The sequence below is a fragment of the Bacteroides sp. AF20-13LB genome, assembly GCF_003603065.1.
Taxonomy (GTDB): domain Bacteria; phylum Bacteroidota; class Bacteroidia; order Bacteroidales; family Bacteroidaceae; genus Bacteroides; species Bacteroides uniformis.
In genome coordinates, this window is the sequence record NZ_QTMH01000001.1 from 288358 (window position 1) to 346028 (window position 57671).

A 57671-nucleotide genomic window follows, 5' to 3' on the forward strand; every position below is an offset into this window, starting at 1 on the left:
GTACATCGTGAAGCAGCGCATCCTCATCGAACTGTTTGATTCTCCATGCATAGAGAACTACAACAATGTGTTCGTCGACAATGACGTTGTCTATTTTAATCTGAACAACGGAATCGCCAGTTACAGCAAAAACACAGACAGCCTCAGTCCTACTCTGGAGTCCGCCCTCTCACTGAGCTCGGTCACTGCTTCCTCTTCCGATAAAAAGGAGAAACGCCTGCCTCTGTCTGGAAATGTCGAACTGGAAAGCAATTACCGGGATTTGCTGTTCTCAGTAAGCCTGCCGCATTACAATAAATTGTCCGTACATTTCCATTATGTCCTGCAAGGAGGACAAGGCATGGCGCTGACATCGGACCTGAAAGAGCCCGAAATCCGCTACGGTAGCCTGGATTACGGAGAATACACATTCCAGGCAGAAGCCTATAATGATTTGGGACAGAAAATCGGTGAGGTGGAATATCATTTTGCCATAGCCCGCCCTTTCTACCTCTCCTATTATGCCTTTGCGCTCTATCTCATAGTTCTCACAGCGCTTGTCTACTTTTTCTCCAAGTGGCGCGCCAACCGTGCCATGGAAAAGAAACGGAAGGAGTATGAGGCAGAGCAGGTGCAGCAGAACATCAAGATGCGCGAGCAGGAGCATCTGATAACTCTGCAGCAACAGCAATTGCTGGAAGCCGAGTTGTCGGCAAAGAGTAAAGACCTTGCCAGCATGGCACTGGGTGTATTTGCCAAGAACGAGGTCCTGGAGAAACTTCGTACTGTCGTACAAGAGTCCCTGGTGAAAGGGCAATATGGACGCAAGAACCTCGAATCTCTGCTGAAGCTCATCAACGAAAACATCGAGACACAGGAATTTTGGGATGTATTCCAGAACAATTTCGACCTGATTCATGAGAAATTCTTCCGTAATTTGCGCGAACGTTATCCCAGTCTTACCGCTACCGACCTCCGTTTTTGTGCGCTGCTGCGCCTGAATCTTTCTACGAAAGACATTGCGCAAATGACCAACCTCACTATCCGGGGAGTAGAGGCAGCACGCTACCGTTTGCGCAAGAAACTGGATATCCCCGACGGAACGGGATTAGTGGATTTTCTCATCGACTTGAAATAAAGCGGCTACAAATCATTCAATCACAACAAACTGATTATTAGAAACAAGTAACACGAAAACGTAGTAAAACGGTACCCATTTTTACCCTAAACGTATTATCGTGGTAGTGTTTTTTTTTGCCTTACTTACCGTAATTACTTCCTTTGCCGGCAGAATTATTAACTCTTAAATTTAGTTTATGAGAAGGCAAACTTTATTTCTTCTATTCATGATTTTGTTCTCATTGCCACTGACAGTTTTGGCACAAGGAACAAAGACAGTTAAAGGAACTGTTGTTGATCAGAACAACGAACCGATTATTGGAGCCACGGTTGTAGTAAAAGGCTCTACTATTGGAGCAGCTACCGACCTCGACGGTAACTATGTACTGAACGGCGTCCCCGAAGACGCAACTCTCGTATTCAACTATTTGGGCATGTTGCCGCAGGAAATAAGCGCTGCGGGACAATCCGTCATTAATGTAAAGCTACGTGAAGATGCACAACTACTGGAAGAAGTTGTTGTTATCGGTTACGGTTCGGCCAAGGCGAAAGACCTGACGGCCCCGATTGACGTTGTCAAAGAGAAAGAACTTATCAATGTTCCTACCTCCTCCCCGATGGCAGCATTGCAGGGAAAGGTACCGGGTGTTAACATCATCAATTCGGGAACGCCGGGCGAAGGTCCTAAAGTGACCATCCGTGGTATGGGTTCCTTCGGTGACACCTCTCCTCTCTATGTAGTGGACGGAATGTTCTACGACAACATCAACTTCCTGAACAATTCCGACATTCAGGACATGACCATCTTGAAAGACGCATCCGCATCTGCCATCTACGGTGTACGCGCCGCCAACGGTGTTGTAATCATCACCACCAAGAAAGGAAGCCGCAACCAGGATGCCAAGATTACCTATAACGGTTATGTAGGTATTCAGAAAGCCACCAACCTGCTGGAGATGTGTAACTCTCACGAGTATGCCACCATGATGTTGGAAGCCAACCCGGAAGCTTACCGGTCGATTTTCGAAAAGTCAGTAGCCGAATTCGGAGGCAATATGGAAAACCTGCAATTCAATGCCGATACCAACTGGTATGACGAACTGTTGCGCACAGCCATGATGACCAATCACAGCTTGAATATCTCCGGTGGTACGGAAAAAGCGACCTACTCTGCCGGCATGAGCTATCTGGCACAAGACGGTATCATGGACGTGGAAAACTACTACCGCCGCTTGAACTTCCGTGCCGCCCTTGACTACGAAGCCCGCAAATGGCTGAAAGTAGGCTTCAACGGCGTATTCAGCAACTCGCAGCAGCAGCTTCCCAAGAATGCCGCATGGCAACAGGCATACAACACACCGTCTATCATCCCGGTGTATGATGACCGCCGCGACGATGCCGTATTCCCTAAGAAGTACACATCACCCGAGCAGGTGGGCTTGACCAACAACTTCAACAATCCGGTAGCCACTGCCAACTATTACGACAACCGGAACGAGACCTACCAAGTGCTGACCAACTTCTATGCACAGCTCAACCTCATCCCCGACAAGCTGAATATACGCAGTAGCTACAGCTACGACTACTCAATGATTCGCGGTTCTGAGTTCACTCCTACCTACTATGTAGGCACCAACCAGAAGAAAGAGGTTACCGAACTCACTAAAAAGAACACTAACTACTACAAATATATATGGGACAACGTGGCCACTTATACTGACAAGTGGGGCAAACACTCCTTTACCGGTATGCTGGGTGCATCCATGCGTCAAGAGCAATACCGCCTGCTCGAAGGTACCGCCACCAACGTGCCCGAAGGTGAGGACGTGTGGAAATACATCGCACTGGGCAACAAGGAAGGCGCTACGGTGAAAGACGACGGCTGGAAATACCGCGGTCTCTCCTATTTCACCCGACTGAATTACAACTACAACGACAAGTACATGTTGATGTTCACCTTCCGTGCCGACGGCTCGTCCAAGTACAACGACAAATGGGGCTACTTCCCCTCCATCGGTGCCGCATGGGTCATCTCCCAAGAACCGTTTATGAAGAACCAGAATATCTTCGACTACATGAAGCTGCGTGCCAGCTGGGGTAAGCTGGGTAACGACAAGATTGCTGCCAGTGCAGGCTTCGCAAGCATACAGAACGTACAGTCCGTATTCGGTCCCAATACCGCCATCGACGGATTCATCAACACCACCAACTTCAGCTGGCTGGGTTGGGAAGTAGTGAACGAAACCAACGTGGGCGTCAACTTCAGTACACTGAAGAACCGCTTGAACGCCGACATCGACTGGTACTACCGTCTGACTGACAACGCCGTGATTTCACCCAAGCTCCCGATGAGTGGCGAGCTGCTGGCCGGCAACAACGGACAGATTCTGAATACCGGTATCGACCTCTCCTTGAACTGGAACGACAAGATTGGCCAGGACTTCAATTACAACATCGGCGTCAATCTCTCTTATCTGCATAACGAAGTGAAAAGCCTAAAAGGAAACATGAAAATCATCAAAGGCGGAAAGACCGTGAATATGGTGGGCGAGACGATGAACTCATTCTATGGCTACAAGGTCATCGGCATCTACCAGACTCCTGAACAATGTGCTGCCGACCCCATCGCCGTGGCCAACGGACTGGAACCCGGCGACTTCATCTACGAGGACGTGAACGGCGACCATGTGATAGACGGAAACGACAAGCAGGTGTTGGGCTCATACGTGCCCAGCTTTACTTATGGCTTCAATGCCGGATTCTCTTATAAGAACTTCGACTTCAGCCTCACTACCTACGGACAAGCAGGCGGCGAACTGTGGAACCGTAAGCGTGCCCTGCGCTATGCAGCCGACTACTATAACTTTGACCGTGCACAGTATGAGAACCGCTGGACGGGTGCAGGCTCTACCAACGAACATCCGTCGGCCAAGGCTCTTCTCAAAACCTGGAACAAATCAGACAGTAACAACGCTTCCTATTTCGTAGAAAGCTCCGATTACTTCCGCATCCAGAACATCACGCTGGGCTACTCGTTCAAGAACTTGAAGATAGGCAGCTACGTGATGCCGGGACTCCGCCTCTCATTGACGGCCGACCGCCCCTTCACTACCTTCAAGGCCAACAGCTTCACACCTGAAGTGTCGGATGCCGAAGGTTGGGATACCGAAGTATACCCTCTGACTTCAACCTATACTTTCGGAGTGCAAATAGATTTCTAAACCCTAAAACGTAAAACAATGAAATTCTTAAAGAAAACATTCGCATATATACTTCCGGCCATGATGGTACTGGGAGGAGCTACCGCTTGCACCGATTTCATAGAAATCGATCCGGAGAACAAAGTTCCCGAACAAGGCGTGGACTTTACCAACAAGAACAATATGTACCAACCCGTAGTGGGTGCCTACTCCAAAGTACGCACACAGGGCATGCACTGGTGCAACGCACTATTGATGTTCACCCGCGACGGTGACGTGTGGTCGGGCCGTACCGATGACCAGGGCGATGCCGTGGCCTTCGGACGCAAGTTCAACTACAACAACTCATTCTGGGCACTGAACCAGGTATGGATGAACTTCTACGACATCATCCGCATCACCAATGCCGCCCTGCAAAGCCTCGACGGTTATGCCGAATATCTTGCTGCAGGAAGCGAAGATTACAAAACCTACGAATCCTATTGCGGCGAAGTACGTACCATCCGTGCATGGGCTTACTATTGTCTGGTGACCAATTTCGGTCCCACCGTCATCTACCGTGACAACCTGCAGACCGATTTTCGCCGTTCTACCGTAGAGGCCGTATATAATTATATGCTGGAAGATTTGAACTACGCCATCGACAAACTGCCCCGCATGCGTCCCAACCAGATGGAACACAAGGGAGCCGTGACAGCCTTCACCGCCCAAGCATTGGCCGCCCGCATCTATCTGCTGAAAGGAGACTATGCACAAGTGGAGACACTGACCGATGACATCATCAAGAACGGTGGATTCCGTCTCTACGACGACTTCTACCAGCTGTTCAAAATTCCCGGAAAGTTGTGTGACGAATCTTTGTTCGAATGCCAGGTAACAGACTACGGCAATGGTTCTGGCGATTACCTGGGCGTAGACCAATGGTTCAATTTCCAGGGTCCGAACATGGCAGAGAGGTATGATGAAGTAGTGAACGCAGACGGTACCATCAGCTACAAGCAAGCCGAAGGCACCAAGTCCATAGGCGGCTGGAATTTCATAGGCTATGAACCCGAGTTCGTGGCATGGGCCGAAGCCCGTGGCGAAGGTGTGCGTGCCGAAACTTCTTTCCTGAAAGCCCTGAGCAAGACGCGCGAGGGTTGGCAGGTAGGTCCCACATCGGCCACCAAGACCGACTGTTGGAACGGCAAAGGTTACCTTCCCTACAATCAGATGACTCTTCCACGTACGACCTACGGAGCCAACAACAATGTGCGTATCATCCGCTATGCCGAAGTGCTGCTGATGAACTCCGAAGCCAAAGTCAGACTGGGCAAGGATGGAGACGCAGGCTACAACGAAGTGCGCCGGCGTGCAGGCATGAGCACCAAAACCGGTGTTACCCTGAAAGACGTGATGGACGAACGCCGGATGGAGCTTTGCGGCGAATGGTGTGCCCGTTATGTGGACTTGGTGCGTACCGGCGATGCCGCCACCGTACTCGGTCCCAAAGGATGGACAGCAGAAAAGACTTATTGGCCCATACCAGCCAACCAGTTGGACGACCTTCCCGACCTGAAGCTGGAACCCATTGACGGAATTGCCGAATAAATCCGCTCCAATATGGTAAAAAGATTCCTAATCAGTTGTGGAATAGCCTTTGCCGCTCTGACGGCAAAGGCAACCCCTGACGATTCCATCAAAGTGGTGAAGGGGCAAGTCAGTGACTATTATATCACTGTAACCCAAGACCGTATCGTAAAAGGACACGTACTGGACACCAACCGCCAGCCACTCGCAGGCGCCACAGTCATGTTCTTCGCAAGTCCCATGCACAATACCACTGCCCACGACGGCAGCTTTGCCATCAAAGGAGCGAAGAACGACGTGCACCTGTATGTCTACTATCCCGGGAAAAAGATAGTGAACAGAATCCTGGCACTGGATGAAACCGATATTGAGGTAGTGATGGAAAAAGAGGTACACAAGGCAACCGCAATCCGCCGTCCCGCCCAGGCGACCCGGTGGTATGACCCACAGGCGCCTCTGTCGCGCACCTTCTGCAATCCGATGAACATCAGTTACAATTTCGAGCCTTTCAACAACAATGTGCGTCCCAACGGTTCGTTCCGTTCCTCTGCCGACCCGATGGCGGTGGAATACAAGGGAGAATACTTTCTGTTCTCCACCAACCAGGGCGGTTTTCACTATTCCAAGAACCTGGTGGATTGGGATTTCGTTCCTGCCGGCTTCCAACGCAAGCCTACGGACGACGACCAGTGCGCACCGGCAGCCTATGTAAGCGGTGACACGCTGTTCTATACCGGCTCCACCTACGAAGGCCTTGCCGTGTGGTACAGTACACACCCCAAAACGGGACGTTTCAAACGTGCCATCGAAAAGAATGTGCTTCCCACATGGGACCCCTGCATGTTTCTGGACGATGACGGCAGACTGTATATGTATTATGGCTCCAGCAATGAATATCCGCTAAAGGCGGTGGAACTGGACCGGAATGATTTCTATCCCATCAGCAAGATTCACGAAGTGATGATGCTCCGCCCCGAAGAACACGGCTGGGAACGTTTCGGCATGAACAATGACGATGAAGTGACACTCCGCCCATTCACAGAGGGCGCTTACATGACCAAACACAATGGCAAATATTATTTCCAATATGGTGCTCCGGGCACTGAATTCAAAGTCTATGCCGATGGCGTATATGTTTCGGATTCCCCGCTGGGCCCGTTTGTCTACCAGAAGCATAACCCGATGTGCTACAAGCCGGGCGGTTATGTGCAAGGTGCCGGTCATGGAGGCACGTTCTGCGACGTGAAAGGCAATTACTGGCACGTGGCCACCTGCATGCTCTCCCTGAAGTACAAGTTCGAACGCCGCATCGGTCTTTATCCGGTGGCTTTCGACAAGGATGGTGTCATGTATTCGTCCACTGCCTTCGGCGATTATCCCAACTGGGCAGAACCGATGGACGTAAAGAACCCTGCAGAGCGTTTCACGGGATGGATGCTTCTGTCCTACGGCAAACCGGTGGAGGTATCATCTACGGATAGCATCCATGCAGCTTCCAACCTGACGGACGAAAGTATGCGCACCTACTGGGCAGCCCGTTCCGGCAACCCTGGCGAATGGGCCGGGATAGACCTGGGCAGCACAAAGAATGTACGTGCCGTGCAGTTGAACTTCTACGACCATAAAGCGGTTCAATACAACCGTGCCATGGATATTTATCACCAATACCGTATTTTTGCTTCCGAAGACGGAAAAGAATGGACATTGGTCATAGACAAGAGCGACAGTGACAAGGATTGTCCGCACGACTACATCGAGCTCAACGAGCCGTTGCGTGCCCGTTATCTGAAATACGAGAATGTGCACATGCCTACGGGAAATGTCGCCTTGTCCGGCTTCCGCGTCTTCGGGAACGGTGACGGCGATGTCCCGCAAGCCGTGAAAGGACTGACTGTGAAACGTGACAGGAAAGACCGCCGGAATGCCCTTATCTCCTGGCAACCCGAAGCAAGCGCCTATGGCTACAACATCTACTACGGCACCGCCGAAGGCAAGATGTACAATGCCATCACGGTACTGGGACAGACGGAATATGACTTCCGCGGACTGGATGCGGACACGGACTATTACTTCACCATCGAGGCGCTGAACGAAAACGGCCGCTCGCCATTGTGCAAGACGACAAAAAATTAAACACAAGAAATAAAGATATGAAAAAACCAATAATGATACATGTGCTGGCTTTGTTCCTGATTTCCACATTGGCGAGCTGTGCATCCTGCTCTTCCGACTTGAAGGAAAACGGGAAAGAGAACGGAAAAGAGGAAAAGCCCGACACAGAGGAAGTACGTCCCGAATCATTCGCTTCGGATGACGAAATGCTTGATTACATCCAGAAGGTACATTTGAACTACATGTGGGACGGTGCGGAACCGACCTCCGGACTGGCACGCGAACGCATCCACCTGGATGGGGATTATCCCGAAAAGGACCAGAATGTTGTCACCACCGGCGGCAGCGGATTTGGTATAGCCGGACTGCTGGTAGGCATCGAACGCGGCTTCATCCCCAGGGAAGAAGGCGTGAAGCGCCTGACCAAGATTGCCGATTACCTGAAACGCGCCGACCGCTTCCACGGCGTATGGCCCCATTGGTTGTACGGCCCTACCGGCAAGGTGAAACCTTTCGGACAAAAAGATAACGGCGGAGACTTGGTGGAAAGCTGCTTCCTGATGCAAAGCTTGCTTTGCGTACGCCAATACTTCCGCGACGGCAACGAGCAGGAAAAGGCGCTGGCAGAGAAGATTAACCAATTGTGGAAAGAGATGGAGTTCAGCTGGTATCAGAATGGCAAGGATGTCATCTACTGGCACTGGTCTCCTGAATACAACTGGGAAATGAACTTCCCGCTGGAAGGCTACAACGAAGCATTGATTGTGTATGTGCTCGCAGCCTCCTCCCCCACTTATCCCGTTCCGGCTTCAGCCTACCACAACGGCTGGGCACGCGGCGGCGGCATCAAGTCCGACTCTGCCCCCTACGGCCTGCCTTTGGAATTGAAACACAACGGAGCCGAGAAACTGGGCGGTCCCTTGTTCTGGGCACAATACTCGCACATCGGTCTGGACCCGCGCAACCTGAGCGACCGCTATGCCAACTACTGGAACGTGGTGCGCAACCATGCCCTCTCCAACTACCGCTACTGCGTGGAGAATCCCAAACAATACAAAGGTTACGGCGAGGACTGCTGGGGACTGACCGCCAGCTACTCTACCAAAGGCTATGCAGCCCACTGCCCGGGCGACAACGACCATGGTGTCATCACACCGACAGCAGCCTTGTCCAGTTTTCCCTACACACCGGAGGAATCCATGCGTGCACTGAAGTATTTCTATTCCAAAGGCGACTGGATTTGGGGCAAGTACGGATTCTACGATGCCTTCTCCGAGGGAAGTGACTGGACGGTGCCCCGCTATCTTGCCATCGACCAATGCACCATTGCCCCGATGATTGAGAACTATCGTTCCGGCTTGTTGTGGAAACTCTTCATGAGCTGTCCCGAGGTTCAGGAAGGATTGCAGAAGCTGGGATTTAAGGCTTAGGGATTTACGATTGAAGTTAGTATGCGACATGATGGAGCAGCTAAGCTTAAGTTGAATTTCTATATCACTATTCCCCTCCCCCTTCAGGGGGCCGGAGGGGATAATCAAAATTATATCATATGAAGAAATACACATTATTAGCAGCCTTGGCTTTCTCTGCCCTCACCGTGACGGCAACGCCCAAAGAAAACACATCCCAAGGCAATCCGCAGGAGATGGATAAATTCATTACGGAGCTGATGGGCAAAATGACGCTGCACGAGAAAATCGGTCAGCTCAACCTGCCGGTAACGGGAAACATCGTCACCGGACAAGCCAAGAGCAGCGACGTTGCCGGTAAAATCCGCAACGGTGAAGTCGGAGGTCTGTTCAACCTGAAAGGCGTGAAGAACATCCGCGAAGTGCAGAAACTTGCCGTAGAGAACAGCCGCCTGGGCATCCCCTTGCTGTTCGGTATGGACGTGATTCACGGTTACGAAACGGTATTCCCCATCCCCTTGGCACTCTCGTGCAGTTGGGACATGGAGGCTATAGAGAAATCGGCCCGTATCGCCGCCATTGAGTCGAGTGCAGACGGTATCTGCTGGACGTTCAGCCCGATGGTGGACATCTGCCGCGATGCCCGTTGGGGACGTGTATCAGAAGGCAACGGTGAAGACCCCTTCCTGGGTTCAGCCATTGCACAAGCCATGATTCGCGGTTATCAGGGCAAGGATATGAGTGCCAACAACGAGATAATGGCTTGCGTAAAGCACTTCGCACTGTATGGCGCCGGAGAAGCCGGCCGCGACTACAACACGGTGGATATGAGCCGCAACCGTATGTTCAACGAATACTTCCCTCCCTACAAGGCTGCCGTAGAAGCCGGTGTGGGTAGCGCAATGACCTCCTTCAATGAAATTGACGGAGTACCCGCCACTGCCAACCACTGGCTGCTGACCGACGTACTGCGCAACCAATGGGGCTTCGACGGCTTCGTGGTGACAGACTATACAGCCATCTCCGAAATGATAGACCACGGAATCGGCGACCTGCAGGAAGTATCCGCACGTGCCTTGACCGCCGGAACAGACATGGACATGGTAGCCGACGGATTTATCGGCACACTGGAAAAATCCCTGAAAGAAGGCAAAGTGACTGAGGCCGACATTGACAAAGCCTGCCGACGCATCCTAGAAGCCAAATACAAGCTGGGACTGTTTGCCAATCCGTATAAATACTGCGACGTGAAGCGTGCCGAAAAAGAAGTGTTCACTCCCGAACACCGTTCCATCGCCCGCCAGATTGCCACAGAGACATTCGTACTGCTGAAGAACCAGGACAATCTGCTGCCCTTGCAACGCAAAGGCAATATCGCCTTGATTGGCCCGCTTGCCAACACCCGTGCCAACATGCCGGGCACTTGGAGTGTGGCAGCCACAGCAGACAAATACAGCACCCTGCTGGAAGGTTTCAAGAATTCTGTCGGCTCCAAGGCCAACATTCTCTATGCACAAGGCAGCAACCTGATGTACGATGCCGACTACCAGACACGCGCCACGATGTTCGGCCGTGAACTGCCCCGTGGCAATGACCAAGAACTGCTGGACGAAGCCCTGAAAGTAGCCGCACAAGCCGATGTCATTGTAGCCGCCCTCGGCGAGTCCTCCGAGATGAGTGGTGAGAGCAGTAGCCGTTCCGAACTGGAAATGCCGGACGCACAGCGCCACCTGCTGGAAGCATTGCTGAAAACGGGCAAACCCGTAGTATTGGTATTGTTCTCCGGACGTCCCGTAGTGCTGACTTGGGAGAATGAAAATGTTCCTGCCATCCTGAATGTATGGTTCGGAGGTAGTGAAGCTGCAGACGCCATTGCCGACGTAGTGTTCGGAGACGTTTGCCCCAGCGGTAAGCTGACCACCACTTTCCCGCAGAATGTGGGCCAGTTGCCTATGGCATACAACCACAAGAATACCGGCCGTCCTCTGAAAGAAGGCAAATGGTTCGAGAAGTTCCGCAGCAACTACCTGGATGTGAGCAACGACCCGCTGTATCCTTTCGGCTATGGCTTGAGCTACACCACCTTCCAGTACAGTGACATCACGCTCAGCTCCAAGCAACTGAATGCGGACGGCAAGCTGACCGCTTCCGTAACCGTAACCAATACGGGTAACTACGATGCAGATGAAATCGTACAGCTCTATATCCGCGACTTGGTGGGCAGCATTACCCGCCCCGTGAAAGAGCTGAAAGGCTTCGAGCGCATCCACCTGAAAAAAGGCGAAAGCAAGCAGGTGACCTTCACCATTACCCCCGAATTGCTGAAGTTCTACAACTACGACATACAGTATGTATACGAACCCGGCGAGTTCCATGTAATGATTGGACCCAACAGCCGCGATGTAAAGACTACGAGTTTTGAGTTGAAATAGGTATAGTTTTGCTTTTAGGTAAGAGGGCAGTCCGCGAAAACCGGGCTGCCCTTTTTTAACACCGTCACCAAATCTTTTTTGCATTTTGATTGTTCAGAGGAGAAACTGAATGATTTATCCACTAAAAAATCAATGTAATGAAGAAGAACCTAAACCTTCCCAAGAAGAAAACCGGAAGACTGAGAAACCTATTTCTGACGGTGTGCCTGCTGGCAAGTGTCGCCGCATCGGCGCAGGAGAAAACAGTAACCGGTACCGTGACCGATGCCCTGGGTGACCCGCTGATTGGTGCCACCGTATTGGTGCAGGGAACCTCCAATGGCGTGATTACCGACATAGACGGCCGGTACTCCATCCAGGCCACCCCGGAGAACACATTGGATTTTTCCTATGTAGGCATGGTGAAGCAAGCTGTCAAGGTAGGCAGCCAGTCGGTAATCAACGTCCAGATGAAAGACGACTCGCAGATGCTGGCCGAAACCGTTGTCATCGGTTATGGCAGCGCCAAGAAGCGAGACCTTACGGGCTCCATCACCAACATTAAAGGCGACGAAATCGCCAACAAGCCGGTGGTCAACCCCGTATCCGCACTGCAAGGAAAGATTGCCGGCGTGCAGGTGATAAACTCCGGCAAGGCAGGCTCCGACCCGGAAATCCGTGTACGCGGAACAAACTCCATCAACGGCTACAAGCCACTCTATGTGGTGGACGGACTGTTCAACGACAACATCAACTTCCTGAATCCGCAGGACATCGAATCCATGGAGATACTAAAAGACCCGTCGTCGCTCGCCATCTTCGGTGTGCGCGGTGCCAACGGCGTGATTATCATCACCACCAAGAAGGCGAAAGAGGGACAGACACGCGTCAATATCAACGGCTCGTTCGGTTTCAAGTCCGTCACCGACAAAATTGCACTGACGGATGCCGAAGGCTTCAAACTGCTGTACAACGAACAGTTGAGGAATGAAGGCAACCCGGAATACAACTTCTCGGACTGGACGGGAAACACCAACTGGCAGGATGAAATCTTCCAGACTGGGTTCATCACCAACAACAACATCAGCATCACGGGTGCCTCGGACAAGAACAGCTTCTATCTCGGTGCGGGCTATGCCTACGAACAAGGCAACATCAAGCACGAGAAGTACAGCAAGATTACGCTGAACATCAGCAACGACTATAAAGTGACGGACAACCTCAAGGTAGGTTTTCAATTCAACGGGGCACGCATGCTGCCCGCCGACACGAAGAGTGTGGCTACAGCCCTGCGCGCAGCTCCGGTGGCGCATGTATTCAACTCCGAGTACGGCCTCTACACCTCACTGCCCGGATTCCAGAAGGCACAGATGAACAACCCGATGGTGGACGTAGACCTGAAGGCGAATACCACGAAAGCCGAGAACTACCGTGGCTCGGGCAACGTGTACGGGCAATGGGATTTCCTGAAACACTTCCAGTTCAAGGCCATGTTCTCCCTGGACTATGCCTCGAACAGCACACGGACATACACCCCGGTTATCCAGGTATATGACGCAAGCGTCGAGGGAGACATAGCCACGCTGGGCAACGGCAAGACCGGAGTGTCCCAAGCCAAAGAAACGGAAATGAAGGTACAGAGCGACTATCTGCTGACCTACACCAACTCCTGGGGAGACCACAGCGTGACGGCCACAGCCGGTTTCACCACCTACTACAACAAGCTCGAGAATCTGAACGGCGCCCGTACCCAAGGGGTAGGCCTGGTCATTCCGGACAATCCCGACAAATGGTACGTAAGTATCGGCGACGCAGCCACCGCCACCAACGGCAGTACGCAGTGGGAGCGCTCCACCGTGTCCGTGCTGGCACGCGTGCTCTACAACTACAAGGGCAAGTACCTGTTCAACGGCTCCTACCGCCGCGACGGTTCTTCCGCCTTCTCCTACACCGGCAACCAGTGGCAGAACTTCTACTCCGTCGGCCTGGGCTGGCTGATGAGCGAGGAAGCATGGATGAAGGACATCACCTGGCTGGATATGCTGAAACTGAAAGGCTCATGGGGCACACTGGGCAACCAGAACCTGGACCGCGCCTATCCCGCCGAACCGTTGCTGACGAATGCCTACTCCGCCGTGTTCGGCACCCCGTCTGCCATCTATCCGGGCTACCAGCTTGCCTACCTGCCCAACCCCAAACTGCGCTGGGAGAAGGTGGAAGCCTGGGAAGCCGGTGCAGAAGCCAACTTCCTCCGCAACCGCCTGCACTTTGAAGGGGTGTACTACAAGAAGAAAACCAAAGACCTGCTGGCCGAAGTGCCGGGCATCTCGGGCACCGTACCGGGTATCGGAAACCTTGGCTCCATCGAGAATTCGGGCGTAGAGCTTGCCTTGAGCTGGCGCGACCGGATAGGCGACTGGAACTACAACATCGGAATGAACCTTGCCACCATCAAGAACAAGGTACTGAGCCTCGTGCAGGAAGGCTACTCCATCATAGCCGGAGACAAGCAGCAGAGCTACACAATGGCAGGATACCCCATCGGCTACTTCTACGGCTACAAGGTGGAAGGCGTCTACCAGACCCAGGAGGAGATTGAGCACTCTCCCAAGAACACACTGGCAACCGTCACCCCGGGCGACCTGAAATTCCGCGACGTGAACGGTGACGGTGAAATCACCACGGCAGACCGTACGATGATTGGTAATCCTACACCCGATGTCACCTACGGCTTCACGCTCGGCCTGGGCTACAAGAACTGGGAGCTTGCCGTTGACATGATGGGACAAGGCGGCAATCAGATTTACCGTACCTGGGACAACTACAACTGGAGCCAGTTCAACTTTATGGAGCAACGCATGGACCGCTGGCACGGTGAAGGGACCAGCAACACCCAGCCGCTGCTGAACACCAAGCATACCATCAACAATCTGAACTCCGAGTATTACATAGAGGACGGCTCGTTCTTCCGCATCCGTAACGTGTCGCTGGCATACAACTTCGACAAGGCGCTGATTTCGAAGATAGGCATGCAGGCGCTGAAGCTCTACGTGAACATACAGAACCTGAAGACGTGGAAGCACAACACCGGATATACCCCGGAACTGGGCGGAAGTGCCATCGCCTTCGGGGTGGACGACGGCAGTTATCCGATGCCGGCGATTTATACGTTCGGATTTAATCTGACGTTCTAAAAGCCTCTCCCCTAAAAAAGAGTAACTTCAAACCTCCCCCGACTCCTTCAAAGGGAACGGGGAATGAAAAATATAAATTTATGAAACTGATAAAATACATATTTACATTGCTGGTGGGTGCAACAGCCCTCTCACTGACATCCTGCAACGACTTCCTGGACCGCGATCCGCTGGGGCAGTTCACGGAAGATGACTCTCCCAACGCCCTTGTAGGCGGGAAGATATTCAACGTCTACTACCTGATGCGCTCGTACGACATCACTGCCGGTATTCCTGCTTTTATGGTGCACATGGTGCGCAGCGAGGACTCCGAGAAAGGCAGTGACGCCGGCGACGGCAGCAACGAGGCCGCCATGTGGGACGACTTCGAATACACTGCCTCCAACGGGCCGCTCAGCGCCTATTGGGGACAGAACTACAAAATCATCTACCAGTGCAACGAAATCCTGGACGACATTGAGAAGAGCGGACACAAGGACGACACCGAAGCCATCCGCAACCGCGGCGAAGCGCTCTTCTTCCGTGCCTGGTGCTACTTCAACCTGGTACGCGCCTTTGGCGAAGTGCCGCTGGTCACCATCAAGGTAGTGGAAGCCTCCGATGCCAACGTGCCCAAGACCACGGCGGAAAAGATATACGAACAGATTGACAAAGACCTGACCGAAGCCGAAGAATGCCTGCCCCTGCGGTGGGACAGCGACTATACGGGACGGCTGACCTGGGGCGCCGCACGCTCCCTGCACGCACGCACCTATATGATGCGGAACGATTGGGACAATATGTACACAGCCTCCACCGAAGTGATAAAGTCGGGCATCTACAACCTGAATACACCGGTCGACAAAGTCTTCACCGTAGAAGGGGAAAACTGCGGCGAGAGCATCTTCGAACTGCAATGCGAAGCCACCGATGCCATGAAAGAGGATGCCAGCATCGGCAGCCAGTTCTGCCAGGTGCAAGGGGTGCGCGGAGCCGGCGAGTGGGACCTGGGATGGGGCTGGCACATGGCCACCAAACTGATGGGAGAAGCCTTTGAGCCGGGCGACCCGCGCCGGAACGCCACATTGCTCTACTTCCGCCGCAGCACGGACGAGCCCATCACACCGGAGAATACCAACCAGCCTTATGGCGAGTCACCCGTATCCACCGCCATGGGTGCCTACTTCAACAAGAAGGCCTACACGGACCCGACACTGCGCCGCAAGTACAGCCGTATGGGTTTCTGGGTAAACATCCGCCTCATCCGCTATCCGGACGTGCTGCTGATGGCTGCCGAAGCCGCCAACGAGAAAGGGCTGACGGGCGAAGCCGCCGGGTATCTGGAACAAGTACGCGCCCATGCCCGCGGCACACTGGCAGACGTGCTTCCGAAGGTAGAATCTGCCAGCCAGTCTGTGCTGCGTGACGCCATTCGCCACGAACGCCGCGTAGAGCTGGCACTGGAACCCGACCGCTTCTACGACCTCGTGCGCTGGGGCATTGCCAAAGAAGTGCTGCAAGCTGCCGGAAAGAATTACCAGGACAAGAATGCGCTGCTGCCTCTGCCCCAGACAGAGATAGACAAATCGAACGGAGTACTGGTACAGAACCCCGACTATTGATACCCGGCCAAAGGAAACAGCCGACCCAATCAATGGCAAAAGGTCTGTTTTATAACTTGCTATCAATCAAAGCATTGCTACTGCAAAGAGCTGCAAACTTTTTGCAGTGGCACTGCAAAAGTGTTGCAGTAGCACTGCACAACAGTTGCAGTGTCGCTGCAAAGCAGTTGCAGTAGCGCTGCAAATCGTTTGCAGTATCACTGCAGAGAAATTGCAGCACCGTTGCAAAGAAGTCATAGCGCCACTGCAATAGAGTGACGGCAATCTAAAAACAATGAAGGGAACATACTTACAAACAATTAATTCAATATGAATATGAAGAAAATTTTCAAGAGAACAAGTCTGCTGCTCGCGACCGCTTTAATAGGTGTCACCGCCACCGTGCAGGCGCAGAAATCTCCGCAGGACATGGACCGCTTCATCGACGCACTGATGCGCCGGATGACTGTGGAAGAGAAAATCGGCCAGCTCAACCTGCCCGTGACCGGAGAGATCACTACCGGTCAGGCAAAGAGCAGCGACGTGGCCAAGAAGATTGAGCAGGGGCTCGTGGGAGGGCTTTTCAATCTGAAAGGAGTGGCCAAGATACGCGACGTACAGAAACTGGCCGTAGAGAATTCCCGCCTGGGCATCCCCCTACTGTTCGGCATGGATGTGATACATGGCTATGAGACCATCTTCCCCATCCCCCTCGGCCTCTCCTGCACGTGGGATATGGCAGCCATCGAGCAGTCTGCCCGCATAGCCGCTACAGAAGCCAGTGCCGACGGTATCTCATGGACATTCAGTCCGATGGTAGACATCAGCCGTGACCCACGCTGGGGACGTGTATCCGAAGGGTCGGGAGAAGACCCGTTCCTCGGAGGTGCCATCGCCCGCGCCATGGTGTTGGGGTATCAGGGAAAAGACCCGGACGACCAACTGAAACGGAACGACGAAATCATGGCATGCGTCAAGCACTTCGCACTGTACGGTGCCGGAGAAGCCGGACGCGACTACAACACGGTAGACATGAGCCGCAACCGCATGTTCAACGAATACATGTACCCCTATGAAGCAGCCGTCCGCGCCGGAGTGGGTAGTGCGATGGCCTCCTTCAACGAAGTGGACGGCGTGCCCGCCACCGCCAACCACTGGCTGATGACAGATGTACTGCGCAAACAATGGGGCTTCAACGGTTTTGTGGTGACCGACTTTACCGGTATCTCCGAAATGGTGGAACACGGAATCGGCAACCTGCAGACCGTTTCCACCCGTGCGCTCAACGCCGGTGTGGACATGGATATGGTGAGCGAAGGTTTCGTAGGCACGTTGAAAAAGTCGCTCACCGAAGGCAAAATAACCATGAAGACGCTGGATGCAGCCTGCCGCCGCATCCTTGAAGCGAAATACAAGTTAGGGCTGTTCGATGACCCTTACAAATACTGCGACCTCAGCCGTCCCGCACGCGACATCTTCACCCGCGAGCACCGCGCCGCTGCCCGCCGGATTGCCGCCGAAAGCTTTGTGCTGCTGAAAAACGAACCTTTTGAGGGACAAGGCAAGAAGTCTTCTCGTCCCGTCCTTCCCTTAGAGAAGCAAGGCACCGTCGCCGTCATCGGCCCCCTGGGCAATACCCGCAGCAACATGCCCGGTACCTGGAGTGTTGCCGCACGCCTGGACGACTATCCCTCTCTGTACGAAGGATTGAAGGAGATGACAGCCAGCCGGGTGAACATCACCTACGCCAAAGGTAGCAACCTCATCAGTGATGCAGCCTACGAGGAACGCGCCACCCTATTCGGCCGTTCGCTGAACCGGGACAACCGTACGGATAAGAAACTGTTGGACGAAGCTTTGAAGGTGGCCTCCGGTGCCGACGTGATTGTAGCCGCCCTGGGCGAGTCTTCCGAAATGAGCGGTGAAAGCTCGAGCCGTACCGACCTCGGCATCCCCGACGTGCAACGCACCCTGCTGGAGGCCTTGCTGAAGACCGGCAAGCCCGTTGTACTAACCCTCTTCACCGGCCGGCCGCTGACGCTCACCTGGGAGCAGGAACATGTGCCCGCCATCTTGAACGTATGGTTCGGTGGCAGCGAAGCGGCCTATGCCATTGGCGACGTGCTGTTCGGCGACGTGAACCCAAGCGGTAAGCTGACCATGACTTTCCCGAAAAACGTGGGGCAGATACCCTTGTTCTACAACCATAAGAATACCGGACGACCGCTGGCAGAAGGCAAATGGTTCGAGAAGTTTCGCAGCAACTATCTGGATGTGGACAATGAGCCGCTGTATCCCTTCGGCTACGGTCTCTCGTACACCACTTTCCGGTACAGCGACATCGCCCTCAGTACCCCGGTCATGGGACAAAATGGCTCCACCACTGCCGTAGTCACCGTGACCAATACCGGCAAGCGTGACGGCGCAGAAGTCGTGCAGCTCTATATCCGCGACCTCGTAGGCAGCATTACCCGCCCCGTACGCGAGCTGAAAGGCTTTGAAAAGGTGTTCCTGAAAGCGGGCGAAAGCAAGACCGTATCCTTCAAGATTACCCCTGAGCTGCTCCGCTTCTACGACTACGACCTCAACCACGTGGCCGAGCCGGGAGATTTCGATGTGATGATAGGTGGCAGCAGCCAGGCAGAAAAGACAGCCCGACTGACACTGAAATAAAATAAAATATTTAATATTGCACTCTAAAAACAAGAAAACATGAGATATACTACTTTACTCCTTTGTTTTTGCAGCATTCTGCTCCTTGGCAGCTGCAAGAGCCAGCCCTCCGCACAGAACGGACAGCCGCTGGAAGTGATGACGTTCAATGTCCGCCTGGATATTCCTTCGGACAGTGTAAACAACTGGAATTACCGCAAGGGTGACGCCTGCCGTATGATAGCCTACTACAGCCCCGACTTGCTGGGCATGCAGGAAGTGCTTCACAACCAAATGGAAGACCTAAAACGCGGGCTGCCGCAATACACAGCACTCGGTGTGGGGCGCGACGACGGCAAGGAAGCAGGCGAATACTGCCCGATATTCTTCCGGACCGACCGGTTTACACTGGTGGAATACGGCAATTTCTCCCTCAGCGAGCAACCCGAAACTATCGGCATCAAGGGCTGGGACGCTTCCTACAACCGTGTCACCACCTGGGCGATACTGCAGGAAAAGAACAACGGACAAAAGTTTGTATATTTCAACACCCATCTGGACAACGACGGAAAGACAGCCCGCAAAGAGGGCGTGCAACTCATTCTCGACAAAATCAAGGAGATAGCACCGGACATGCCCGCCATCATCACCGGTGACTTTAACTGTACGCCCGGTGAAGAACCTCTGCAAACGCTGGAAAAGGGAGGAATGGAAAATGCCGCAAAGACAGCTGCCGTCACCTACGGTCCGTCCTGGTCTTTCCATGACTTCGGCCGTCTGCCGGTGGAGGAACGCGTACTGCTGGACTATGTCTTCGTGACCAAAGGCGCAAAGATAGACCGCTACCGCGTTATCCAAGACAAACCGGAGAACAGCTACCTTTCCGACCACTGTCCTATACTTGTTGAATTGACCGTGCAATGAATATAGATAAGTAAATGATAAAAAAACAAGTAAGCATTGGTACAATGAAAATACAATACAGTTTATTATTGTTCCTGCTGTTGCTCGGTTTCACGCAATGCAAAAGCCCCGCCGCCAAAGAAGACCGGCTGAGCGACGATGCCCTGATGGACACCGTACAGCGCCGTACCTTCAACTACTTCTGGGAAGGTGCCGAGCCCAACAGCGGACTGGCACGCGAACGCATCCACATGGACGGTGTCTATCCGGAGAACGACCAGAACGTAATCACGTCCGGTGGAAGCGGCTTCGGCATCATGGCTATACTTGCCGGTATAGACCGCGGCTATGTCACCCGCCAGGAAGGGCTGGAACGAATGGAGAAAATCGTCTCCTTCCTCGAAACCGCTGACCGTTTCCACGGTGCCTACCCACACTGGTGGTATGGCGATACGGGCAAGGTGAAACCCTTCGGGCAGAAAGACAATGGCGGCGACCTGGTAGAAACAGCCTTCATCATGCAGGCGCTGCTCTCCGTCCACCAGTACTACATCGACGGTTCGCCCGCCGAGCAAGCCCTCGCCGCCCGCATCGACAAGCTGTGGCGCGAAGTGGACTGGAACTTCTACCGCCAGAACGGCCAGAACGTGCTCTATTGGCACTGGAGTTCGGAATACGGTTGGGAAATGAACTTTCCCGTACACGGTTACAACGAATGCCTCATCATGTATATCCTTGCCGCCGCCTCGCCTACCCACGGCGTGCCTGCAGCAGTCTATCACGAGGGCTGGGCGCAGAACGGGGCCATTGTAGACCCTCATAAAGTGGAGAATATCGAGTTGCATCTGCGCTATCAAGGCACAGAAGCCGGACCGCTCTTCTGGGCACAATACTCGTTTCTCGGCCTCGACCCCATCGGGCTGAAGGATGAATACTGCGCCAACTACTTCGACGAGATGCGTAACCTGACGCTTGTGAACCGTGCCTACTGTGTCCGCAACCCCAAGCACTACAAAGGTTTCGGGCCCGACTGCTGGGGACTGACAGCCAGCTACTCCGTCAACGGATATGCCGCCCACGCTCCCAACGAACGCGACGACCAGGGAGTCATCTCTCCAACTGCCGCCTTGTCATCCATCGTCTATACCCCGGAACAGTCGTTGCAAGTGATGCGCCACCTCTACGAGATGGGAGATAAGGTCTTCGGCCCCTATGGCTTCTACGATGCTTTCAGCGAAACGGACAACTGGTATCCGCAGCGCTACCTCGCCATTGACCAGGGCCCGATAGCCGTCATGCTCGAGAATTATCGGTCGGGACTGCTGTGGAAGCTCTTCATGAGTCATCCGGATGTGCAGAAAGGGTTGAAGGAGTTGGGGTTCTCAACAGTCAGCAAGTAACTTACTATCATAAAAAATCCCCTTCTGAAACTTGTATTCTCTGATGAATAGCGAGGTACAAGTTTCAGAAGGGGATGTATTTACAACCTATTCACCGCCGCCACCGGAACCACTGCCACCGCTCTTCACATCATCATTGCTGATAGTGCGCGCAGCCTTTTTCACGCTTGCCTTCAACTCACCGATACGGTAGCTGACGCTTATGCCAAAGCGTTGGCGGCTGTACTTATAATTGCTTTCCCGTATAAAACCGCTGCCTTCGGTGGTGGAGCTTTGGTCCATATACTTCTTGAAGAAGTTGCTGGCAAAGGCAGACAAGGTGAGGCGCTTGTCCAAGAAGGACTTGTTGACGCTCAAGCCATAATCAAAGAAGCTGCTGCCCTTACCTTGCAGCATAATCCACGGCGTCTGTCCGAAGACATTCAGACTGATGCGCCAGTCATGGGGCAGCGTCTGCTGTGCACCGCCGTAGGCAAAGAGGCTCCAGCCATCGTTACGCATGCCTTCACTGCCCTCCAGATAAGAGTAATTGCCGCTCATGTTCATGTAGATACGTGTACGTGGAGTGGCATTCCAGTTGACGTAACCGTTCACACTGGCATAACGGGTCTTGCCGATGTTGGCATAGGTAGAATAAAGCACATCCTTGCCCGTGGGGTTCTTCAATCCCTCAATCTCCGTATCGGGCATGAGCCTTGTCACATTCTCAATACTGTTGTTGGTAAACGAGTAGCGGGCCGAGATATTGATATTGAACTTCTGTGTGAAGTTACTGTAACTCAAGTTGAAAGCATGGCTCTTCTCACTGTCCAGCTTCGGATTACCCTGGCTGATATAGGAGGGGTCCGTATCATTCAGATAAGGATTCAGAGACCAGATTCCCGGACGATAGATACGCATGTTGTACCCCAAACGCAGATTGGACATATCCGTCAGCTTGTAGCCGATAGAAGCGGAAGGCACTACGTCGTCGAAGTTCTTTGTGAAATCCTCGCCGCGGCCCACCAGATACTTCACATCTTGGATGGTATGCTCGTAGCGTAATCCCAAACGGCCCGAAAGTCTCTTCACCTTCAGTCCATATCCCAGATAGGCGGCGATAATATCGTTCAAATGCTTGTAGTGTGAGCTCTGGTCCTTGTTGTATTCATACTTTCCGGTATCGTCCGCATCAAAACGGTCGTCTTCGGAGGAGTTGTTGCGCAGAATGTACTTGGCACCTGCCTCCAATGTATGCAGCTTGCCGATAGGCGTGGTATAGTCGGCCTGGAACGTATGCTCCGTGGTATTCTGCTCACCGTCGTTATGCTGGTTCTTCAAACGGTTCAGATAGTCTGCCCAATCGGGGTTATAGCCATTGTCTATTTCATATTCCGTATAGGAATCCGACGTTTGCGGACGGGTGTTTATCTTGTAGGAGAACGTCAGCATGCGGTCCTTGACCTTGAACAGACGCTGGTAGTCGATACCTCCGTCGATGGAATACCAGGAAGACTTGCTGCGGTTGAAGGCAGAGTAGCTGTAAATGGGAGCAGCGTTTATGTTCTCTGGAAAGGTGGCGATGTAGTCCGTAGAGCCGTTACTCTTATTCCCACCGCCCCAAAGTCCGAAAGACATGGTAACCAAGCGTAATGTATCTATTTCGTAGCTGGCCTCCATGCTGCCCGACTGGAAAGAACCGTGTCCCTTGTTGCTGCCGTCATAGTCCAGATTGGAAGAATTCTCCGTAACAGCTTCCGGTGTCACATGCTGGCTACCACTGCTGTAGTTGCGGGGCTGGTCGTTGTAATTGTAATTGTAGCGGGCGCTGACGGTCAGCTTTCCGCTCTTTATGGTACCGAATGCCCCGCCGCCTGCACCGCGGTTGCTGACGTTGGCACTGAACGTAGCCGTATAGCCTTCGAGTCCGCTGCCCACGGTGACGATGTTCAGAATACCGCCCACACCCTCGGCGTCATACTTGGGGCCGGGATTGGTTATCACTTCAATATGCTTGATACTGTTTGCAGGCATACTTTTCAGCACTTCCGTCGGGTTGTTGCTCATCATGTTGTTGGGCTTTCCGTTGACATATACCTTAAAGCTGCTACTCCCGTTCACCTGAATATTGTCCTCGCCATCCACCGTTACCAACGGTACCTTGCGAAGCATTTCCAGCACGGAGTTCGACTGGGCGTCAGGGTCATCCTGCACATTGTACTCTATCTTGTCGATATCTGCCTTCACCAGAGGCTTCTGTGCCACTATTTCCACCTGCCCCAGCTCATTGGAGGCATCTACGATATACAGCGTGCCGAAGTCCACCAGCTTCTCCCCTGCCTTCACAGAAAAGTCCTTCACGATGGGAGTACGTCCCACGGAAGTGATGGTCATCACGAAGTTGCCCGTACCGGGTACTTTCTCCTGGAACTGGCCTTTCATGTCCGTTACCAGCATTTTCAGCGCCTTTGCAGGGGCCTCTTTCTTCACGATTTTAATGGTAGCATAAGGTTCACCCTCCTGGGTGAGTGAGTCGAGCAAAATTCCTTTAACCTGGAAAGAAGTGTTTGCCGTGTTTTGCGCTGCAAGCAGTCCCGAAATCATCAGCATCCATAGCAGCACAGTCCATTTTGTTCTCATTGCGTTTTTATATTTAGTGACTATTCATGTTTATTGTCTTGGTATTAGACGTTTCCCGTTCGAGTTTTGTCACAATGAATTCGGCAAAAATAGCCCCTTTTTCATGCATTTACGAGACTTTCGGAGTTAAAAAAGCAAAAAGAAAGCAATTTAGAGAAAATAGAAGAAAAGTAACAGACAGATATTTGCGGCAATAACAGAGCCGAATCCCCCCAATATCCACGGCCGCAAAGGGCTTTTTCCACCGGCAAAGAATAACGCGTAGCACATGTTTACCGCTATATTGCTGACAATAGCCTGCATGCTGCAAGCCGTAATCACCAGCACCGCCACACTGCCCGTTCCTTGAAGCAGGTTCAGGATGAAAGGAGTAATGTCACTGAACCCCGAAATGAAAGAGAGCAAGTTCAGTCCACCCGTGCCGGCATACACCAGCGTATAGTGGGTCAAGATAGTGAACACCACAAACAGCATGGCAAAAATCAGCGCTACCTTGAACTCCAACGGATTACTGCTGTCCTCGTCCTCCGTGGTCTGCGTGCCGTCGTCCACCCGTTTCCGCTTGGAATGCAGATACCATGCCACGGCAGCCGTTACCACCGACATTATCAGCAGGTAGGGATAAATGGCCAGTAGCGTCTCCCGGCTGAAAATACCTATCAATATCAAGAAACGGAGGAACATCATGCTGACCGCCAACAACATGGCCGCCACATATTCGGGAGCATCCTGCACAGAAGCCTTACGGCTCTTTCGCGCCAGTACGGAAATGGTAGCCGTGCTGCTGTACAAGCCTCCCACGATGCCCGAAACCAGAATGCCCGACTCATGGAAAACGTAACGCTTCAACAGATAAGAAAGGTAGGAAATGCCCGATACAACCACCGTGGCCAGCCAAATACTGTATGGCGTCAGGTTGATGCCGGGAATAAGATTCTCATTGGGCAGCATCGGCAGGATAATGCCGCTGATGGCAAGGAACTTGGCAAGCGTAATCATCTCGTCGTTCTTCATGCGCTGGGCCAGTTCCGTGAAGGTGTGTTTCAGCTCGGTGAAGAGCAGGACGGTCACTATGACCATGACGTAGAACCACGACGGCTGCGTGGCCACAATGGGAGCAATACAGTAGGTGATGAGTGCAATAATGATGGTGGTTACTCCGAACACATGGTACTGTGACTGCTTCACATAATAGTTCAGTCCGAGCAGCAGTCCCAGAATGGCTCCTCCTCCCATGAACAGACGATAGCCCGTAGGGTCGAGGATATAGAGCAGATAGCCCAGAATGCCTATAAAGGTGAAGGTGCGGTCGGTACCGAAAAGCGTAGTTTCCCCTTCGCGCTTCAAGCTGATTTTACGCTGTGAAAGCCCGATGAGTAAAGAGAATACAGTGACCAAAAGGAAGGTGACCAGTTCTCTTGGCAGGTAGTCGTAAAGTTTCTCCATGACGATTAAACAAGTACGGCACACAATTGGTTTGCTACCACGTGGTGAAAGGGTGTTTCATCAGTTGCGAGTTATAGTAGCGGACATCTCCCGTCACCTCCCGTCCGATGAATGCAGGTTTCACGAAAGGCTCGTCTTCCGAGGAGAGTTCCACCTCGGCCACAGTCAGTCCCTCATTCTCGCCATAGAATTCATCCACCTCAAAGACGTGCTGTCCGCTGCGCACCAGGTAACGGGTCTTGTCGATGATACCCGGTTCGCACAGCTTCAGCAATTCCCGCGCTTCGCACAGCGGAATTTCCTTTTCCCACTCGTAGCGGCTGGTTCCCGATTCATTGGATGCACCCTTGATGGTGAGAAATCCCCGTTCATCGCGGATGCGCACCCGTACTGTCCGTCCACGTACACTGCTGATGTATCCTTGTACGATACGGCTGTGTGCATACGCTTGTGGCTTGTATTCTCCCGTCACGAGGAATTTCCGTTCTATCTCCTGCGGCATGTCGTTTCCAGTGATTTTATCAGCCCCAGTAAGAGTAAGCCACAAACATGGCGATGACCAATACAATGGCTATTACTCCCATCGTCATCATCACTTTCTTGGCTTGTTGCTCTTCCTTCTGGCTGTGCATTGCTTTCTTTTTACTTTTTCCCATGGTGTGTTTTATAGTTTAAAGTTCAACGATGAACAAAGTAAGAAGAAATTCGGGAAGAATGCAAATGAAAGGGAGAAAATTTATTCGCCACTTCCTGCAAACTCCATCAGGTAAGCTTTGATAAAGCCGTCTATCTTTCCATCCATCACACCATTCACATCACTGGTCTGGAAGTTGGTACGGTGGTCCTTCACGCGGCGGTCGTCGAAGACGTAGCTACGAATCTGGCTACCCCATTCGATTTTCTTCTTACCGGCTTCCACCTTTGCCTGCTCGGCCATGCGGTGTTGGAGTTCCTTGTCGTAAAGCATGGAACGGAGAAGGCGGAGAGCGTTCTCGCGGTTCTTGGGCTGGTCTCGTGTCTCGGTATTTTCAATCAGGATTTCTTCCTCTTCGCCCGTATATGGATCCTTATACTGATAGCGCAGACGGACACCGGACTCTACCTTATTGACGTTCTGTCCACCGGCGCCACCACTTCGGAAGGTATCCCATGACATGCGGGCAGGTTCGATGTTCACCTCAATGGTATCATCTACCAAGGGAGTGACAAACACGGATGCAAAAGAAGTCATACGCTTGCCCTGGGCATTGTAGGGCGAAACACGCACCAAGCGGTGTACACCGTTCTCACCTTTCAGGTAGCCGTAGGCATAATCGCCGGAAATCTCGATGGTACAAGTCTTGATACCTGCCTCGTCTCCTTCCTGCAGGTTGGCGATGGTGGCCTTATAGCCGTGAGTCTCGGCATAGCGCAGATACATACGCATCAGCATGCTTGCCCAGTCCTGGCTCTCCGTACCACCGGCACCAGAGTTAATTTTCAGCACACAGTCCATCTGATCGGCTTCCTCGCGAAGCATATTCTTGAGTTCGAGGGCCTCGACAGCAGTGATTGCCTTGGCATAGGCATCGTCCACTTCCTCTTCAGTCACCAGTTCGTCTTTGTAAAAGTCGAAAGCCAGTTGTACCTCGTCAGTCAAGGTCTTTACCTCATTGTAGCCGGAAATCCATTGCTGCAAGCCTTTCACTTTCTTCATCTGAGCCTCGGCAGCCTTCTGGTCGTCCCAGAAACCGGGAGCCTGGGTGCGGAGCTGCTCTTCTTCCACCTGTATCTTCTTTCCTTCAATGTCCAGATAGCGATTCAACGCCTCGGTACGTTCTTTGATATCTTTCAGTTGTTCTGCGGTAATCATATATGCATTTACAATTTAGGAAGTGCAAAGGTATAAAAAAACACATAATTCCGCAATTGTCAATCCAATAAGTAATGCTAACGGCAAATGATTCCACCAGAACACCCTAAAGATTTATTCAAAAGACAAGGTGCCGAAAAAGGCCGGACAGTGGAACATGGGGCGTTCCAGCCCGATAGGACTCCAAGAAAGGAAGTGGGGAGTCTGGAGTTTGTCACCACACTTGTAGAAATTCCCTTTCATTGTTTTTCCGTCCAGAGAACCGACGGAATGCTGGAAGAAAACGGAAACGGGAATAACCATGGCCAGTTCCCATCTGCACTCGCCCAAACGTTCCTCGAAAGGTTCGCCGCCCAACGAGCTCCAACGTTTCACCATGCCCAGCACCTCCTGACTCGCCGTAGGACGGCGCTCATTGACTGCACCTCCCTGAATCAGCAGCCTGCCGGCGCAGTTACATTCGAAATTGTAATAGCGGTCGTCACCTTCGGGAGATACGAAGAATTCCACACAAGCATCTTCCCATACCCGGCCATTGTCTCCGGAGGCCACTGCACGCACACTGGCTTCCTTCACTTTGTAGTGGAGCAGGATTTCGCGCCCCGTATGGGCTATGCGGAAACTCACTTCCGGCTTGTAGGGATAATCTTTCCAGTTGACCACATCAAGGGGCTGAAACTCTATCCCGTTCCCGTCCAGCAAGGACGGCACAGCCCCACCTTCCGGTGAAGCCGTACACATTACTTTCCTTACGGGCAAACTCTTTCCACTCTGAGCATTGCAATAAACCATGCCTACCATCGAAAACACAAAGAGCAGAAAGAGTTTGCTCCCGTAATCTCTCACTATCATAAAACGTCCTTTCATTTCTTAGAAGAATCCTTGTCTGCCACTGTCACATCCCATCCGGAAACGACATCGCCGTAAAGATAGAACGTCACGTCAAAAGTAGTCTTGCTATTATTGTCTACCACCTGATAACAGCGCGTTGCGTCGTAGGAATCCACCTCCTTGTACTCGCCCAATGCCAGCGGAGCCGGCTCTTCCTTACCGGCAGCCGTGGCTATGATTTGCTGCATGCGTTCCTGCATCAGTTTCATAATGCCTTCGTGTTTGAACGGATCCGGTTCGGCCACCTTAGGATAGGTTGCCTTTATCACTCCACCGTTGGCGGCACGCACGGCTCTGACACTGTCCGTATAAGCCTTGAACTGCTTCTTCACCTCCGGAGAACGCAGACCGAGCATCGTAAACACGGCAATTCCCTGGGCGCCGTTGTTCAAGGCGGCATCCATGCACTCAAACATCATCGGCCCGTCCGTGGCGGTCATGCCACAATACAGCGTCGTCATGTCGTTCTTGTCGCGTGCATTCTCCACCGTACAGTCGGAAATGAAGCTGGCATCGCCCGTATAGAAAGTATGGTAAACCATCGGGAATACAATGTCAAGATTCCATTTGCCCCAGTCCTGACGTACCATGCGCGAGGACATCTTCGGAGTAGGGAACGGAGAGGCAGCCATTGTCTTGCCGTAGGAGTGTACCACTTCGGCAATCATATTGGCCACTTCGGTTATCTGGTCGCAACGGAACTGACGCCACTTCACATCAAGCGAAGGGTCTTCCTGTTCGCGAGGGTCATAACCATGCTGCTCCTTGAACTTCTTGAGCATTTCCGGATGATAGCCGTAATCCCATGCAGCGTATTCACGGTCCTGCACAATGCCGTAGCGAGGCCACAAGGTAGTAGGAAGCACCACATCCACAAAACGGTGGTAGTCGATGGCAATGCCGTTCAAACCTTCCACTTCGCAATAGGCCTTGATTTTCTCCTTGATGAACTCACGGACTTCGGGCAGTGCCGGGCAAAGGAATTTGTAATAGCCTACGTAGGCGGTAGTGTCTGCCAGGCTCTTGCCGTTACGGTTCACACTGAACCATTCGGGATGTTCTTTCAATATTTTGTCACGGTCGTGTTCCAGATTCATGGTCCATAGCCAGGCATACACTTCGATTCCGTGTTTATGGGCAATCGGTATGGCTACCCGGTAATCGTCGGGAGTCGGTGCATTCAGCATGATTCCGTCCATGCCGATGTCGTTCATCACTTGGCAAATGGAGTCGAAGTTCATACCGGGACGATAGTCCAGCCACGTCCAGAACATGGGATATTCTTTGTTTGTCTCTTTAGTTCCCTGCTGGCACGAAAACAGGCCCAGCGCCAGGAACAGCAATAAGAATGCAGGTAAAAAGTTCTTTTTCATTCTATCTAAATTTTAAGTTTAACGTGCAGTTTTTCCATCACCCAGGTAACGCCGATTACCACAAAGGCAAAGCAGAGGCAATTGACCAGTCCCATGAATCCATGCGTAAACCAGTCCGGCAGGATAACACCGGTCACATCGGCGAATCCATAAAAGACATAAGGCACCAGATAGGTAGTCAGCGTAGCCGTTCCGGCAGGGCGTATCAGATTGAACCAGCCCGTGACCTGATGACTGACCAAGCAGCCAAGCACCGTATAGAGTGCCACGGAAATGGCAGTTACATAGAACACCCAGGGAGGAGTGCCGCCTATCTTGGCTACAATCCAAAAATGATGCGCCCCTATCCCGGCCAACAGAAGCAGGACAGCAGCCGTCAGCCCGTTGCGAAGTTTCCAACCGTCACCCTTGTCGGCATAGCGGGCACTGAGAATGGAAAGGATGATACCTCCCATTGTAAATGCGGGCAAAGCTCCGTTGCCGATGTGCAGGATGCCCAGCATACCTTGATAGAAGTTACGTTCGGGAAAGGTAAGAATGGCCTCGCCGCCAAAGCTTTCGCGCAAAGGCGTGCCCAACAGACATATCAGAATGAAGACTCCCCAGATGGGCAGCAGATACTTCAACCGGTCACGGCTGAAGAAATAAATCACGGCACATACCAGATAAGTCCAGCCGATGGATCCCAATATTCCCCAATAAGCCCCGAATACACCTTCCTGCGGATTGCGGAAGGTAAAGGCAAGGTAGAGAAGAACCAATACGCCGATTATCTTGAAAGCACGGAAAAGGTTCTTCTGAGTACCGGAAGCCGGTTTCGGATATTGGTTCCACACGCCGATAAAGCCTATGGCCATCAAGAACCAGTATACCCCTATCGGATAGGGAGCTTCCGGTGAAAGCCGGAACTCCGAGTTTGTGATGAATGCCCCCATCACCAGCAAAGCAAAGGTGCGGGAAAGGATATGTCCTAAGGTGGATTCTGCCGAAAAGCCTTTGGCATATCTGCGTTCGATGGCGTATGGTATGGACATTCCCACTGCAAACAAGAAGCAGGGGAATACAATATCCGCCAGTCCCATAAAGTCTTCACCATAAACGGCATGTTCCAGCCAATGGGGTACGTCATGCACTTTCCAGAAGTCATTGACGAAAATCATGGTGAACATGGTCAACGCCCTCAGCATGTCAATGGCCGGATTGCGCCGTGAATAAACAGTCTTGTCACTCATATCATCTTGCTTTAGAATTCGGAAACCAACATCAGCCATCTGGCAGCCGAAGAGCCCCAGACTTCCTTATAAGTAGCCGTATTGAACTGCGGCCAGTAGGGAGCATCTTCATTGAAATAAGACTGCATACCTACGGGTATCTCTCCTACCGTTTCTCCGGGCAGTGCCGTATAGAGCTGCGGATAGTTGCTGCCCTCCCCATAAATCATGGACTGTCCGAAAGGATTCCTGCCTACAACCCAGAAGAGCTGCTGTTCGGCAATGTCTTTCAGTTCCTTGTCCTTCAACACTCTGGCGCAAATGGCTGCGGCTTTTCCGGTAGACAAATGTACGGCAATATTTCCTTTGAACGAGAACCAGACGGGGAATATACGCAAGTAATGCTCCTTATCCAGACGGATACCGTTCTCGAGCTGTTCTTTGAAATCCTTCGCAGCACCACTGCGAATGCCTACCTGGACGGCGTAGAAGTTGACGGAGTCCTTCACTTCATCCTTGTGATAGATGCCGCTGGGCACCATTCCATAAGGATATACATACTTCATGATGTTCTTCAGATAACCGCCATAGAGTTTCATGGCACGAATCCACTGCTCATACTCGGCATGACGGGGCTGCGTTTCGCAGAGGGCGGCAAGGGCTTCCATGTAGGCATAATCGCGAGACTGATGAGTATAGTGTACAATGGACTTCTTTGCCAAATCGCGATAGAAGAAGCCGCAGGTCTTGTCTTTGTCTTTCAACGGTTCGGTGCGCTGGCACTGCAAGGTGTAGCGGATGGCTTTTACAGCCTCATCGGCATACTGCTGTTCGCCGGTCAGCTTATAGAGCATGCTGGCCGCCCATGAGATGTTGGCGTGATACTGGCTCTCGGATGCCATGGCGGCATGTCCCCCACCCTTCTTTATCAGCTCGGCAAAGCCAAGTTCGTTGAAGCGCTTCATGGCATAGCCGAAGTCTTCCTTTGCAATCTTCTTCAGATTACCCTTAAGCGACTCGTCATTTTCAATCCTCATGGAGGCATACGCTTCAATTCCTGCAAGCAGGAAATTCTCCAAAGCTCCGTTATGGACAAGCAGTTCGCGGCGACCGGCATCATCGTCGGTGCCCACCTTACCGTCGGTCCATAGGTTGGTGCCCCATGTCTGTGCACGGTAGCCATCGCCCAGACGGGTCTTCATCACATAGTCCATTCCCCACAAAGCCTCTTCCATCAGGCGGTTGTACAAGTCTATATTGCCTTTTTCTTTGGCACGTTCGGCCATCAAGAGCAAGGAATAGGCTATCTCTCCCGTCTGTAAGGTCTGTTGGGACATATCGGCGGCATCGTGCCATCCTCCGTTTATATGAATGATATGTCCGTTGTAAGTGGCATGCAGGTCATTATGACAAGCCCCGTGCTTTCCGGGAACGGGATAACCGCAACGCTCGCAGAACAGGAAGTTCACCATACGCCAGGCAGAATCATCCCACACATCCTGATGGATATAGAAAGGCAAGGTGGTGACATCCCCTACCTGAATGACGTAACGGCCTTGTGTCTTGAAGTCCGAGAAGTCTATTGTCTCGAACTCTCCCAGGCCGGTCTTTTCCTTACGAACGGGACCGGTATAAACAATGGCCTGCGTAGCGGCATCCTTCAACTGGAACTGTCCGCCGTGCTTTTCCACATTGACAATGGCGCTTTTGGGGCTCTCTATACTATAACCGGTAGTAGAGAAGATGATGCGATTCTGTGCAGGCATCCAGCCTTTCACGGTTTCCGGGTTCTCCACCTTCTGAAGTTCCACGGCATCTACATCGAAGCGAAGGAAGTCGCCCATAGTACGTTCTTTGCCGAACACTTCGATGGCAAATGAAATCTTGGTTACCTTGTCGCGCGCCAGTCCGGACATCTCGACGAAGCATTCGTTCCATTGGTTATTTTTCAGATTGATTTCGTGGTAGCCTTCCCGACCGTAAATGTCGGGTACTTTTATTTCTCCGTCATTCTCCACATAAAGGTTGAGGTAGATGCTGCGTGCTCCTTCGCACGTGGGATAGATATAGAACTTCAGGCGGTTGTAACCTTCCCAGTTCACACCTCCTATATCATAAGAGGCCATGCAAGTGCCGCGTCCCAAACCCCAGCCAAGAATCTTCTCCGGATGGGCGGGAGCTTCCAGACGCAGACTGTGCTTGCCGGACTTGCTCCGTTCGTCAGTCAAACCAATCTTACCGATGCCCTTATGCGACCATTTGGAGAAATCCTCCATATCACACAGCATCACGGTTTCCAACACTTTCTTTTTCAAGCCGAATGTTTCGAAAGCCTTTGTCTCGTCGAGCGGTAACGGACTGTGCACGTAGCCCGTGCTGACGATGTCGGCTTTCAACTTTTCATCTACCTGGGCATGAAGCAAAACGCAGCAACCGATAACTAAATCAAAAAGCAAAAAGATAAGTTTTATTACATTCTTCATCATATTATAATTATTAAGTTATAAGGTGATTAAAGCATAAAGGAGAAGAAAATTAGTACAAATATATGAGGAACTATGCCTAATCTCAATTTTCAACAAGTCTTTGAATAGTTGTTTGAGTGGCATACTCTCTACTAATACAATAAGTTTCTCCATATACAGTAGTAACATATGCCCTAAGTTCAGAAGTTACAGGACTACCAAAAATAACTTTAGCAGCATCTCCTTCGGAAGCAAGCAAAAACATGCCTGTAGTCCCCCATTCATATTTCAGAATAGGGTGATTGCCGACAACACGTACCATATACACGTCAACTCCAAAGCGCTTTACCTCTGTTGGGTAATTAACAAAATCTCCTTCAAAAAATCGAGGATACAAATAACTTATCGCTGATTTATCTCCCTCACTAAACCCAGACCATTGATATTCGGCAGTTCCTCCATTCATCACAGAATAGGGATCTGAATCAAAAGTTCCAGTAATACCATTGGCCACAGATTCACCCAATGATTTCCAATTTGTATGCCTTAGTCCGAAGCAATGTCCCAACTCATGTACCATATTATATATCTTCTGAAGTCTTGGAATGGTTTTGTTATAATCATAATCCAAATTTATCCAAATAGAGGAACCTGGTTTTCCATTCATAGGCCAAGAGCCTGCCGCAATAGTATTGTTCGGTAAAGGAGCGCTAGCATCACTACGGATGAGTATATCCGGATTGGCAGCTGTAGTATAAGTCATTTTAAGGTTACTAAGAGGATTCCACAGATTGATGGCTTCCTGTATTTCATCTCGCCAATCATCCACACCTGATGCAGGTATCGAGCTATCAACACCAACGGTAATTGCTCTTTGTTTGGGGTGACCAATTAAACCGGTAGTATGATAAGCCTGCCTTGTTTGTGGTTGACTATAAGTGACAAGTTTACTTTTTTCAAGGTATATATCACCTTGAATAAGATAACCTGACTTCAACTCTACCACATCTAAAGTATCGAATCCAAGTGATTGGATTATACACATACCATCTTCTATTGAAACGCTTTGCTGTTCTTCTTGTTCTTCAAAGTCAACAGTTTCCAACTCATTATAACAAGCGCTCATAAACATTAAAAACATAGAATAGCATAATATAAACAAGCCATTCACGAGATATTTTGAATTCATAATAATCAATTATTATATTAAACAAAAAATACATAAAGGGAAATATGAAATATGTTTTTCATACTTCCCCTTAAAAAAACATGCTTCAAAAAGTCCTCATCACTTAATCTCTATGATAATAATGCGGATTAGAAGTTCGGTTTATCTACATCCCAGAAGATGCGAGTACCGCCATTGTCCGGTCCGCCCAACATTTCGACGGCTTTGGCATAACCGGTAGGATTATTGCCTTTTTCATTGATGGTGAAGGGTAAACGGCGTGGGCCAAGATCTGTATCAATCTCACCTTGACTGTAGTTCACCATTACCGGGAATAATTTGGGATAACCAGTGCGACGTATCTCAGCCCAGCCATTCATACCTTCAGGATAAATAGCAATCCAGCGTTGTGTGGCAATCTTAGCAAATTTTTCCTCGTTACTCAAAGACTCGTCCCATTTAGCAGTCACCTTGCTCTGGCCTTCAATGCTGGCAGCGGGAATAACGGGGTCTACATACGCTGCAGCAGTAGTCGTACTGCTTAAATAATCGCCCACAGCGGCTCCCCATTGTTCGAACGATGTCCGTATACCCTTTTCATACAAGCTCTGAGCGGTGCCCTTACCATTTACATCCCAACCACGCAAAGCAGCTTCGGCTTCCAACAAAATGGTTTCGGCAGCAGTTGCCAAAATAGCAGGAGAGGTTTCTGTCAAGTTGGGTCGACTTACAATCGCCTTATAGGCATCCGAAAACCCTTCTTCTTCCAGTCCTTTAATACCAAGACGAATACCAAAATATTCACTCTTGCTGTTCTGTGTAGCATACTTATCAAGACGCGCATCGCCCATACCAGACAAGATAGAAGGAATATTAGCGCCTAAAACACCATCTCCATAGTTGAATGCAATACCGTAAAGCGGATTGACATAACCGTTTCCTGCAATGCCGAAATTAGCATCATTGGTTTCAATCAATCCATTACTATCGTTCATGGCAGCTTCCGCCTCACTTTTTGCCCAAGCAGCATCATACTTCACAATACGCATGGCCAAACGCAAACGAATGGTGTTACACAACTGCGCCCATTTGTTCAAGTTACCTCCATAGGCATAATCAAACATCATAAACGAAGCCACATCCTTTTCTTTAGCAGTACGCAGCACGTCTGCAGCTTCTTTCAATTCTTCAAAGAATTTTTTATAAGCATCCTGTCCTGAATCATACTCACCACCAGTAGCCGATTCGCCATAGTGAGAATAGATAATACATCCGTATTGGTCGGCAAGACGCGACATAGCTATTACGCGGCAGATGGTATTGATAGCCTCGAAATGGGCATACGTCTCCATATCGTCTTTGCACTTGTTGGTGATTTTCAAGCTTTCCACCATTACGTTTCTATAAGCATAATCCCAACAGTTGTCATTCCATCCTGCATTCATGGCATAGGTCACATTACTTACATTGCCGGCAAATGCAGTAGCCGTACTGATATAGCCTGACCACAAATCGGCATTCAAATTTTGAATAAGCTGATATTCCCATACATTGACACCTGCATTTTTATTATAATAGATAGACTGCATCATGGGAATGAAGTGCATACCAATGTAGTTGTTATCTTGTTTTAGTTCTTCATCGCTCACTCCCTTCGGATTAGTGTTCATATCCTCGAACGCTCCCGTACATGCCGAGAATAAGGTAGCTGCCAGCAGCGCTACAACTGTAAGTCTAAATATATTTTTCATAATCATATCTACTGTTTAAAAATTAACTTTCAAGTTGAACCCAATCGAACGGTTGGTAGGCATACCAAACACATCAACTCCTTGCAGACGGTTGCTGGTAGAAAGCATGCCATCAGGATCATATGGAGCATTGTTCTTGAAGAAGAACAGGTTGCGGCCTACAAGTGAAACCTGTGCGTTCTTAATGACACCAGTCTTTGCCAACCAAGCCTGAGGCAGACTATAGCCAATGGAAAGTTCGCGCAAACGTATGTTGGTAGCACTGTACATATAATGCTCGGTCACACCCGCACGGCCACCAACCTGATTATAGAAGCCTTCCACATCTGTAATTTGACGGCCTTCCAGCATCACGTAACCACGGTCACGAGCATCACCCGTTGCCTTGCTTACTCCCTGCTGATCGAGGTCGGCTTCCGTCAAAGACATCACTTCACCTCCAAAACGTCCATCAATCAAGAAGTAAAGAGAGAAGTCCTTCCACGTGATTGTATTGCTCCACCCCAAGTTAAAATCAGGAGTAGAATTACCCAGTTTCACCGGATTTGTCTTGTCCACCAATGGAAGTCTATCACTATCTTTTTGTCCTTCTTTTGCAGGTTCATACTGAATATTGCCTTTTTCGTCACGTACAAAAGTAGTACCGTAAATGTCACCAAACGAACCACCTACTTCTAAACGACTCCATACATTGTTACTTTCGCCACCGCTAAATGTAAAATAACCAAAGTCATCACCAGCCAGTGCCTTTGCTTCGTTCTTATTGGTTGCAAAGTTAACACCGGTTTTCCAGCGGAAATCCTTAGTCATGACAGGAGTTCCATTCAACATAACTTCGACACCGGTATTCTGAATATCACCGGCATTGATGTAATATCGGGCGTATTGTGAACCTGACGGAGCATCCAACGTAAAGAGTTGATTCTTTGTATTAGTCTTATAATAAGTGAAGTCGAACTCCAAGCGGCTATTGAAAAAGCGCCACTCAGTACCAAACTCAATGGAAGTAGTCATTTCCGGTTTCAGTTCTGCAAACGGAGCTGTACTGTTGAAATTGATGCTACCACTCTTTGTAATGGAGTTGAGAGGATTTGAAGTATAAGTATTCAAACCGTTACCCACCTTCGACCATGCACCGCGAATCTTACCTAAATCAATCCAAGAAGGTAATTTCAATGTTTCGTTCAGCAACCATGTCACACCTACTGACGGATAGAAAAAGCCTTTGTTTTTGTATTTGGTAAATGCCAATGTTGAAGTCCAGTCGTTACGTGCTGTCACGTCCACATAAATCTGATCTTTGAAGCCTACCTGACCGGTGAAGAACACACTCTGGCTTTGAGTATGGGTTTTCCAATCGGTCAATGAGCCCTTGTTCAAGGAGCAGTTCTGCATAGTGAATACGTTGGGCACAGAGAGTATACCCGGATAGGAATCGAAACCTGTACCGTTTCCTGTATAATCGTTGATGCTGGCACCTACCGAAGCATTGACACTGAAGTTAGTGAATTGCTGTTGATAAGTAAACAAAACATCCCCATAAGAAGAAAGGCTACTTGATTCACCGTAGATGTAACGACCGTTAGTTCCTGTTCCAGCCGGATTCATACCACACAACACCGGGCTGGTACCTGCATACATACGTGTATTGTTCTTGTCTACAACATAGTCGGCACTACCACGAGCCTGTATACTGAACAGGTCATTGAACTTATACTTCACACTCAGATTCAACAATGTACGATAACGGGTATCCTCATTCGGAACCTTATTAATCAACCAATAGGGATTCTGCTCCATATCAGTACCTTGAGATTTATACCAGTTCTGGTCCATTATGTTACGACCGGCATTAAGAATCTGATAATTATCTTTGTAGTAGTTAAAGTCCTTTCCACCTTCAACACCACCACGCGGGAAGTGATAAAGACCTACCAAAGGATTCATGTAATAACCTCCCGAAGTAGTACGGTTGTTCCCCCTTTGATACATCGCATTGATATTGGCATCAACAGTCAGTTTGTTATTGAGGAAGTTGGCAGTTTCGCGAAAATTGAAATTATGCTTCACCAAGCTATTACCTTCCACCACGCCCTTGCCGTAAGTATTAGCATAGGAAAAGTAAGTTTGCATAGCTTGCGAACCCATGCTCAACGAGAGCGAGTTGATAGTAGTGACACCTGTTTTGAAGAAATCGTCTGTATAGTCGGGACTACCTTTGATATCACTGCCCCAACTGGTTGACACACCCGTATAGTGATTCTGGAATTCGGGAATACCGTATGCAGCTATATCGAAAGTGGTGCTGGTATTGAAACTGATACTGGCGCGTCCTTCCTTGCCCTTCTTAGTGGTAATAATCACCACACCATTGGCAGCCGAACTACCGTAAAGTGCAGCTGCGGCAGGGCCTTTCAATATGTTCATGCTCTCAATATCATCGGGATTCAGATTGGAAATACCGTCGCCACGGTCGTAGTTACCACTGTCGTTGTCTCCGCCGATAGTAGTTGAGGTATTTTCGTTGGTAGATGAACCGAACGGTACACCGTCTATCACATACAACGGCTGGTTACTTCCGCTTACAGAACGGTTACCACGAATAATCACTTTAGAAGAACCTCCCAAACCGGAAGAACTCTTATTAATCTGCACACCTGCCGTCTTACCGGCCAATGCGTTCATCATATTGGGGTCTTTCACGCGTGCCAATTCATCACCGTTTACTACCTGAGTAGAGTAAGTCAGTGATTTTTCTTTCTTTGCGATACCCAATGCCGTTACCACCACTTCATCCAGCAGCTTGGCATCATTCTTTAATGTGACTCTTATCGTCCCCGGAGTGATGGGAACTTCTTGTGTTATCATACCTACGAAAGACACTTGCAGGATTTTCGCACCTGCGGGCGCATCTGTAATAGTGAATTTGCCGTCTAAATCCGTTACGGCTCCGGTAGTGCTTCCTTTTACCAATACGGAAGCTCCGATAATCGGTTCATTGTCCTCAGCTGAAATAACGATACCGGTAATGGGGGAATTTTGGGCTGCTACCCAACCGATGGCTGCCAGCAGGCAAACCAAGGTCAGCATAATTCTTTTTTTCATAAGCTGTTTTTCGGAAAATAAATATTAGATTAAATGTGTGTTAAGTTAATAAACAGATTCTGATGGGGTCTGTCTTTCCGATTGACAAGCAGGGTTGAATGTCAATCTCATTTGTTTCTTTTTGTATGCTACATAGGCTATTAGAATGTTACGGTTAATACTCGAGCTTATTAAAATGTCTCTTATTCTGCAGATTTCTTTTTAAGCTTCGTATATAAAACCGGGTAGAGAACCGCAACCCTATCGAGAAACAGAAGTTTCTTTGCTAATAAAAGTTAATCGGGTTCGGAAGAAGAAGGAAAAACTAATACGATTTTCTTAATGTTGCCCTCACCGGTGTTCGGTCTGTCCCGTTCCCTTGCTTTCTCTTGTCTCGTCCCCTTCTTTCTCTTGTTGTGTCCGCTTCTTTGTCTTATAGAGGCTTTGAGTTTCTGAGCGGCTCACTATAGTGGTCTGACTCGTTCACTATAGTGAATGGAGTTGTTCACCATAGTGAGCTGATTTGTTCACCCGAGTGAGCCGACAATGAACAAAGGCTGTTTCGGGGACAGACACCAAGCGTTTGAGGGATAAAGCAACGGGGAAAGACGGACTGAACAAGGGGAGCGTTCCGGACTACGTGCTTGAATCCCGTGACAGATGACAGACGGTTCTTCCCCTTTATCTTTGAAGAAGCTGTTTTGAAATGATAAATCCCCATTTATCTACCAGGCTGTTTTTTAAGCCTAACTAACGTGCACATACTCGAGAGTCCTATCTGCCAAGGGCAAGTCCATACATAAAACAAACCGTCCGGCCCGGAATGAAAATAATTCACTCCAAGTCGGACGGTTCAAAAACAAACAAATGGAAATCTATTCCTCGTACATCTTGTCAATCAGCCCCTTGTAGTTCTTTGCCACTACAGAGCGTTTCAGCTTCAGCGTGTTCGTCAGCTCGCCACGCTCCATGCTGAACGGTTCGGTCAGGAGCGTGAAGCGCTTCACTTGCTCATAATGGGCAAATTGCTGCTGCAAGGTATCGATACGGGCACGGAACAACGCCTGTATCTTGGGATGTTGCAGTAACTCATCCATATTGCTGTATGCAATGCCTTTCTCCTTGGCATAATCCTTCACAAAGCCATAAACGGGAACTATCAAAGCGGAAACAAACTTACGCTCATCGGCAATGACAGCAATCTGGTCAATGTAACGGTCAATAGCCAGCTTCGTTTCCAATGCCTGCGGCGAAATGTATTTTCCGTTGGAGGTCTTGAACAAGTCTTTGATACGCTCCGTCAGATACAGATGGCTATCCTTCAAATAACCGGCATCACCCGTGTGGAACCAACCGTCACGGTCGATGGCAGCAGCCGTTGCCTCCGGTTTCTTGTAGTAGCCGGTAGTGATAGTCTTACCACGAAGAAGTATCTCGTTGTTCTCGCCAATCTTCACCTCCACATCAGGCATCACCGTACCTACGGAACCAATCTCATAGCCTTCGTTGAGGAAGCAGGAAACGGTAGCCGTAGATTCCGTCAGACCATAGCCCACCACCATGTTTATACCTACAGAATGCACAAACTCGCAGATTTCATCGGGCACAGCAGCACCTGCCGTAGGAAAGAAATTACCGTTCTCAATACCTATCGTCTTCTTCAGCAGAGCATAAATGGTCTTTTCGTAGAACTTGTATTTCAGATGAAGCATCATCGGAGGAGTCTTTCCTTGGCGCAAATAATCAATGTTATGCGTCCTGCCCACCTTGATGGCATCCAACATCATCGCCTTACGCAGACCGGTTTCCTGGGAAATCTTCTCCTGCACACCGGCATAGACTTTCTCCCAAAAACGGGGTACACTGCACATCAGTGTAGGGCGTATCTCTTTAATAGTAGTTTGGATATCTTGTGGACGGAGATTGATGCAGACCTGCACTCCCCGATGTATACAAAGGTAGGTCCATGCCTTTTCGAATACATGGGTCAGCGGAAGGAAGTTCATGGAAACATCCTGGTCTGTCATGAAAGGCAATCGGATATCATGAATGCGGAAAGCCTCTCTATAATTGAAATGATGGAGCATGACACCTTTCGGCTCACCGGTAGTACCGGAAGTATAAAGGATATTGGCGAGGTCATCATCTGAGGCAGCTGCTGTACGTTCTTCTACAATGGCATTGTGCTGCAACTCTTCATCCATTGCCATAAATTCATCAAAATAGATGGAAGTCATGTCGCGCGGATCTTTCACCACAGCACGGTCGAAGATGATGAGCTGCTGCAGAGACTGGCAAAATCCGAACACGCTGAAAGCGGCATCGTACTGGAACTGCTCGCCTACAAACAGATAACGTATCTGTGCATCGTTGATGATATACTGTGCCTGGGCCGGTGAGCTGGTAGCATACAAAGGTATAGTCACCGCCCGGTTGGCGAATGCACCGAAATCAGTAAAGAGACATTCGGGTTTATTCTGCGAGAAGATACCGATATTCTCTTGTGGCTCTATTCCCAAAGCCACCATTGCATTGGCAGTCCGGCGTACAGTCTGTGAGAACTCTTTCCAAGAGATGGGTATCCATTGTGCAGTTTCATAGTCCCTGTATTTCAGGGCTATTTTGTCTCCATACTTCTCTGCCTGGCGATGCACCAGGACAGATAAATGATGATAAGTCATAACTTTTGATATTGGTAAATACGGTACAAAGGTAGTGGTTTCATTTGAAACTAATTTGATATTAGCGGGTAATTATTCAAACTTTACCTTTAAAGTATCCGACCATCCGTTAGCAAATTATCCACAAAAGATACTTTCTTTACCATTAAAACAATAGAAATATATTAAATATCTATATATTTGTGGTGATATACAAACTAAATCAAATTCAATGAACATGAAAAAAGTATTGCTTTTAATGGCTATGCTGACCATAGGTTTAGCAAGCATCAATGCTCAAGACAACCTCAGATGGGGAGCAACAGTCGGCATGAACTCCAGTAACTTCTCCATTACCGGTTTCGACAGTAAAATAGGCTTTCATGCTGGGGTAAAGGCTGAAGTAGGATTGCCTCAAATTTCAGAAGGAGTCTACCTCGATATGGGTGCATTACTTACGCTGAAAGGAGCCAAAATAGACGGAGGCTCTGCTGCTTCTATCAAGTTCAATCCCTACTACCTGGAAATTCCTGTACACATTGGCTATAAATATGCAGTGAATGAGAACTTTGCCATATTCGGCAATGCCGGTCCTTATTTAGCCATCGGTCTTTTTGGCAAAGCCAAGGCAGAAGGAGATATTCTTGACGAATATGAGTTTGATGATAACTCCACCAATGTATTCGGGGATGATGCCATGAAGCGTTTTGATTTCGGTCTCGGATTAAAAGCCGGAGTCGAATTCAGTCAGAAATATCAGATTTCCATCGGTTATGACTGGGGACTGGTAGAGAACATTAAAGATTCAGGCAACAAAAACCGCAACTTGATGATATCACTCAGTTGCTTCTTCTAAACAATATTGAAAAAACAGAAAGGACGTCGGTTTGGCGTCCTTTTCATTTTTTATCCGTAAGTTTGCGGCCAGATTATTTATTTACCGAATATGATTTACGATATACCGACTTTAACTTCCGAAGCAATCGGATTGCTCAAATCACTGATAGCCATTCCTTCCTTGAGCCGCGACGAGGAGAAGGCGGCAGATTATCTGCAGAACTATATCGAAATGCAAGGCATGGCAACAGGACGTAAAGGCAACAATGTATGGTGCCTCAGCCCGATGTTCGACTTAAAGAAACCGACCTTGCTGCTGAATTCCCATATCGACACCGTAAAACCCGTCAACGGGTGGCGGAAAGATCCTTTCAAACCAACGCTGGAAAGTAATGGAAAGCTCTACGGGCTGGGCAGCAACGATGCCGGAGCCAGTGTAGTCAGCCTGCTGCAAGTATTCCTGACATTGTGCCGCACCACTCAGGCCTACAATCTGATATATCTTGCCTCGTGTGAGGAGGAAGTATCAGGCAAGGGGGGAATAGAATGCGTATTGCCGGAACTCCCTCCCATACAGTTTGCCATTGTAGGCGAGCCGACAGAGATGCAACCTGCCATTGCAGAAAAAGGATTGATGGTGCTGGACGTAACTGCTACCGGAAAATCGGGACATGCAGCCCGAAACGAGGGAGATAATGCTATATATAAGGTATTGGATGATATTGCCTGGTTTCGTGATTACCGTTTCCCAAAAGAATCTTCCCTGCTGGGTCCCGTGAAGATGAGCGTAACCATGGTAAACGCCGGTACACAGCATAACGTCATTCCCGACCGTTGTACTTTTGTCGTAGACATTCGCAGCAACGAGTGTTATAGCAATCAGGAGCTATTCGATGAAATACAGAAACACATCACGTGTGAAGCCAAAGCCCGCTCCTTCCGGCTAAGCTCTTCACACGTAGCTCCGGAGCATCCGGTAGTGCAAAAGGCTATTGCCATGAAACGTACTCCTTTCGGCTCACCGACCTTGTCCGACCAGGCACTGATGCCATTCTCTTCTCTGAAGATGGGACCGGGGAAAAGTGCCCGTTCACACACTGCCGATGAATTTATCTTTGTCAAGGAGATAGAGGAGGCGATAGGGATGTATCTGGAGCTGCTGGAAGAAGTAAAAATTTAAATTATCATTATCTGTTCAGCCACGGCTCCGGATTCAGTTTTTCCTTCTCTTTCCTCAATTGGAAGTGTAGCACCGTACGACCATTGTCGGCCCCATCCGAGAAGATTTGTCCGAGAGTCTGTTTGGTGGTAACATCATCGCCCTGCTTCACCGAGGCCGATGACAAGTTGCAATAGACTGATATATAATTCCCGTGACGGACAAGGATATTGAACAGTCCGTTCAGTTTAAAGACAGCCGCCACTTTACCATTGAAGATGGCACGGGCTTGGGCACCCGGTTTCCCTTGTATATCGATGCCCTTATTGTCCAGCTTGACATTGCGCAAACCTTCCACAGAATACTGGCCGTAATGGCTGGTAATGATATACGCGCCGGTGATGGGCATCGGCAACTTACCGCGATTATTAGCAAAGTTCCCTGATAATTCACGGTCTGCCTTACTCATGGAGTAAGTTTCCAAAGGCTGTGCCTTCGGCTTTGCGGGCGTAGAGGCAGTTGCCGTTTTTTCGTTTTTTTCACCAGCCTTTTTACGTGCGGCTGCCTCACGGCGCGCTTCTTCTGCCGCACGCTTACGCGCTTTCTCTATTTCTTCCGCTATCAGACGGTCAATGCGTGCATTGAGCTGATTGGCTTCACGGCGTTTCTTATTCAGTTCGTTCTGTAAGCCCCGCTGTTTCTTTTTCAGATTGGCTACCAACAACTTTTGTTCCTTCTCCTGCGCTTCCAGCTTGACTTTCTCCTCTTCACGTTCTTTCAACAATCCTTCCTTGGCAACCTTCACTTGCTGAAGCTCAGTCTTCTTACGGTTCACCTGCTCCTGCTTTTTCAACACTTCCTCGCCTTGCAGGCGCTGATAAGTAGCATATTCACGTACATAGCGCATGCGTCGATAGGTCTGTGCCAGGCTCTTGGCAGAGAAAATGAACATCAGCTTCTCTTCAATGGAGCGGTTCTTATACAAATATTGAACGGACGATTCGTATTTCTTCTTCTTGTCCCTTAGGTCACGTTGCAGGCGGGTCAACTGACGTTCTAATGAAGACAACTCGCGCTCTATGGATTCCACATCATTATTGATAGTCAGAATATAGCGTTTGCGCTCTTCTATCTGTCCGGTCAGTGCAGCAAGACCGTTCAACTGGCTTCCCACATCCTTCTTGGTGGTTATCAACAGCGTTTCCGACTCTGCTATCTGTTTCTGCAAGGCACCACGCTTGCTTTCCAGTTCCTTAATCAGCTTGTTGGACTGGGCTAGGAGCGGAGAAACCGGCAAAAGGAGGAGAAAGAAGAGAAGGAGAAGCTTCATAAGTTATGAGTTATAAGTTATGAGGGATTATCTGACAATTATCAACTAATCAAAGGTCCATCAGCATTTCCAGCAGTTCTTCCAGCTCCACCTCTTTATATTTCTGTGAGAGCTGGGTAGGAGTCAGTGCAAAAGGCTTATCCGAGAAGTTGGAAAGTTCAATCTTTCCCTTTTCCAGAGAGGGTATCCCGAGTTCCTTGCCGGTAAGCACCTTCTTGCCATTGGGTTTGGAAGCAGCATAAAGCAGTTTCTCCAAATGGGCAAAATCCGCCTTCTTGGGCAGCACATCCTTCAGTTCCTTACGTGTTGCACGGACATAACGTTTTCCCATACGGTCTACCAACAGAATCTCATCCGGGGTGACTTCCATACGTGCCACCTCCGTACGAAGTATCGGCATCAGAAAGGAAATCTGCATGCATTCTTCCTTCTTCAACTTCATCGTACCGTTCACAGTAAGGGTGGCATCTTTATGGGGTACCGTCAGCTGCACTTTGGAGGAAAGGCAGGCAGATTCTCCGGACAGAGGACTTGAGTGACGCGAAGTCTTGCAACCGGCAAGCCCCACAGCCAGCAACAACAGCAAGGACAATAGGCGGCACGTCCTTGCCATATCATTCAGCAGGTTTAGTTTCATCTGATATATATTTCTTTTTTTGTATTTTCTGTTTCAACGTATCAGAGCGATTGCCCTTATCCCAGGCTTGTTTCCAGTATTTCAAGGCACCTTCCGCATCGCCAGTCATGTAATAGATATCTCCGCAATGTTCCAAGACCACGTCACTGCTATCTTTATCATTCTTTATCGCCTCATCTATGTAGAGACGCGCCTCGGCATAATTACCTTTAACAAACAATATCCATGCATATGTATCGAGATAGGTGGAATTGTTCGGCTCGGCTTTCACTGTCTTGTAGCTCATCTCTTCCGCCTTGTCCAAGTCGCGGCGCTCCACGGAAAGATAATATGCGTAGTTATTCAAGGCACCGATGTTTGAAGGATTGTACACCAAAGCGGAATCATAAGCCGCATAAGCTTCCGCATGCAGATTCTTGGTGTGATAAGCATCACCGATAATGGCATAAAAATCTGATACGACCTCCTTCTTGCTGTCGTCCTTGACGTGCGACAAAGCCTTTTGACAGATGGCAAGGGCATCATCCGTCCGTTCCGCCTGGTTGTAGGCAATGGCCAGATAGAAATAGAACTCCAACATATCGGGATTGGACTCCACACCGGCTTCGCACAAATTCATTATTTCCTTGTAATCCTCCTGGCGCACAGCTTCCCCCAGCAATGTCATACGAGCCGCTGTGTTGGTAGGGTCTATCGCCAGAACCTGGCGCAGAACCGGCCCTGCCTCCTTGTTCATTCCTTTGGAAAGAAGATATTGGGCATACAGCAAAGGTAATTGCGCCTCATCGGGCTCCTGCTCCATGATGCGGTTGAAGAGCGTAATGACACGTGTACTGTCCTTGCCTGCCTGCTCGTTCTGCACGATGAACTGCCGCATCACATTCAGTTTGGTGTCCGAAGCCACTTTCTTGTTCAGCAACAGCGTGTCCAATTGCTGTTCATACAGCTCCTTCTGTCCGGTCTCTTCGTAGTAAGAAGCCAATGAGTACATGGCCATTGCATTGTCCGGCTCTTCGGCCAGCACCTTCTTGTAAATCTCATAAGCTTCCTGCTTTTTCCCGTTCTGCATATAGACATCCCCCAGCACAACCTGATAGCGCATATCGTTGGGATACTCTTCTACCAGACTTTCTATTTCATGAAAGGCGCTCTTGTCGTCCTTCTTTTGCAGATAGATGCGGAACTTCTCCATACTGAGCTGTTCATTCTTGCCCATCCGTTCCTCGAGCTTGTTCAGTATACCGATAACTTTGTCATACTCTTCCTGGCGGTTGTAAATCTCCAGCAAGTTGTATAGCGGGTCCAGCTTATCCGAGAAACGTACCGCCATATTTTCCAACAAGGCAGCGGCTCTCTCCGTTTCGTTTTGCTGCATATACAGATTGGCAAGTCCCTGGGCATACCAGTAATTATGGGGAGCATTCTCCACCGCCTTTTCCAAGGCGGCTTGTCCCAACGGCACCTGCTTGAGGTACATATAATACTGGGCCATCTCATACAAAGCCGATGATGCGTTCGGGTTTATCGTCAGGCAATGTTGCAGGACATCGAAAGCCGCATCATAGTCTTTTTGGACTTTCAGACGGGCGGCTTCAAGAAAGAAGTAGTCGTAACGGCGCTGCTGTTCGGGGGTAAGCTCCTTTACGGGCGAAACGTCGGCTTTCTTCGACTTCTTCCGTTTCTTCAATTCCTTCCGTGCCTTTTCAGACCGACCGTACCCGCTCATTTTCTCCTTAGAAGCTTGAACATTGGCAGCCTGCACTCCGTACGTAGTAAAGCAGAAGGTACCTATCAACAACGCAAGTATTATTTTTACTCTGATTCTCATCTATTTAATTATAAATTCTTAACCCGTAAAACGGAACAATATCCATTCATTTTTTACCCGTATGCCCGAAACCTCCGGCACCGCGCTCCGTCTCATCCAGCACTTCCACTTCCTGCCAAAGAGCTTGTTCGTGACGCGCTATCACCATTTGTGCAATCCTCTCCCCATCTTCGATGACGAAGGTTTCTGCAGAAAGGTTGACGAGAATAATACAAACCTCACCACGGTAATCGGCATCAATCGTTCCAGGGGAGTTCAGCACGGTAATCCCCTTCTTAATGGCCAATCCACTACGCGGACGCACTTGCGCCTCAAATCCTTCCGGAAGAGCGATATAAAGGCCCGTAGGCACCAGACACCGCTGCATCGGAGCCAGCGAAATAGGTTCGTTAAGGTTTGCACGGATATCCATTCCTGCAGACAGCTCAGTGGCATAAGCCGGAAGCGGATGCTTTGATTTATTGATGATTTGTACGTTCAACATGATGTTATTTACGATTTGACGATTTACTATTTACGATTGGGGCTACTTCTATTCTTACAATTCGAGTAATTCAAGTTTCGCAATTCATCTTCCTTTTACTATAAACTTGGGCGAAAATACGGCTTTTTATACAAAATAGTGATACATTTGCAGTTAAATAATAGTAACTTCAATCGTAAATAGTAAATCGTCAAATCTCAAATAACATCATGATGAATTGGAATACGCTCATATCTGCCAAACGCTTCGGACTGGAAGAGTTTCACCAGGAACGCCATGAAAACCGCTCGGAATTCCAACGTGACTATGACCGCCTTGTCTTCTCTGCTCCCTTCCGCCGTCTGCAGAACAAAACCCAGGTATTCCCTCTTCCCGGTAGTGTATTCGTCCACAACCGATTGACACACAGCTTGGAAGTATCATGTGTAGGCCGCTCACTAGGCAACGATGTATCGAAAGCTCTCATTGCCCGCCGTCCGGAACTGCAAGACAGCTACCTCACCGAAATAGGCTCCATCGTTTCCGCCGCCTGCCTGGCACACGACTTGGGAAATCCTCCTTTCGGACATTCGGGAGAACGAGCTATTTCCACCTTTTTTTCTGAAGGAAAAGGAATGTCCCTGAAGGGCCAACTGACACCTTCCCAATGGGAGGACCTTACCCACTTTGAAGGGAATGCAAATGCGTTCCGCCTGCTTACCCACCAGTTTGAGGGAAGGCGACAGGGAGGATTTGTACTCACCTACTCCACCTTGGCAAGCATCGTGAAATATCCCTTTTCATCGAGTCTTGCAGGCAAAAAGTCAAAATTCGGTTTCTTCATCACAGAGGAAGAAAGTTTTCGCCGCATAGCAGAAGAGTTGGGTATGGAGAAGCAGAACGATGCCCCGTTGAAATATGCCCGCCACCCGCTGGTCTATCTGGTGGAAGCCGCCGATGACATCTGCTACCAGATGATGGATATTGAGGATGCTCACAAACTGAAAATTCTGACTACACAAGAAACCAAAGAGTTGCTTCTTTCTTATTTCTCGAAAGAGCGCCAAGCACACCGGCTCAAAACGATGGAGATAGTAAGTGACACCAATGAACAAATAGCCTATCTGCGTTCCAGCGTTATCGGACTGCTTATCGGCGAATGCGTGCAAGCCTTTGTAGACAATGAAGAAAAGATTCTGAAAGGAGAATTTGAAGGAAGCCTCATCAACCATATATCCGAGGTACCAGCCAATGCCTACAAGCACTGTGCAGACATCTCCCTGAAGAGGATTTACCGTTCACGCGATGTACTGGACATTGAACTTGCCGGTTTCCGCATCATCAGTACCCTGCTCGAACTGATGATTGACGCCGTGCGTTCTCCGGAAAAGGCATATTCGCAACTGCTCATCAATCGCGTATCGGGCCAGTACAACATAAAAGCGCCTGCACTCTACGAAAGAATACAGGCGGTATTGGATTACATCTCCGGAATGACGGATGTATTTGCACTCGATTTATATAGGAAAATAAACGGGAATAGCTTGCCAGCGGTATAACAGACGACAAACATTCCTCCGGATAGTCCTATGATACAACCTTATTTGCTCCCGACGTAAGCTTGCACGCCTCCGGTTCGCTCGCTATGAACGACTCGATGTGGCGAATGCGCTTTTCTGCCAAAATCTCGTCCACGGCAATTAGGATACCCGTTTCCTCCACATCTCCGAAACCGTAATTGATGGCTGTACCGAACATACGCATGGTAGGGCTGAGACTCATATAGGCATTCACCAGCGGGGGAATATTATACCCCGCCTTACGGATTTCACAATTCAAAATCTTATAGTCTTCCTTAAAAGAGTCTTTACAGAAGAGAGCCGCCAATTCATTCTCGTCCGATTCCAGAAGCAACGGCTTCATCGGAGTAATCAGGTTGTCCTTATCCGCAAAGTGTTTCCGAAGAAAATAAAGAATCTTATCACGACTCTGACGATGATAGCTGGGATACATAGTCACCTTTCCGAAGAAATACTTCACATTGGGCATGACTACGGTCAGTGCGCCCAAACCATCCCACAGATTATCCAACGCAAACAGACCTTTACTGTCTGCACGCGTAGACTGATACTCCAACGTAACGAACGAACGTCCTAACTCGATGGTCGTAGGAAGATAGTCCTTCAAAAACTTATCCGAAAAGTTAAACATATGGGCAGTTGCCAGAATAGGGGCACCATGTTCATCAAAACGCACATCCGTACCTAAGATATAACGGTATCCACCCAAAATTTCTTCTGCTTCCGGATTCCAGACAATCAACTGCTTGTACGGGTTGTCCATGATGTCATATTCATCAATATCCATAGACTTGCCCGTTCCTCCTCCCGCAGCACGGAATGCAATCTCGCGCAAACGGCCGATCTCCTTCATTGTATTCGGAGAGTCTTGGGCAGTAATGATATATATCTGATTATGACTTCTATTGGTCATGCGCAGACGCTTTTCCTCAGTCAACTCCGCTTTCAACAGCTCCTTGCTTATCGGTGCAATAACATCTTCCATATTTTTCTGTTAGTAGTTCTTCTTTAATATAAATACGGTCTCTCTACAATTTATATACAATATCCTTCACATATTGCGCCCATCCGGCCGGGCTTTTCGATTTGTCGAAAGTTTGCCAGGGGATAGGCTTCCCTATGGTGATGGTAAATGTTTTATGGCGATTCTTCAGCATTTCATCTGCCAGGTAAAGCATGGCGATATTGAACTTGATGCCCAACATCTTACAAAAATTGGCAAGATTATAAAAGAAGTTGGAGTTCCGCCCCTCGAAGTGGATGGGAACTACATCACGGTGGGCTTCGACACTCTTCACGATAAAGGTCTTTTTCCAATCCAAGTCACGGATGACCCCATTCTGCCTACGCGAACAAAGCCCTGCGGGAAACATGATGAGCTGATTGTCCGAAGCAAATCCCGCCTCCACCATTCTGGGGAAGTCTTTGGCCTGCTTTCCCGTCTTGTTGATGGGGATGCAAAGCGGCGCCAGTCCGTGCAGGTTCATCAGCAGGTCGTTGACCATATATTTCACCTTGCCACCATAAAAGGAGCCCAGGACATAACCCAGTGCCACTCCATCCTGCCCACCCAGGGGATGGTTGGACACAAAAGTATAAAGCCCTTCTTTAGGCAGATTTTCCTCCCCCTTTACCACAATATTGGCATCAAGGAACTCCAGACAAGCTTTCAGGAAATCTACACCGACTTTATCTTTCGACTCCCGCAAAAAGACATTCAATTCCTCTTGATGAACGATGTGCTTCAAATAAGAAACCACGAACTTGGGGATATACTTAGACTGCTTCGGAGCCTTTTCCCGAAGTATCTTGTCTATGTCAATCAAAAATAAAGAGTCGTCAGCCATTCTTCTTTTGATGAAATGAATGCGCAAAATTAACTCATCTTTTTAATTAATCGCAAAAAAATGACAGAAAACTGCACCCGAAATCTATCAAATAGCACCTAAAAACTGTCAATTGATAGTTTTTCCCCTAAAGTATGTTTGAAATCCGTCTGCCTGAAAGAGAAAACTTCCGTAAACTTGCAATATCAAGATTAACGAAAAAAAACATAGCACATATGAACAATATAACATTTAAAAAAGACCTGCTCGGAGTTCAAGACGATTTATTGCGTTTTGCATACAAACTTACTTCCGACCGTGAAGAAGCCAACGACCTCTTGCAGGAAACATCCCTGAAAGCTCTGGATAACGAAGAGAAGTATACGCCCGATACTAATTTCAAAGGATGGATATACACCATCATGCGCAATATCTTCATCAACAATTACCGCAAAGTGGTGCGTGACCAGACTTTCGTGGATACCACGGACAATCTCTATCACCTGAACCTGCCGCGCGACGCCGCTTTTGAAAGCACAGAAAGCGCATATGACCTGAAAGAGATGCACCGCATTGTCAACGCCCTTCCACGGGAGTACAAGATTCCCTTCTCCATGCATGTCTCCGGCTTCAAATACCGCGAAATTGCAGAGAAGCTAGGGTTGCCCTTAGGCACGGTAAAGAGCCGCATTTACTTCACCCGCCAAAAACTACAACAAGACTTGAAGGATTTTGTTTAAGCACTCAGCATATAAAACCAGTGATTTCCATAAATTAAGAAGAGTACAGATTTTAGTTGTATCAAAAGAGAGAAAGGCAGGCCGGGACAATCCCGCGTCTGCCTTTCATGGTCTCGCCCCTTGTATTTCGTACACAAACTCATTCAAGCCGTTACGCTTTGCGACAATATTATTTACAAAAATCAGGATAGCAATCTCTGGCTACATCCCACTTTTCCACCTATCCGAGGCACTGAAAGCTAACCAAAGCCACCCGAAAACTGCCAATTGTTAGATTTTACCCCAAAGAGAGTTTGATTTCCGTCTATCAAAAAGAGAAATCATCCGTAGCTTTGTATCATCAATAAAACGAACAATAATTTAAAAAACATCCATTATGAATAATAGAACATTTACCCAAGACCTACTCGGAGTTCAAAACGACTTATTACGCTTTGCATATAAATTAACCTCCGACCGCGAAGAGGCCAACGACCTGCTTCAAGAGACATCCCTGAAAGCTCTGGACAATGAAGAGAAGTACACACCTGATACCAACTTTAAAGGATGGATATATACCATCATGCGTAATATTTTCATCAACAATTACCGTAAAGTGGTACGTGACCAGACATTTGTAGATACCACAGACAATCTCTATCATCTGAACACGCCGCACGACCTCACACTCGACAGCACAGAAGGCGCCTACGACCTGAAGGAAATGCACCGCATTGTCAATGCCTTGCCACGTGAGTACAAGATACCTTTCTCCATGCATGTCTCCGGTTTCAAGTACCGTGAAATCGCAGAAAAGCTGAACCTCCCACTTGGAACAGTAAAGAGCCGTATCTTCTTTACCCGCCAGAAACTGCAGCAGGACCTGAAAGATTTCAGATAAGAGAATACGGCAACCTAAGAATTGTTTATTAATTGGCCGGATAAAAAAGTAAATATGCTTATCTTTGGGCAATCATGGGACACAAACCAAGATACCTAAAGAAAAACCGAGTAATTAATAAACAACATGAAGAAACAGACAATCATTACAGCCTGCACATTTGCAGCAATGACAATGGCTACTCCTGCCGTTTTTGCCGTACAGCCGGCCATGAGTAACCACGTATGCGCCTCCGACGCTATCAAGAAAGACAACCGACCGGTAGAATCAAAACGACTGTTCCGTTCCAAAGCCGTAGAAGAACAAATTCAACGGATACAGCAGCTGCTGAAAAATCAGAAGCTGTCATGGATGTTCACTAACTGCTTTCCCAACACGCTGGACACCACCGTCCATTTCCGCAAGGACAAGAAAGACGGGAAGCCCGACACATTTGTCTACACCGGAGATATCCATGCCATGTGGCTCCGCGACTCAGGTGCGCAGGTGTGGCCCTACGTACAGCTGGCCAATGAAGACAAGGAACTGAAGACGATGCTTGCAGGAGTCATCAACCGCCAATTCAAGCTGATTAATGTAGACCCGTTTGCCAACGCCTTCAACGACGGCCCCATCCCCGACGGACACTGGAAAACCGACCTTACCGACATGAACGACGAGGTGCACGAGCGTAAATGGGAAATCGATTCACTGTGTTATCCGCTACGCCTTGCCTACCATTACTGGAAAACGACCGGTGATACAAGCATCTTCGATGCCGAGTGGATAAAAGCAATCCAAAACATCCTGACCACCTTCCGCGACCAACAGCGCCGTGACGGACGCGGTTCCTACCATTTCCAGCGGGTAACTGAACGCGCACTGGACACGATGACCAACGACGGCTGGGGCAATCCGGTGAAACCGGTCGGACTGATTGCATCTTCTTTCCGCCCTTCCGATGACGCCACCACCTTCCAATTCCTGATACCCTCCAACTTCTTCGCCGTATCTTCGCTGCGTAAGGCAGCCGAGATTCTGACTGAAGTCAATAACCGCCCGGAGCTTGCAAAAGAATGTACCGACCTGGCTGGAGAAGTAGAAACCGCCCTACGAAAATACGCTACCTACAACCATCCCAAATACGGCACCATCTATGCCTTCGAGGTAGACGGTTTCGGCAACCACCTTCTGATGGACGACGCCAATGTACCGAGCCTTATCGCACTGCCCTATCTGGGCGATGTGGACATCAACGATCCTATTTACCAGAACACCCGTCGTTTCGTATGGAGCGAGGATAACCCATACTTCTTCAAAGGTACGGCAGGCGAAGGCATTGGAGGTCCGCACATCGGCTACGACATGATTTGGCCGATGAGCATCATGATGAAAGCCTTCACAAGCCAGAACGATGAAGAGATTAAAACTTGCGTGAAGATGTTGATGGATACAGAAGCCGGAACCGGCTTTATGCACGAGTCTTTCCACAAAGACAATCCCGCCAAGTTCACCCGCGCCTGGTTTGCATGGCAAAACACATTGTTTGGCGAACTCATTCTAAAACTGGTGAACGAGGGCAAGCTAGACTTGCTGAACAGCATACAGTAAAAAAACATTTATCCCCCCTGGATTCTGTGGATGAATGTAATAATCAACCACTCCAGGGGGAATATTATCACTCCTCCCTCCCATCATCTTCCGGTAAGTAGTAACGTTCACAAAATAGACGGGAAGTTAACAAAAAAAGTTTCAGAAGTTAATACTAAAACAAGAAAGAGTTAAGAAAGAGCTTTATCCCAAACTTTGGTTTTTCCAAACCAAGCCTGGGGATAGAGAAACCAAGTCTTGGTTTAGATATCCGCAAAGCTGGGAAAGAAGTTTCCCACCCAAGACACCATTCCACCAACAAGCGACTTTCAAACCAAAGACCGTCATCCTCAACTGAATATTTTCAAAAGAGACTACACGAATCCCCCACCAGCAAAGCGTTTCAAAAGCAGCTTCATTATCAAATGAATAAGCTATCAACAAGGTGTTGAAAACTTCTTCCTAAGATTTTAGTTAAAAGATTGTGGGGAATTGTGGGGAAATGTGTATTTTTACCGTCGCTTATTATAATAAGGTGAGAAATGATACAATTTTTAGGTAATATCGAGGCTAAGGCGGATGCAAAAGGAAGAGTTTTCATCCCGGCCACCTTCCGGAAACAGCTGCAAGCCGCTTCTGAAGAAAGACTCGTGTTGCGTAAGGACGTGTATCAGGATTGCCTGGTGCTCTACCCGGAAAGTGTATGGTTTGCCACTCAAAACCAACTTCGCTGCCGACTGAATAAATGGAACGCCAAACAACAAATGATTTTCCGCCAGTTCGTAAGTGACGCGGAAGTCATGACCCCTGACGGGAACGGACGCATCCTGCTCCCAAAACGTTACCTGCAAATGGCGGGTATACAAAGTGATGTCCGCTTCATTGGTGTGGACAACACAATAGAAATCTGGGCTAAGGAACGTGCCGACCAACCATTCATGAACCCCGACGAGTTCAGCGAGGCTCTTGAAGAACTGCTGGGAGACGAAAATATTTGTTGTGACGAAAATAAGCTATAAACAACAGATGATGAAAGAAGAAACAACATATCACATCCCCGTATTGCTGATGCCGAGCGTAGATGCAATGAACATCCGTCCGGACGGCACGTATGTAGACGTAACGTTTGGTGGAGGAGGACATTCGCGCGAGATACTGTCCCGCCTGGAAGACGGCGGCCGGCTGCTGAGCTTCGACCAGGACGAGGATGCGGAACGCAACATTGTGAACAACCCGCATTTTACATTCGTACGCAGCAACTTCCGCTACCTGCACAACTTCCTACGCTATCACGGCATCGAAAAAGTGGATGCCATACTTGCCGACCTCGGCGTATCTTCCCATCACTTTGATGACAGCGAACGGGGATTCTCCTTCCGCTTCGACGGGGCACTGGATATGCGTATGAACAAGCGTGCCGGCCTGACCGCTGCCGACATCGTGAATACCTACGAAGAAGAAAAGCTGGCCGATATTTTTTATCTGTACGGCGAGCTGAAGAACAGCCGGAAACTGGCATCTGTCATCGTTAAGGCACGGGCTACGCAGAGAATTGCCACCATCGGCGATTTTTTGGAAATCGTCAAGCCACTCTTCGGCCGCGAACGCGAGAAGAAAGAACTGGCAAAAGTATTCCAGGCATTGCGCATTGAGGTAAACCAGGAAATGGAAGCACTGAAAGAAATGCTGTATGCGGCAACAGAAGCGCTAAAGCCGGGAGGCCGCCTGGTGGTGATAACCTATCACTCCCTGGAAGACCGTATGGTGAAGAATATCATGAAAACCGGTAACGTGGAAGGCAAGGCCGAAAAAGATTTCTTCGGGAACGTATTGACCCCGTTCCGGCTAGTCAACAACAAAGTGATTGTACCGGACGAGGAAGAGATAGAGCGCAATCCGCGTTCGCGCAGCGCCAAGCTGAGAATTGCAGAAAGAGTAATGAATGATTAGTGACTAGCAATGGAAAAGAAGCAAGAAGAAAAGAATACGGAAAAGGTGAAAAAACGCACCTCACTGAAGAACATTATCGGAGGCGACATTCTGGCCACAGACTTCTTCCGCCGCCAAGCCGGATTGTTGTTCCTTATCATGGTGCTTATCATTATTTACATCAACAACCGTTACGAATGCCAACTGCAACTGATAGAGATAGACAATCTTAAAAAAGAGCTGATAGACATCAAGTACGATGCCCTGACACGCAGTTCGGAATTGATGGAGCGGAGCCGCCAATCACGCATCGAGGAATACATCGCCACCAAAGAAAGCGATTTGCAGACTTCCACTAATCCACCGTACTTACTAAAATAATGGAGAATTGAGGATTAAAGTAATTTCAATAGTACATCGTAAATCGTTAAATCGTAAATAACATTGGCTGTAAATAAAAAAAACATAATGACCCGTTACTTCTTCGTCGTCCTACTCATGGGGTTGGTGGGGATAGCTATTGTTGTGAAAGGCGCCATGATTATGTTTGCCGAGCGACAGTACTGGCACGATGTAGCCGACCGCTTCGTAAAAGAGAATGTAACGGTGAAGCCCAACCGGGGAAATATCCTGTCCTCGGATGGCAAACTGATGGCAAGTTCGCTGCCGGAATATAAAATATATATGGACTTCATGTCCGGCGAAAGGGACGAGAAGCGCCGCAAAAAGGACCAGCAGCGCAAGGATTCTATCTGGAAAGCCAATTTCGATTCCATCTGTATCGGGCTTCATCAGATTTTTCCGGACATCAGTGCCGCCACCTTCAAAAGCCATCTGCGCAAGGG

Annotated in this window: 40 protein-coding genes (2 of these 40 only partly in view); 21 read left to right on the top strand and 19 right to left on the bottom strand. The window is 49.4% G+C overall.

Translation table 11 applies throughout. The features are described 5' to 3' along the window. The 11 genes from DWX62_RS01095 to DWX62_RS01150 all read left to right on the top strand — a co-directional run. Positions 1–1117, top strand: partial view of a hypothetical protein gene (locus DWX62_RS01095; protein ID WP_005830320.1) — the end only. Its footprint begins 1748 nt before the window's first position; 1117 of the gene's 2865 nt are visible here — the last part of the coding sequence; its start codon lies off the left edge, out of view; its stop codon occupies positions 1115–1117. Between the two features lie 178 nt (positions 1118–1295). Next, positions 1296–4319, top strand: a complete 3024-nt coding sequence (locus DWX62_RS01100; protein ID WP_005830322.1) for a TonB-dependent receptor — start codon at positions 1296–1298, stop codon at positions 4317–4319. An 18-nt stretch (positions 4320–4337) separates the two neighbouring features. Beyond that, positions 4338–5888, top strand: coding sequence for a RagB/SusD family nutrient uptake outer membrane protein (locus DWX62_RS01105; protein WP_005830324.1), 1551 nt, complete (start codon positions 4338–4340; stop codon positions 5886–5888). A 12-nt stretch (positions 5889–5900) separates the two neighbouring features. Next, positions 5901–8000, top strand: a complete 2100-nt coding sequence (locus DWX62_RS01110) for a family 43 glycosylhydrolase (RefSeq protein WP_035447057.1) — start codon at positions 5901–5903, stop codon at positions 7998–8000. Between the two features lie 17 nt (positions 8001–8017). After that, positions 8018–9409, top strand: coding sequence for a glucoamylase family protein (locus tag DWX62_RS01115; RefSeq protein ID WP_035447059.1), 1392 nt, complete (start codon positions 8018–8020; stop codon positions 9407–9409). 119 nt (positions 9410–9528) lie between these two features. Beyond that, positions 9529–11820: a beta-glucosidase BglX gene (gene bglX, locus DWX62_RS01120; RefSeq protein ID WP_005830329.1), complete on the top strand. Its 2292-nt coding sequence runs from the start codon at positions 9529–9531 to the stop codon at positions 11818–11820. A gap of 137 nt (positions 11821–11957) precedes the next feature. After that, the gene (locus DWX62_RS01125) at positions 11958–14993 is read left to right on the top strand and encodes a TonB-dependent receptor (RefSeq protein ID WP_035447064.1); all 3036 of its coding nucleotides are present in this window, start codon (positions 11958–11960) and stop codon (positions 14991–14993) included. Positions 14994–15073: 80 nt separating this feature from the next. Next, complete coding sequence (locus DWX62_RS01130) at positions 15074–16594, top strand: RagB/SusD family nutrient uptake outer membrane protein (RefSeq protein WP_005830332.1); 1521 nt, start codon at positions 15074–15076, stop codon at positions 16592–16594. 315 nt (positions 16595–16909) lie between these two features. Beyond that, on the top strand, positions 16910–19246 hold the full coding sequence (gene bglX, locus DWX62_RS01140; protein WP_034525957.1) for a beta-glucosidase BglX: 2337 nt from the start codon (positions 16910–16912) through the stop codon (positions 19244–19246). Positions 19247–19285: 39 nt separating this feature from the next. After that, positions 19286–20149: an endonuclease/exonuclease/phosphatase family protein gene (locus tag DWX62_RS01145; protein ID WP_008662722.1), complete on the top strand. Its 864-nt coding sequence runs from the start codon at positions 19286–19288 to the stop codon at positions 20147–20149. A 44-nt stretch (positions 20150–20193) separates the two neighbouring features. After that, positions 20194–21528 carry a glucoamylase family protein gene (locus DWX62_RS01150; protein ID WP_034525907.1) on the top strand — a complete coding sequence of 445 codons (1335 nt, stop codon included), beginning with the start codon at positions 20194–20196 and terminating at the stop codon, positions 21526–21528. A gap of 87 nt (positions 21529–21615) precedes the next feature. Here the strand turns inward: DWX62_RS01150 and DWX62_RS01155 are convergent, their stop codons facing one another. The 13 genes from DWX62_RS01155 to DWX62_RS01210 all read right to left on the bottom strand — a co-directional run bounded on the left by DWX62_RS01155 (position 21616) and on the right by DWX62_RS01210 (position 42069). Beyond that, a complete protein-coding gene (locus DWX62_RS01155) occupies positions 21616–24147 on the bottom strand; it encodes a TonB-dependent receptor (protein ID WP_008662721.1) in 2532 nt (843 codons plus the stop codon). Between the two features lie 150 nt (positions 24148–24297). After that, positions 24298–25593, bottom strand: coding sequence for a DUF4010 domain-containing protein (locus tag DWX62_RS01160; RefSeq protein WP_005830344.1), 1296 nt, complete (start codon positions 25591–25593; stop codon positions 24298–24300). Positions 25594–25627: 34 nt separating this feature from the next. After that, positions 25628–26095 carry a CYTH domain-containing protein gene (locus DWX62_RS01165; RefSeq protein WP_005834595.1) on the bottom strand — a complete coding sequence of 156 codons (468 nt, stop codon included), beginning with the start codon at positions 26093–26095 and terminating at the stop codon, positions 25628–25630. 19 nt (positions 26096–26114) lie between these two features. Next, complete coding sequence (locus DWX62_RS22425; protein ID WP_005830349.1) at positions 26115–26249, bottom strand: hypothetical protein; 135 nt, start codon at positions 26247–26249, stop codon at positions 26115–26117. Between the two features lie 80 nt (positions 26250–26329). Beyond that, entirely contained in the window at positions 26330–27445 is a 1116-nt protein-coding gene (gene prfB / locus DWX62_RS01170; RefSeq protein WP_005830350.1) for a peptide chain release factor 2, read from the bottom strand. Positions 27446–27559: 114 nt separating this feature from the next. Further along, positions 27560–28312 carry a carbohydrate-binding family 9-like protein gene (locus DWX62_RS01175; RefSeq protein ID WP_008662718.1) on the bottom strand — a complete coding sequence of 251 codons (753 nt, stop codon included), beginning with the start codon at positions 28310–28312 and terminating at the stop codon, positions 27560–27562. Further along, positions 28309–29709, bottom strand: a complete 1401-nt coding sequence (locus DWX62_RS01180; RefSeq protein WP_008662717.1) for a family 10 glycosylhydrolase — start codon at positions 29707–29709, stop codon at positions 28309–28311. Before DWX62_RS01180 ends, DWX62_RS01175 begins: the two co-directional genes overlap by 4 nt. 5 nt (positions 29710–29714) lie before the next feature. After that, positions 29715–30941 (bottom strand): DUF5009 domain-containing protein, encoded by a 1227-nt coding sequence (locus tag DWX62_RS01185; RefSeq protein ID WP_008662716.1) that lies wholly within the window; start codon positions 30939–30941, stop codon positions 29715–29717. A gap of 11 nt (positions 30942–30952) precedes the next feature. Further along, positions 30953–33403, bottom strand: coding sequence for a glycoside hydrolase family 9 protein (locus DWX62_RS01190; RefSeq protein ID WP_057258726.1), 2451 nt, complete (start codon positions 33401–33403; stop codon positions 30953–30955). An 85-nt stretch (positions 33404–33488) separates the two neighbouring features. Next, the gene (locus DWX62_RS01195; RefSeq protein WP_008662714.1) at positions 33489–34574 is read right to left on the bottom strand and encodes a M57 family metalloprotease; all 1086 of its coding nucleotides are present in this window, start codon (positions 34572–34574) and stop codon (positions 33489–33491) included. A gap of 128 nt (positions 34575–34702) precedes the next feature. Then, entirely contained in the window at positions 34703–36304 is a 1602-nt protein-coding gene (locus tag DWX62_RS01200; protein WP_207806015.1) for a SusD/RagB family nutrient-binding outer membrane lipoprotein, read from the bottom strand. A gap of 15 nt (positions 36305–36319) precedes the next feature. Further along, the gene (locus DWX62_RS01205) at positions 36320–39409 is read right to left on the bottom strand and encodes a SusC/RagA family TonB-linked outer membrane protein (protein ID WP_005830357.1); all 3090 of its coding nucleotides are present in this window, start codon (positions 39407–39409) and stop codon (positions 36320–36322) included. Positions 39410–40263: 854 nt separating this feature from the next. Beyond that, positions 40264–42069, bottom strand: a complete 1806-nt coding sequence (locus DWX62_RS01210) for an AMP-dependent synthetase/ligase (RefSeq protein WP_057256311.1) — start codon at positions 42067–42069, stop codon at positions 40264–40266. Positions 42070–42286: 217 nt separating this feature from the next. On the opposite strand from DWX62_RS01210, the gene DWX62_RS01215 reads away from it, so the two are divergent. Further along, positions 42287–42904, top strand: a complete 618-nt coding sequence (locus DWX62_RS01215) for a porin family protein (RefSeq protein WP_005834577.1) — start codon at positions 42287–42289, stop codon at positions 42902–42904. A 90-nt stretch (positions 42905–42994) separates the two neighbouring features. Further along, positions 42995–44065: a M20 family metallo-hydrolase gene (locus DWX62_RS01220; RefSeq protein ID WP_008662712.1), complete on the top strand. Its 1071-nt coding sequence runs from the start codon at positions 42995–42997 to the stop codon at positions 44063–44065. Positions 44066–44072: 7 nt separating this feature from the next. Here DWX62_RS01220 and DWX62_RS01225 read toward each other — a convergent pair whose 3' ends face one another. Genes DWX62_RS01225 through dut form a run of 4 tightly spaced genes read right to left on the bottom strand, consistent with a single transcriptional unit; the run spans position 44073 to position 48320 of the window. Beyond that, positions 44073–45374 carry a peptidoglycan DD-metalloendopeptidase family protein gene (locus DWX62_RS01225; RefSeq protein WP_008662711.1) on the bottom strand — a complete coding sequence of 434 codons (1302 nt, stop codon included), beginning with the start codon at positions 45372–45374 and terminating at the stop codon, positions 44073–44075. A 49-nt stretch (positions 45375–45423) separates the two neighbouring features. After that, the gene (locus tag DWX62_RS01230; RefSeq protein ID WP_057086959.1) at positions 45424–46011 is read right to left on the bottom strand and encodes a DUF4292 domain-containing protein; all 588 of its coding nucleotides are present in this window, start codon (positions 46009–46011) and stop codon (positions 45424–45426) included. After that, positions 45989–47839 (bottom strand): tetratricopeptide repeat protein, encoded by a 1851-nt coding sequence (locus DWX62_RS01235; protein WP_057258721.1) that lies wholly within the window; start codon positions 47837–47839, stop codon positions 45989–45991. The genes DWX62_RS01230 and DWX62_RS01235 overlap by 23 nt, the downstream gene beginning before the upstream one ends. Positions 47840–47885: 46 nt before the next feature. Then, positions 47886–48320 (bottom strand): dUTP diphosphatase, encoded by a 435-nt coding sequence (gene dut / locus DWX62_RS01240; protein ID WP_025831605.1) that lies wholly within the window; start codon positions 48318–48320, stop codon positions 47886–47888. A gap of 212 nt (positions 48321–48532) precedes the next feature. Here dut and DWX62_RS01245 point away from each other — a divergent pair, with 212 nt between their 5' ends. After that, positions 48533–49861: a deoxyguanosinetriphosphate triphosphohydrolase gene (locus tag DWX62_RS01245; RefSeq protein ID WP_009037700.1), complete on the top strand. Its 1329-nt coding sequence runs from the start codon at positions 48533–48535 to the stop codon at positions 49859–49861. Positions 49862–49889: 28 nt separating this feature from the next. Here DWX62_RS01245 and DWX62_RS01250 read toward each other — a convergent pair whose 3' ends face one another. Beyond that, positions 49890–50867, bottom strand: a complete 978-nt coding sequence (locus tag DWX62_RS01250; protein ID WP_005830370.1) for a GNAT family N-acetyltransferase — start codon at positions 50865–50867, stop codon at positions 49890–49892. Positions 50868–50910: 43 nt separating this feature from the next. Continuing rightward, complete coding sequence (locus DWX62_RS01255) at positions 50911–51729, bottom strand: 1-acyl-sn-glycerol-3-phosphate acyltransferase (protein ID WP_005830371.1); 819 nt, start codon at positions 51727–51729, stop codon at positions 50911–50913. A gap of 215 nt (positions 51730–51944) precedes the next feature. Here DWX62_RS01255 and DWX62_RS01260 point away from each other — a divergent pair, with 215 nt between their 5' ends. From DWX62_RS01260 to DWX62_RS01295, 7 genes are all read left to right on the top strand, one after another. Next, positions 51945–52448, top strand: coding sequence for an RNA polymerase sigma factor (locus DWX62_RS01260; RefSeq protein ID WP_008662699.1), 504 nt, complete (start codon positions 51945–51947; stop codon positions 52446–52448). Positions 52449–52824: 376 nt separating this feature from the next. Continuing rightward, a complete protein-coding gene (locus DWX62_RS01265) occupies positions 52825–53328 on the top strand; it encodes an RNA polymerase sigma factor (protein WP_008662696.1) in 504 nt (167 codons plus the stop codon). Between the two features lie 168 nt (positions 53329–53496). Then, a complete protein-coding gene (locus DWX62_RS01270) occupies positions 53497–54918 on the top strand; it encodes a glycoside hydrolase family 125 protein (protein ID WP_085931532.1) in 1422 nt (473 codons plus the stop codon). A gap of 521 nt (positions 54919–55439) precedes the next feature. After that, complete coding sequence (mraZ, locus tag DWX62_RS01280; protein WP_005834563.1) at positions 55440–55916, top strand: division/cell wall cluster transcriptional repressor MraZ; 477 nt, start codon at positions 55440–55442, stop codon at positions 55914–55916. A 10-nt stretch (positions 55917–55926) separates the two neighbouring features. Next, positions 55927–56847 carry a 16S rRNA (cytosine(1402)-N(4))-methyltransferase RsmH gene (rsmH, locus tag DWX62_RS01285; protein WP_057258727.1) on the top strand — a complete coding sequence of 307 codons (921 nt, stop codon included), beginning with the start codon at positions 55927–55929 and terminating at the stop codon, positions 56845–56847. A 9-nt stretch (positions 56848–56856) separates the two neighbouring features. After that, positions 56857–57207, top strand: coding sequence for an FtsL-like putative cell division protein (locus DWX62_RS01290; RefSeq protein WP_005830386.1), 351 nt, complete (start codon positions 56857–56859; stop codon positions 57205–57207). A gap of 87 nt (positions 57208–57294) precedes the next feature. Continuing rightward, positions 57295–57671: the 5' portion of a penicillin-binding protein gene (locus DWX62_RS01295; RefSeq protein ID WP_005830388.1), read on the top strand. It continues 1762 nt past the right edge of the window; only the first 377 of its 2139 coding nucleotides appear in the window; the start codon lies at positions 57295–57297; its stop codon lies off the right edge, out of view.

What these genes read in the sequence shown, in the direction of transcription:
- DWX62_RS01100 (WP_005830322.1), top strand. Translation starts at nt 1,296, where the DNA reads ATGAGAAGGCAAACTTTATTTCTTCTATTCATGATTTTGTTCTCATTG.
- DWX62_RS01105 (WP_005830324.1), top strand. Translation starts at nt 4,338, where the DNA reads ATGAAATTCTTAAAGAAAACATTCGCATATATACTTCCGGCCATGATG.
- DWX62_RS01110 (WP_035447057.1), top strand. Translation starts at nt 5,901, where the DNA reads ATGGTAAAAAGATTCCTAATCAGTTGTGGAATAGCCTTTGCCGCTCTG.
- DWX62_RS01115 (WP_035447059.1), top strand. Translation starts at nt 8,018, where the DNA reads ATGAAAAAACCAATAATGATACATGTGCTGGCTTTGTTCCTGATTTCC.
- bglX (WP_005830329.1), top strand. Translation starts at nt 9,529, where the DNA reads ATGAAGAAATACACATTATTAGCAGCCTTGGCTTTCTCTGCCCTCACC.
- DWX62_RS01125 (WP_035447064.1), top strand. Translation starts at nt 11,958, where the DNA reads ATGAAGAAGAACCTAAACCTTCCCAAGAAGAAAACCGGAAGACTGAGA.
- DWX62_RS01130 (WP_005830332.1), top strand. Translation starts at nt 15,074, where the DNA reads ATGAAACTGATAAAATACATATTTACATTGCTGGTGGGTGCAACAGCC.
- bglX (WP_034525957.1), top strand. Translation starts at nt 16,910, where the DNA reads ATGAAGAAAATTTTCAAGAGAACAAGTCTGCTGCTCGCGACCGCTTTA.
- DWX62_RS01145 (WP_008662722.1), top strand. Translation starts at nt 19,286, where the DNA reads ATGAGATATACTACTTTACTCCTTTGTTTTTGCAGCATTCTGCTCCTT.
- DWX62_RS01150 (WP_034525907.1), top strand. Translation starts at nt 20,194, where the DNA reads ATGAAAATACAATACAGTTTATTATTGTTCCTGCTGTTGCTCGGTTTC.
- DWX62_RS01155 (WP_008662721.1), bottom strand. Translation starts at nt 24,147, where the DNA reads ATGAGAACAAAATGGACTGTGCTGCTATGGATGCTGATGATTTCGGGA.
- DWX62_RS01160 (WP_005830344.1), bottom strand. Translation starts at nt 25,593, where the DNA reads ATGGAGAAACTTTACGACTACCTGCCAAGAGAACTGGTCACCTTCCTT.
- DWX62_RS01165 (WP_005834595.1), bottom strand. Translation starts at nt 26,095, where the DNA reads ATGCCGCAGGAGATAGAACGGAAATTCCTCGTGACGGGAGAATACAAG.
- DWX62_RS22425 (WP_005830349.1), bottom strand. Translation starts at nt 26,249, where the DNA reads ATGGGAAAAAGTAAAAAGAAAGCAATGCACAGCCAGAAGGAAGAGCAA.
- prfB (WP_005830350.1), bottom strand. Translation starts at nt 27,445, where the DNA reads ATGATTACCGCAGAACAACTGAAAGATATCAAAGAACGTACCGAGGCG.
- DWX62_RS01175 (WP_008662718.1), bottom strand. Translation starts at nt 28,312, where the DNA reads ATGAAAGGACGTTTTATGATAGTGAGAGATTACGGGAGCAAACTCTTT.
- DWX62_RS01180 (WP_008662717.1), bottom strand. Translation starts at nt 29,709, where the DNA reads ATGAAAAAGAACTTTTTACCTGCATTCTTATTGCTGTTCCTGGCGCTG.
- DWX62_RS01185 (WP_008662716.1), bottom strand. Translation starts at nt 30,941, where the DNA reads ATGAGTGACAAGACTGTTTATTCACGGCGCAATCCGGCCATTGACATG.
- DWX62_RS01190 (WP_057258726.1), bottom strand. Translation starts at nt 33,403, where the DNA reads ATGAAGAATGTAATAAAACTTATCTTTTTGCTTTTTGATTTAGTTATC.
- DWX62_RS01195 (WP_008662714.1), bottom strand. Translation starts at nt 34,574, where the DNA reads ATGAATTCAAAATATCTCGTGAATGGCTTGTTTATATTATGCTATTCT.
- DWX62_RS01200 (WP_207806015.1), bottom strand. Translation starts at nt 36,304, where the DNA reads ATGAAAAATATATTTAGACTTACAGTTGTAGCGCTGCTGGCAGCTACC.
- DWX62_RS01205 (WP_005830357.1), bottom strand. Translation starts at nt 39,409, where the DNA reads ATGAAAAAAAGAATTATGCTGACCTTGGTTTGCCTGCTGGCAGCCATC.
- DWX62_RS01210 (WP_057256311.1), bottom strand. Translation starts at nt 42,069, where the DNA reads ATGACTTATCATCATTTATCTGTCCTGGTGCATCGCCAGGCAGAGAAG.
- DWX62_RS01215 (WP_005834577.1), top strand. Translation starts at nt 42,287, where the DNA reads ATGAAAAAAGTATTGCTTTTAATGGCTATGCTGACCATAGGTTTAGCA.
- DWX62_RS01220 (WP_008662712.1), top strand. Translation starts at nt 42,995, where the DNA reads ATGATTTACGATATACCGACTTTAACTTCCGAAGCAATCGGATTGCTC.
- DWX62_RS01225 (WP_008662711.1), bottom strand. Translation starts at nt 45,374, where the DNA reads ATGAAGCTTCTCCTTCTCTTCTTTCTCCTCCTTTTGCCGGTTTCTCCG.
- DWX62_RS01230 (WP_057086959.1), bottom strand. Translation starts at nt 46,011, where the DNA reads ATGAAACTAAACCTGCTGAATGATATGGCAAGGACGTGCCGCCTATTG.
- DWX62_RS01235 (WP_057258721.1), bottom strand. Translation starts at nt 47,839, where the DNA reads ATGAGAATCAGAGTAAAAATAATACTTGCGTTGTTGATAGGTACCTTC.
- DWX62_RS01245 (WP_009037700.1), top strand. Translation starts at nt 48,533, where the DNA reads ATGATGAATTGGAATACGCTCATATCTGCCAAACGCTTCGGACTGGAA.
- DWX62_RS01250 (WP_005830370.1), bottom strand. Translation starts at nt 50,867, where the DNA reads ATGGAAGATGTTATTGCACCGATAAGCAAGGAGCTGTTGAAAGCGGAG.
- DWX62_RS01255 (WP_005830371.1), bottom strand. Translation starts at nt 51,729, where the DNA reads ATGGCTGACGACTCTTTATTTTTGATTGACATAGACAAGATACTTCGG.
- DWX62_RS01260 (WP_008662699.1), top strand. Translation starts at nt 51,945, where the DNA reads ATGAACAATATAACATTTAAAAAAGACCTGCTCGGAGTTCAAGACGAT.
- DWX62_RS01265 (WP_008662696.1), top strand. Translation starts at nt 52,825, where the DNA reads ATGAATAATAGAACATTTACCCAAGACCTACTCGGAGTTCAAAACGAC.
- DWX62_RS01270 (WP_085931532.1), top strand. Translation starts at nt 53,497, where the DNA reads ATGACAATGGCTACTCCTGCCGTTTTTGCCGTACAGCCGGCCATGAGT.
- mraZ (WP_005834563.1), top strand. Translation starts at nt 55,440, where the DNA reads ATGATACAATTTTTAGGTAATATCGAGGCTAAGGCGGATGCAAAAGGA.
- rsmH (WP_057258727.1), top strand. Translation starts at nt 55,927, where the DNA reads ATGAAAGAAGAAACAACATATCACATCCCCGTATTGCTGATGCCGAGC.
- DWX62_RS01290 (WP_005830386.1), top strand. Translation starts at nt 56,857, where the DNA reads ATGGAAAAGAAGCAAGAAGAAAAGAATACGGAAAAGGTGAAAAAACGC.